Raw genomic sequence first — 57671 nt, forward strand, 5'->3', positions numbered from 1 at the left:
TACACAATGTAATTATTGTGCCTCGATTCTTTTCAGAGTCTATGTTAAATGAAAAGTTCTGTCCATAATATAACTTCAATCTACCAAGGACATTCTTCAACCCAATGCTAGTTCCTTTACTAGCTAAAACATCATTTGTTTCATTGTCGATATCTACATTCATCAACTCTGAAATAACCTCACTAGACATGCCCATTCCATTATCTTCGACGATAATCAAAATTTTATTGCCACACTTTTCTGTTCGAATGTTGATTTTAGCAAAGGTATTTTCAATAAAACTATATTTAACAGCATTTTCAACGAGTGGTTGGATCACAAACTTTATGATCTGCACATGTTTCGTTTCTAGATCTTCCTCAATTTCAATAGAAATAGAGTCTTCATATCTCAATTTCAAAATATCCGTGAAATTACGAATATAATTGATTTCTTCACCTAATTTCACCTCATCACTATGAGTATCCAACGAATATCTCATCATTCGACCTAAGTAAACACTTACATTTATAACGTCCTTATTTTTACCTTGTGCCGCAAGACCTCCAATAATTTCCAACGTATTATTCAAAAAATGCGGGTTAATTTGTAGCAACAAGGCTTTGTATTCTGCATCTTTCCTACGAAGATTCGCTTCATACTCAATTTTGATTAAATGGTTTAGACGATCAATCGTTTGATGAAAAACTTTAATTAAATAACTAACTTCATGGTTATCTGACTTAATCGATGGCATTAAACCTTTCGCTTCAGAAAACTCTCCTCTTTCAAGGAATCCCAACGCTTTCGCTAACTTTCCAAGGGGACCTACAATATTAGTAGAGAGTAAATAAGCAGCGATCAAGGTTAGAATAAAAATGATACCACTTGTCATTAACAATCTCTTTTGTATTTGATCTACCTTAAAAAACAACTCAGATTTCGTAATTTCAGTAAATAACACCCAGTCACCAACTGTTAGCTTTTGAAAAAACACGTAATATTCTTCCCCATCATAAACAGTTTCAATTAAGCCTTTGCTTTGATTACTTTCATTTATTTGAGTTAAGCTATGCTCCAACACGTATTGAGGAGTTTCAATCTGACCTGATAATACATTTTCACCAAGCCTAGTTAATAAATGAGCACGCCCTGTTTCACCAAGCTTAATTTTACCCAAAGCAGTCTTTAATAATAATGAAGGAAAGTTAACTTTTATAACTCCAGAAAGGTCTAGCGTATTCATATCAAACAAAGGGATAAGAAAACTATTGATGACAACCATATCGTTGTGGCCATACGAGTCTGTGTGTGCTTTTACCCAACGCTGATCATGATTTGAAAAGTCTTTGAACCACTCTGTTTCCTCTAGCAACTGATGATACCCCCATATTCCTGTCCCATCATTCAAAAAAATGGATACAGACATTGTATGAGAATTATTTAAGACCATTGTATTTAATTGGTTTCTTAACTCATTTCTCAGTAAATAGCGATCAGGGTTATTGGCATCAAAATTTTTCTTTTCAAATTTTAACCATTGTTGAGTTGACTGATTGACGAGTACCTGCTTTCCCAAATCTTCAGCTTGTACAGTAATCGCATCAATGTAAAAAGAGTATTGATCCATCATATCCTCTGTTGAACTTATTGTTTCATCCTCAATTATAGTTGTAAACCAACTTGGAATGATTATCGATAAAACAAGAAATGGTACCGTTAATATAAGTGTAAAAATGACAAACATTCGATTACGTAACGAAAAAAACATATTTCCTCCTATGGAAATGGCTTTTTATCTTTTTCTTATGTCCTTATTCTCTTAAATTTATCACAACAACCCAAATCTTACTATAGTTCAATGGGAAGTGGAAACATAGGTACGGATCGAGACTGGTGAAAAGGTCTATAAATAATCGAATAAGTATTGAACACTTACTGAATATGGTGATTTTTCTCTTGCGTAAGTCGCCAATTTATTTTACTTAGAAATCATATTTTACTTTTTCACTTGTCTATGATTGCAGTACCCAATTGGTCGACTCCAACAAGGCGATATGTTCAATTTGAGAACGCACGATTCCCCCATGAATATACTGTTACAAATCCAGCATGAATTACACTCCATGCGAATTCAGTATAAAAAGGAGAAGGCTATGAGTAAAGATAAAGACCTGACGATATACGAGTTATTAAAGTTGCTAGGGATGAAATCCGAAACAAAAATTCGAAGCTATATTCATTCATTGCTAGAGGATGAGGAAATGATCACACTATTAAAAAAGGGCGTCCACCGACACCTAAACTGCCTCACTCAATTGCAAAAAAAATCCGAAACCATTTCCCAGCAATTAAATATACCTACAAAAAATGATGTCGCAAACATTGCAAAACTAGGTGTACAACTTGAAGAAAAAATTGATGCAATAGATGAACAAGTACGTTTTCTCATTGAAGCATTGCAAAATGGAACTCCAGATAGTTCCGATCAAGTTACTCCTTTACAAGAAACGATCGTTGACAACCTACCAAGCAACCTTAGCAGTGAAGAAAATGATGCACAAATAACTAACGAGATCACAGAATTAAAAAGACTCCTTAAAATGAACGTCATCATGAATGCAGGAAATTTACAAAATCATAATGACTTTGGCAATCTATTAGAAGCAATAGTAAAGCGAGGTCATAAACGTGACAAATCCTGATTTTAAAAAGGAAATTGAGCGTTGGAAGGGGTTTTCCTCGATTTGGGGTAAACCTGCCCCAGAAGTAGGACAAACACCTAAAACAGCCGTTTGGAGGAAAAATAAAGCCGTCGTTTGGTATTACCCTGCAAAACAAAAAAAATACGAGACACCTTTATTTCTTATTTATTCATTGGTTAGTCAGCCGTATATTCTTGATTTAAAACCGGGTTCTAGTATGATTCAAGCGTTTACAGATCTAGGTTATGATGTTTATTTATTGGATTTTGGAATCCCTGGCTATGAAGATAAGGATATAACACTTGACGATTATATTAATAGATATATCGAAAAAGCAGTCCAACGCTCGCTCAGACACTCGAAAACACCTGATATAACGATCATTGGTTATTGTCTTGGCGGAACTCTCGCAACCATCTATGCTGCTGTTACGAAGGACCCAATTAAAAACCTTATTCTTTTTGTGACACCGTTAGATTTTAGTGAACTACCTTTAACAGCACAATGGCGAAAAGAATTAAAAAATGAACAAAAGAAAATCGAACAACTCATTGATCAATATGGCATCATCCCGGCAAATGTTATTGATCATGCTATAAAGCTGGTAACTTCCCCCATCTCATTAACGCCTTACCTTGCTCTTTTAGAACATTCCTACGACGAACAATATGTGGTTAAATGGCGAAGCTTTAATCAGTGGGCAAAAGATCATATTCCATTCGTTGGGGCAACACTAAAACCATTAATTTTTGATATTGCTTTAGATAATAAGCTCATAAAAAATAAGTTAATAATTAATAAACAGAGGGTTGACCTCAACAATATAAAAGCAAACTTACTAGTAGTTTCTACAACTGATGACGAGCTTGTCCCAGAACAGCTAACATCCTCGATCATGAATTTAGTTTCTAGTAAAAATAAGATGTATAAAAGAGTCCGTGGTGGTCACGCAAGCATAGCAATTAAAGGCCGTTTACCGGAGTTCCTCAAACATTGGTTATCAAAACACTCATGAATACAATCAGATGTGTCTGTATGCAAAGTATCAGTCTCCTCCTCTCCTACAGTCGAGGTGAACTGTTCCTAATGGACATCCTCGATTTTTCACTTTGGAACAAAAGGGCATAAGTCCACTTATTGAATTTCGCTACACTCGTCCAAGAAATCTATCTACGCTTGCATAAAATGAAAAGAATTATTTTAAACAAACTACGGAGGAGGCGACAATTATGCGTGACTCATTATCTTCACCTCCTGGTCCAAAAGGGCAGCTATTGACTGGTAACTTAAAGGAATTTCAGGCTGACCCACTCGGCTTTCTTACTGAGCTTACAAATGAATACGGTGATTTTGTCCAATTTCGGCTTGGACCGTTTCAAAAAATCTATCTAATTAATGATCCTGAATTAATAAAGGAAGTACTTGTAACGAAGCACAAGTCGTTTGTAAAATCAAAAGATATCCAAACACTAAAAACAGTCGTCGGTGAAGGTCTTCTGACTAGCGAAAAAACTTTTCATAAACGCCAGCGTAAACTTATACAACCGTCCTTTAAAAGGTCACATATCACAAATTATGGAGAAGACATGATCAAGACAACGCTTCAGTATCTGACTAAATGGCGTGACAATGAAATTCGCTCCATTTCTGATGATATGATGAACATAACATTAGGAATTATTAGCAAGACAATGTTTAGCATGGAGTTTGACGAAGGATCTAACGTAATTGGAGAACCGATGGAAGCGGTTATGAAGCTTGGGATTAAGAGAATGAGATCGATTGTAAAGTTCCCAATGTGGGTTCCTACGAAAAACAACCGTAACTTAAATAAAGCCATTCAAACACTTGATGGTGTTCTTTATGACATTATCAATAAGCGCAAACAAGGTATAGAAAAGCATGAAGATTTGCTTGGTATTTTAATGGATGCCAAAGATGAAGACGATGGACTAGGCATGAGCGACAAGCAACTTAGGGATGAACTAATGACGATATTTCTTGCTGGTCACGAAACAACGGCAAATGCTCTTACTTGGACTTTATACTTGCTTGCTCAACATCCTGAAGTTGAAAAGAAACTCCATTATGAGTTAAATACCGTCATAGGTAATGATCGGCCTTCAGCCAATCATTTTACGAACCTCAATTATACTCAAAATATTGTTAGGGAATCGCTTCGGTTATATCCCCCAGCTTATATCATTGGTCGACAAGTCGATCAAGACGTAGAAATTGGAGATTATTATTTAAACAAAGGTGAAATGGTGGTCATGAGTCAATATGTGATGCACCGTAACGAAATGTTCTTTAACCAACCACACTTATTTTTACCCGAACGATTTGAGAACGAATTTATAAAGACAATTCCCACATATGCCTATTTTCCTTTTGGAGGCGGACCTAGAGTTTGTATCGGAAACCATTTTTCACTGATGGAAATGGTACTTGTGTTAGCATGTATAGCGCAAAACTATCAGTTAGAACTAACTGCTGATCACCACGTAGTAAAACCACAACCACTTATCACACTTAGACCAAAGCGCGGTGTGAGAATGATCGTCAAACAGAGAGAGAAGGACTAACCTAATGTAATCAAAAGAAATGGCAACAAGCTAAAGAAGAACCTTCAGCTAGTTGCCATTTTTAAATGATGAAGCATCTGACCAATTAATTATTCGGATAATAAATTGGCGACCCTGCACCTAAGTCAATTCCTAATGTCATCCAAGCGATTAACATAATAACCCAAATGATAGAAAATGCAATCGAGTAAGGAATCATGGTTGATATGAGTGTCCCAATTTATTAATTGACTCCCTCTAGTTTTGTTTTTCTAAAAGAGAAACGTTTAAAGGCCTTGTTCACGCCATAAACCATATTTGCTGCAGTACAGCCAACTACATGTGTACTTGTCGCTAATGGATGTGTCGTTTTATTTGTTTGTAATTGACGCAACACTTCTTCACTTAAGCCTTTTTCTGCTAAGGCATCCTTAAATTCATTTTGCGCTGCTTGTTTTGCTTTAAACAGCATCATTTGAATACGGCTATAGACATTAACAGCACCATCGCCGGTCGTTTCAATTGGTAGGAAGATTGCCTCTGGATATCTTTCGGTAATTAAAGATTGGACACCATCTGAAACTCCAGATGATGGCATGCAGCCAAAGGGCTTTACTGAGATTGTCATATTAACCTTCTTTTTCATGACATTTAAAATTAGTTTTCCAACTTCCATATGCCCTTCGCCACCGCGGAGTTGATTGTTATAATGTTTATTAGCAACTGCAGCGACTTCATCCATATCCGGTAAATGGTAATCGTACAAACCGATAATTTTTGCATATGCTTGAAACCATGCTCTGACTGTTAGGTCGGCTGCCTTTAGCATTGCTAGACGTTTCATCGGGTTTTTTCCTTTTAGTCCGAAGCGTCCTTCGTCATCGTTACGAAGCTGCATGCGTTTTTTCGTATCGTATCGCCCTTCCCAAATTAAGAACAAAATCCACGCTGTCAGTGATTGAACTTCAACTTCAGCACCCTCGCTCTCTAGAAACTTCTGTAGCTGATAATTCCCGTCACCTTCTGTTGTCATTGCCCAAAATTCTCCGATGATGCTAACTTTTGGTTTTGCGATTGTTCGATCAACTTTTACAGTTGCTAAAATTTTTCGGCAGCGGTATAAAGCTGCAATAATTGATTTTCTTTCACTAAAGGTATCATAGAGCAACTTTTTACATCGTTCTAAAGCTTCATCCGTTGCCCCAACAATAACTTCATAAGGACGAATTCGGTAGCCAATCGCATTTAAAATGTCGCCGATTAATACACCTTTAAGAAATGTCATGAAAAAGGAACTGTCTAGCTTTAATGCTGATTCTTCTCCAGTAGCCTGCTTTAAGCCACTTTGTTGTTGAAACAAAAGGACGCGAAAACCATCAAAGCCTGCATCTCGTAACGCTTTACGGTACTCGGTTACATATGTTCCAAATCGACAAGGGCCACAAGAACCACTCGTGACAAATAAGTAATTTTTGACAATTTCATCCTTTGTTTTTCCTTCAATATCCCGTAAATGCGTTAAATGCTTAATTAAATTACCAACTGTAAAATACGTCGGATTACATTGACCACGATTTCCAAACTCTTTTCCAAATCGCAATGCGTCTGTATCTGGACAGTCAAGATGAGCAACATTATAGCCAATCCCTTTTAATCCACCAGAAATTAAGTAGTCATGAGCCATCGTTAAGCCACCAAATAAAATCGTAGTTGCAGCTTTGTCTTTGGCAAAAAATTGTCTTGGTACAGGGTCGAACCATTGTTGTTTCGGTTCATTTAGCCCTAATTTTGCTTCTTGCTCCTCACGGTAACGTCGTAATTCTTGTTCAAACTTATCAGCAACTTTATCCATATCAATTCCTCCTTTAGCCCTGAGCTCGACTAGAAATTTGGTCGATTTCCTTTAGCATTTCATTGCGTTCCAAAGATTTTCGTTTTTTGGCGATTAGTTTTTCTAACTCTTCCTTTTTGCGCGCTAAGTCTTGGAGACGCTCTTCGTTAAGACTTAAACTATGTGCATACGTTTTTACGCGAATTTTTATTGATCCACTTGGCTTGTTAGCATCAATATCATGAAGTGCAGAATATGGCGTTCCAGCAGCTGAAATAACGGAATCAATTAAGCCATAGGTCGGAGCGTCATGGCCGCACTTGAAGCTCGAAAGGTCTAGAACTGCCACATGTGGGTGGCGAGCCGCAAACTTAGCTGCCCAAACCTTTTGAACACTATTGGAGCTAAAGTTCTCTGGCCATACATCAGTAACGTCTAAAGCATAATCAACTTTGCCACTCTCGATATCATCTTTGAAAAATCTTCGTAACCACGCTTCGTCTTTCGGGATCGAACGCATTGATAAGATCGGATAGCCTAGCACTTGAAATTCATCTAACACTCCATGATTTAAGCCAGGATCAGAATGATAAGGTCTGCCGATCATTAAAATAGCCACCCGGTTCTCAGCTTCAACTTGCTCTAAAATATCCTTACCTTTTTGCTGCATCTCTTCCTCAAAAAGCTTCATCGCTTGCCACGCTTCATCTACGGCAAAATCACTTTCGTCTTCCGTGATTTGTAAGAAAGCTTGAAATGCTTCAAACATTTGCTTTTTTAATAAATTTGGTTCAGTAAAAGTTACGGCTGGATCAAAATATTGGATATCTCGTTCCTTGAAAAAGTCGGTCTCTTTTGTAAAGGCTGCCTTAATTACATTTGGTGCCCCTGCAACGATTGGGCAACTAGCTGAATCAATGACGTTTTTCATGTGTGAATCAACATGCGTAATACACGGAAAGAATACCGCATGTAACGGCTTTTCTTCTTTATGATGTTTAAAAAGTAAATTGTGGATATGAGCCTGTGCCACCTTTGAAGGGTAACATGGATCAATTGAGCCATACTTTCCACCAGCTTGCCACATCTCTTCACTTGTATTATCACTAAAGACAACACTTTTTTCAGGTATTCCTAACGTCTCAAAATATGTTCGCCAAAATGGAGCTGTTGACCAGATATTTAAAACCTTTGGAATACCAATACGTAATTGTTTGCGATGTTCAATTGCCTCAAGCGAGGAACGTTGAAATCCTCTTTGATACTTAATCTTTTTCGTCCCGAAACCTAAAAGAGTAGATTTTACCTTTACATCATCAATGATTGTGTCCCGAGAAGGCAGAGGCTGCTGATCATAAAAATGTTTGAACATTTTCTTCGCCTCATAATCAACTAAATTAGGGTAATGTTTTTTTAATTGGTTACGATGTTTTGTTAGTGCTATTAACGCATCTTTATCTTCCACTGTCCCTTTTTCACAGCTAAACCCTGAAATATAACGCGCTGTTTGACCTTCTGGAGTCTTTGTGTCGATAAATGTTCGACTACAAAGGTTCGGACAAAAGTTACAACGGGTAGACTCGTCGTTTCGAGATTCGTATGACATTCCAATCGCAGAGTCTAAGCCAAGGAAGGTTGTATGACCTTTACGCTTAACAACACGAATTGTTTCCATCGCTGCACCAATCGCTCCTGCTTCACCTGTATGTGGATGAACAAAAACCTCTGCATCTGGTACACGTTCTTTAATGTAATCTACTTGTGCTTTCACTGCTGCTAGATTATGCTGCGTTCCGCCTTGAAGGACAAACTTTCGTCCTAGTTCAGCCATTCGGGGAACTTGGACAACGTATTGCCAAACATTTTTCGGTAATACAAGAGCTAGTCCAGCTAGTAACTCTTCCTTTGCATAGCCTTCCTTTTGAAAGTTGACCCGATCAGAATCTAAGAATACAGCACAGCCATAAGAGAATTTCGGTGATAAATCAGCTCGAAAAGCTGCATCTGCGTACTCTTGAATTGGTATACCGAATTGATCTGCCATCGCTTGGAGAAGCATCCCATTTCCTGCAGAACATTGGTTGGATAAACGGAAATTGCGAATGTCGCCATTTTTTAAAAATAGAACTTTAATGTCCTGGCCACCAATATCACAAATGACATCTATATCTCCGAAAAAGTGAACAGCACTCATCATATGGGCGACTGTCTCAACAATGTTAACATCTGCATTTAACGTTTTCTCGAGAACATCTGCTGCATAGCCAGTAGCTCCAAAGCCCATTACTTCAAGCTTTGCACCACTTTCATGAATCTTGTCACGAATTTTTCCTAATAACTCACGTGTATCTTGAATTGGATTTCCTTTTGATAGTTGGTATTCCTTAAGTAAAATATTGCCGTCCATATCTACTAATACAGCTTTTGAAGAAGTAGAACCACCATCTAGCCCGATAACAGCTTGAATGTGTTGACCTGCTTTAAATTCAACTGGTGTAAACTTCGGAATGCTATATTGGATCCGAAACTCCTCTAACTCTTCTTCACTTTTTACTAGAGGAGACCCAGCTTTTTCACCTAGTTTGGCTTTGCGGCCATGAGTGATAAATGATTTTAAAGCTTCTATCCCTTTAAAAACACCAACTTCAGCTGGCTCATACATCCCATACATGACCGCTCCAAAGGCAGCATAGTACTGAGCGTTTTCTGGAATAAAAATTAGCTCTTCAATTGGTACATCTTTCGGATACTCGTAGCCTCTTTCCTCCCATCCTTGCGGAATTCGCTTACGCCAGCATTGTTGTAGGAAAGGTAAATATGTATTAGGTCCGCCAAGCAATAGCACTTTGTGTCGTAACGTATTTCCTCTTGTTAAGACCGATAAGTTTTGCATAACAATTGCATCTGCAAGAGAACACATAATTTCCGAAGCGGGAATACTACTTTTTACTAAGTTAACAATATCCGTTTCTGCAAAAACACCGCATTTGGCTGCTACATGATGAAGTTTCGTGTCATCGAATTGTAGCCTTGCAACTTCGTTTTCAGGAAGACCGACCTTAATCATACATTTATCAATCGTTGCGCCTGTTCCAGAAGCACATTTGTCATTCATCGACGTAATCGCTTGCTTATCTCCAGTCTCCTCATTTTCTTTGAAAATGATGATTTTCGCATCTTGTCCACCTAACTCGATTACACTACCCACGTCGGGGTGGAGTTCTTCTACAGTCATCGTTACTGCATTAACTTCTTGAACAAATTTTGCTCCTATATGCTCTGCAATTGGGCCACCACCGGAGCCAGTAATAAAAACGCGAATATCATCTCTTTTGATGTAGGAAAATTCATTTCCAATTCGAACTAAAAACTCTAAAACCATTTCTGCTTGTTTCGTATGATGACGCTGATAATCCGACCATAAGATTTTTTTTGTCGTAGGATTAACAACTGTTGCTTTGACTGTAGTTGAACCTACATCAATTCCAATAAAAATGGAATCGAGCTCTTCATTCTTCAATTAATCCACCTCACTATGAATATATTGCATGTTTAGTATGCTTACTATATTTGCAACATATGCATAGTGTTATGCTAAAAATATAGTATTTTACAAAAATAACCAAAAACGACAACTAACATACTGCTGCAATTCTAAATCTCCTTTTTACCGCTGTAACCCTCTCTTAAATCTTAGTGGCTCATTCAAAGAAAACCAGCCTCATTTAGTTACATTCAAAAACAATCTTCATACAAAACATTCATGATTTTCCGATCTCAACCTATATGGAAATATCGGTCGAATTTCTTTTGCTTCGCTGTATAGAGGGGAACGATAGAACTCGACCGAAATTTTCCGCAGAAAAAGGCTGTCCCAAAAGTAAAGTATCAGTCACCTCGCCTGCTATAAATAGGTTCTGTACAAACATACACTTCTATCTATAGTATTCGAGGTGTTCTAACACTTATGGGACAGCCTCTTCTTAATTATTTTTTATCGTTGCATTCAGAAACAGAGCAACTTGTACCTTCACTACACCCTGAACATTTTCCTGCTTTTGACTTTTTTATGAACTTATAAAGAGACCAAGCAGCGTAAGAAAAAATAACAATCCCTATAATGATACTTGCAATCATTATTTACAACTCCTTTAATAGCCTAACAAGCTTCCAATTTGATAAATAAGGAATGACAATCCATACGCGAGAATAAGCGCATATACAATAGAAACAACTGTCCATTTGGTTGATCCTGTTTCTTTTTTAATCGTTGCGACCGTCGCCATGCAAGGAATGTATAGGAGAATAAATGCCATAAAACTATACGCTGATAAGGCCGTATAATGGGATGTCATCAATGCCTGTAATGATTCTACATCTGGAGCATAATAAATAATGTTCATAGTAGAAACAACGACTTCCTTAGCCATAAATCCAGTAAGTAATGCTGCTCCTGCTTGCCAAGTACCAAAGCCTAATGGCTGTAATAGTGGAGCAATAGTACCACCAATTAATGCTAGAAAGCTATCATTCATTTCCACGTCTACACCACCTGGCCCTAAATAAGTGAGTAGCCATATAAAGACCGAACCGGCAAAAATGATTGTTCCTGCTTTTTTCAAGAATCCTTGTCCTTTATCCCAAACACTTCTAGTAAGTGTGCCCCAGTGTGGAAGGCGATATGGTGGAAGCTCGATTACAAAAATAGATGATTCATTTTTTAATAGTGTTGATGTGAAAACTTTAGCTAAAATAAGTGCAATTGTTATCCCTAAAAAATAGAGTGAAAAAACAACAAGAGCTTGATTTTTCACAAAGAATGCTGCTGCAAATAACGCATAAACTGGTAGTCGTGCTGAGCATGACATAAGTGGCATTAAAATAATCGTCAATAAACGTTCTCTTGGTTGCTCGATCGTTCTAGCCGCCATAACACCTGGAACGTTACAACCAAAGCCAATGATCATTGGAATAAAGGCTTTTCCATTCAAGCCGATTTTTTCCATAAATCGATCCATGACCAAGGCTACTCTTGCCATATATCCAGAGTCTTCTAAAAAGGAAATGAATATGTACATAATAAAAATTTGTGGGATGAACACTAATACTCCACCAACTCCGGCGATAATCCCATCAATTATTAATGCTTCAATAAAAGGAGTTGCGCTAATAAGTGTTAGAAAAGCAATCGTCCAATCTGTAAATGGTCCAGACAGGAATTCGTCTAATAGGTCTGATAATGGGAAACCAAGCCAATCAAACGTAAGCATAAATACTAAAAACATCGTAAGAAGAAAAATTGGTATTCCTAAAAAACGATTGGTGACGATCTTATCTATTTTCTCAGTTAGAGTTTTCTTTTCGGTTTGGCTTTTTTCTTCGACATCTTTTAATAGTGCGCTAATAAAGTCATTTCTTTTGCGATAAATATAATGGTGTAGGAAAACACCTTCCGTTTCCTTTATAGTTTTTTCTACTTCTGCGTAAATCTCATCTAATGTTTGTTTTGGTACAATGTTCTGAAGGTACTTATATACGTAGGAGTTCCCTTCGAAAAATTGAATGGCTAACCAACGCTTTGAAAGGGATGTTTTATCATTCAATAAAACTTCTAAGTGCGTAATGGCTTTTTCTATGATTGCTCCATATGAAAGATTGAACTTATGCGAAACTTCATTGCTAGTGCTTGATAGTTGCTCACCTAGCTCTAAACAACCTTTCCCCGTTCGTGCAACAATGGGAACAACAGGTAAATTCAACTTTTTTGATAATTGGCTTGCATTTATTGTTGTCCCGTATTGTTCTGCTACATCCGTCATATTTAAACCAATAATGACTGGTTTACCAAGCTCAAGCAATTGAATTGTTAAATGCAAATTACGCAGCAGTTGGGATGCGTCAACTATGTTTAAAATCGTAGTATACGAATCGTTTAGTAAGAAATTAGAAACGACCGCCTCGTCCTCTGTTAGTGGGTTAAGTGTATATAAACCGGGTAAGTCAATTAATTCTCCTTGTTGTTTTTTTAATTTTCCAACCTTCTTCTCTACTGTTACACCACTCCAATTTCCAACATAAGCATACGATGTTGTGAGCTGATTGAATAGCGAAGTTTTTCCTGTGTTTGGATTTCCAATTAGCGCGATTTTCTTCATCTTAATACTCCACTTCGATTCTATTTAAATCAATTTTCCTAATTGCAATTCGATTTCCATTGCTCTCAATCATAATAGGACCACCAAAAGGCATCTTGCTTAGAACATTAACTTCCGTTCCTTCAAAAATCCCCATGTCTAGTAGTCTTCTTTTTATGAGGTGATCAATTTCTGATAAGTCTTTAATTGTTACTTTTTCACCTTTATTTACATTAGCTAAGACCATGTGATAACCCCCAAGATAATATTGATAATCATTATCACGCGTAATTTTATAACTTGGTTTGACCATTGTAAATACGTTTTACAAAAAGTTCCTTTTTTGTTCTTAACTGTATTTCCATAGTGTTATGTTGATATATTGCAATTCAAAGTGTTTTGGACGAATAAAAGAGAACTAACAAAATGTTAGTTCTCTATAATTTATGAATTTAGTTTAAATGGCGCGCCCTGAGAGATTCGAACTCCCGACCCTGGCATTAGAAGTGCCATGCTCTATCCAGCTGAGCTAAGAGCGCATGTTGTGTATTCAAAGATGATTATTCACGTAGCTTACGGACGATGCCAAGCTTCGCAGAAATCCTGTTTCTTCCTCTACTAGTAACGCTTCGTAGCTTGCTGCGTCGAAACAACTCGTAGACTTTTCAATGATGCTTTGCTCGTAGCTGAGCTAAGAGCGCATGTTGTTAAGGTTAGAAAAACTTGGCTAATTGCCAAGTTTAGAGAGTACCGAGGGCCGGACTTGAACCGGCACGATAGTCACCTACCGCAGGATTTTAAGTCCTGTGTGTCTGCCAATTCCACCACCCCGGCATATTCAAAAAACGGACTTTCATAGTATAAAATTTTAAAATGGTGGCTCGGGACGGAATCGAACCGCCGACACGAGGATTTTCAGTCCTCTGCTCTACCGACTGAGCTACCGAGCCAAATGGCGGACCCGACCGGGATCGAACCGGCGATCTCCTGCGTGACAGGCAGGCATGTTAACCGCTACACCACGGGTCCAGTTATATATGGAGGAGGAAGAGGGATTCGAACCCCCGCGCGGTTTAACCCGCCTGTCGGTTTTCAAGACCGATCCCTTCAGCCAGACTTGGGTATTCCTCCGTATTTTGTAACCAATATTTCTCTGAAAATAAATGTCAGTCACAAGAATAAATATTATCAGCTATTCTGTCTTTTGTCAACATTTCTAGACAAAAAAGTTTTTGTAAGAAAAATAATGTTCTACCTTTTTTTCTTTATCAATATCCAATCTCAAGTAATTATTTAGGAGCTCGTCCAATTCTTTACTATGTCTAATCGTTATTTCCGCATTCATACCATATTGGTTTGCAGCCTCATACATATCTCTTCTTTTACTTTCAATAGAACATTTTAATATATATTGGGAATGCATTTTACACCCACCTTTTAATAAATTGATAGTTAGTACTTAACAACTTACATTTTATAATACTTTATCATAAAGTAATGTGACTATTCTCACAGGAGTTTTATTAAGGGTTGTTTTCCTTCATTAGAAAAGCACATAGATTAGTCTATGTGCTAGATTATATTATAAAATTTAATCCCAATAAAATACAACGGGAAATATGAATATTTTGTGATTTTTTCAACCGTTTAATTTTCTAATCCAATCTTTTCCATTATCGATGCTTTTAATTCTTCTAGTTGCTTTTCGCTAGCTTCAAGTGAAGTACTTGTTGTACCAAAATAAAATTTAATTTTCGGTTCGGTTCCTGAAGGACGGACGCAAATCCATGAGTTACCTTCTAGAATAAACTTAAGTACATTTGATTTTGGCAGTGCAATGTCTTCAATAACTCCATCTTTTACAATCGCACGTTCTCTCGTTAAATAATCCTCTACAGCTATAACTTTCAACCCTGCAAATTCTTTTGGTGGATTTTCTCTAAACCCTGCAATCATTTGATTCATCTTTTCGATACCAGTTTTTCCTTTTAAGGTAAGTGAATGTAAACCTTCCAAGTAATAGCCATATTTATCAAATAATTCGATTAAACCTTCGTACATCGTTTTATTTTGTGATTTGTAAAACGCCGTTAACTCTGCAGCCAATAATACAGCTTGAATCGCATCTTTATCTCTCGCAAAATCTTTTACTAAATAGCCATAGCTTTCTTCATATCCAAATAAAAACGTATTTTCACCAGTTGCTTCGAACTCTTTTATTTTTTCACCTATAAACTTAAATCCTGTTAGCGTATCAATTGCCGATAATCCATAAGCATTTGCAATAACTCTTCCTAGTTCAGAAGTTACGATTGTTTTTATGATAACTCCATTTTCAGGTAACGTACCTGTTGCCTGCTTTTGTGAAAGTAAGTATTCAGCCATTAACGCTCCTGTTTGATTTCCAGTAAGAACGACATATTGACCTTTATCATTTTTAACTGCAACTCCGACTCTATCAGCATCAGGGTCGGTTGCAATTAAAACGTCTGCATCTAGTTTTTCCCCATATTTAATAGCCATTTCAAATGCGGCATGTTCTTCTGGATTAGGTGATGCTACTGTAGAAAAATTCGGATCTGGTACGGCCTGTTCTTTAATAATGTGGAAATTCTTAAAGCCCACTGCTTCGAAGGCCCGCTCCACTGGTAACGTTGCTGTACCATGCAATGGTGTAAAAACAATTTTTACTTCATTACCATAATTTTCGACTACTCTCTTATTGACGACAACAGTCTTTAATTTTTCAACATATGCATTATCTACTTCCTCTTCTATCATCACTAATTGGCCACTAGCTAGCATCGTTTCGTGGTCTGCAACATCAATGAGGAGTTCATTTTCAACTTCATTTACTTTATCAACTAATAGTTGGGCCGCATCAGGCGTTAATTGTGCTCCATCTTCGCCGTACACTTTAAAACCATTATATTCAGGTGGATTATGACTCGCTGTAATAACAATCCCAGAAAAGGCTTGTAAATAACGTACAGCAAAAGATAGTTCTGGGGTTGGTCGCAATTGCTTAAATAAATATGTTTTTATTCCATGCTTCCCAAGTGTTAAGGCAGATTCTAGTGCAAATTCCTGTGACATGAAACGATTATCGTAGGCAATTGCTACTCCCTTTCCCATTGCTATTTCGCCGTGTTCTTTTATGTATTGTGCTAGTCCTTCAGCAGCTTTACGAATTGTATAAACGTTCATCCTATTCGTACCAGGACCAATTTCCCCTCTCATTCCACCTGTACCAAACTCTAAATTCTTATAGAAAGATTCTTCTATTAAATGATCGTTTCCAACCATTTGCATTAATTGGTCTTTTAATTCGCTGTCTAAGTTTTCATAATTAACCCAAGTTTCATACGTTCTTTTCCAATCCATTATTAAAAGCCCTCACTTCTTTGAAAGTTTTTTGCTACATCAAACATTTTATCAATAAATCACCAAGAAAATAATACTATTTCTTCGACATTTTGATTAAAATTTCTACAGTTATAAGAAAATCCCCTTCAGAATGATTGATTTTGAAGGGGAACTTTATTAAGTTATGCGTTTTAATTATATATATCCATTAGTGCTGAATCCAAATAATAAAAACTTTTTACGATATTTGTCTGTAGATCATATTTACATCCGTGTTGGTGAAAGTGAACTTTCATTGGTGTGTGACCCCCAAAGGAGTACACCTAAATAAATAACAACTTAAATAGCATTTTTTCTCGATAGATTAATAATTTCATCGACTGGTATTGTTGCATGTTCAATCTCTAGTTCTACACTATATCTATGAGCATTTACTTCTTCAATTGTCCAGTTAAAGCGCTGTTTCATATAAAGTAATACTGGCTCTTTCCATTTTCGAACCCAATCAATATTAAAGAAGATAGCGCTAGTACGACGGTTAAAGAAGTCCACAGGCGTGGCTACCATTTCTTCTTTAATTCCGTAGACAAGAGCAGCAAATACCTCTACAGTTAGGTTGTACTGTTTTGCTTGATCTCCCTTTGTACGAATAATTTCATACACTTTATTTACGTTCGTACCATAAAGTTTTGTAAGTTTAAGAGCCTCTTTTTCAGATAAACCTAGCTGTATCCCTTCATTTGTTTTTCTTTCTATAAACTTAGGAAGGTTTTCAGAGCCACCAATGTCCCCTCCTGATAACCTAATTTTATCCGTTGTACAAGGTTTAACAATCCCTAAGTCTTCCCCGACAATACCAACAATTCTTTCTGCCATTTTGCGATAACCAGTTAACTTCCCACCGGCAATAGAAATAAGGCCACTATCAGAAAAGAATATCTCATCTTTCCTAGAAATCTCTGAAGCACTCTTTCCTTCTTCGTGGATTAATGGGCGCAATCCCGTCCAACAAGATTCAATATCTTTAACTGTTAGCTTAACGTCAGGGAACATGTAATTTACTGCTTCAATAATATAATCACGATCAGCCACAGTCATTCGTGGATGGGTAATGTCATCTTTATAGTACGTATCAGTTGTGCCTACATATGTTTTTCCATCGCGTGGAATAGCAAAGCACATCCTGCCATCCTTTTCAGTGTCAAAATAAACTGCTTGCTTTAACGGGAAACGAGACTCATCAATTACTAAATGAACACCTTTTGTTAAGTGTAAATACTTCCCTTTTTTTGAATTATCTTTTTCGCGTAATGTATCTACCCAAGGACCAGCAGCATTAACAATTTTTTTTGCTCGTATCTCAATTACTTCTTTTGTAAATTGATCAACGACCTTAACGCCTACAATCTTTTTATTCTCGTAAATAAACTCATCAGCTTTTGCATAGTTTACCGCTAAAACACCTCGTGCCACAGCTTCTTTCATGATTTCTAACGTAAGCCTTGCATCGTCAGTTTTGTATTCTACATATACTCCGCCACCCTTAAGCTTATCTTTACGAAGCAATGGCTCTTTATCCATTGTTTGTTGTTTATTTAGCATATAGCGACGTTCAGATTTTCTAACTCCTGCTAAAAAATCATACACTTTTAATCCAAAAGACGTAGCTAACTTCCCGAACGTACCGCCTTCAACCATTGGTAAAAGCATCCACTCTGGCGTTGTAACATGTGGTGCATTTTCATATACGATGGCCCGTTCTTTTCCTACTTCAGCAACTAACTTGACTTCAAACTGCTTCAAGTAACGTAATCCACCATGAACCAATTTTGTAGAACGGCTCGATGTACCTGCACCAAAATCTTGCATTTCTATTAGCCCTGTCTTAATTCCTCGAACTTGGGCATCTAGAGCGATACCAGCACCAGTAATCCCACCCCCGATTACTAGAAGATCTAGTTCTTGATTGCCCATTTCTTTTAGAATATTTAAACGGTGCATACTTGAAAATGATTTTTCCATTTAGAACACTCCCCCTAAAATTAGTCTTAAGATACGCAAAAAGACCACAACAGCTCTACTACTAATTTCGTAATAGAGTGTTGTGGTCTCTCCGATTCTCCGACCTGTTTATTAACTTATTACTATCATTATATCATTTAATACGAAAAGTGTTAATACTTATTTTAGCTTAAAAGCAGTTGTAGCCTCTACCGCTTTTTTCCAGCCCCTATATAACTTTTCTTGTTCTTCAATTTCCATTTTCACTTCAAACGTTTTATCAATTTTCCATTGTTTAGCAATTTCAGTACGATCTTTCCAGAATCCAACAGCTAATCCGGCTAAATAAGCAGCACCTAACGCTGTAGTTTCATTAATAATTGGACGCTGAACTGGTACACCTAGCATATCACTTTGGAATTGCATTAAGAAATTATTTGCTACAGCTCCACCATCAACTCTTAATGTTTTTAATTTAATACCCGAATCTGCTTCCATTGCAGTAAGTACATCTTTTGTTTGATAGGCTAGCGATTCTAGAGTAGCGCGAACGAAATGCTCCTTTTCAGTACCACGCGTAAGACCGAAAATTGCACCTCGAACTTCACTATCCCAATAAGGCGTTCCAAGCCCAACAAAAGCAGGCACCATATAAACGCCATCAGTAGAGGCAACACTTGTCGCATATTTTTCACTTTCAGAAGCTGATTTAAGCATTCTAAGACCATCGCGTAACCACTGAATTGCAGAACCAGCTACGAAAATACTTCCTTCTAATGCATATTCAACCTTACCGTCAATTCCCCAAGCAAGAGTCGTAAGTAAACCATGATTAGATTTCACTGCCTTTTCACCAGTGTTCATTAACATGAAACATCCAGTACCGTATGTGTTTTTGGCCATTCCTTCTTCATAGCAAGCCTGACCGAATAAAGCAGCTTGCTGATCTCCAGCAGCACCTGAAATTGGAACTTCGTGACCGAAGAAGTGATAGTCAGCCGTATGTGCGTATACTTCTGAAGATGGACGAACAACTGGTAGCATCGACTTTGGAACTGTCAGCATTTCAAGCAATTCATCATCCCACTTTAAGTCATAGATATTATACATTAATGTACGAGAAGCATTTGAGTAATCAGTTACATGTGCTTTACCACCGGATAGTTTCCAAATTAACCAAGTATCAATTGTTCCAAATAATAACTCTCCGTTGTCGGCTTTTTCTCTAGCACCATCAACGTTGTCTAAAATCCACTTTACTTTTGTTCCTGAAAAGTAAGCATCTATTAAAAGGCCTGTTTTATCTCGTACAATTTCACTGTATCCTTGCCCTTTTAAAGCTGTACAAATATCAGCTGTCTGACGTGATTGCCATACGATCGCATTATAAATAGGATGCCCTGTCTCTTTTTCCCAAACTACCGTTGTTTCTCGTTGGTTTGTAATACCGATACCAGCTACTTCACCTGGTTTAATTTCCGTTTTTGATAACACTTCTGCAATTACCGCTAGAATTGATCCCCAAATTTCATTTGCATTATGTTCAACCCAACCTGGCTTCGGAAAAATTTGCGTAAATTCCTTTTGCGCAGAGTCAACGATCTCACCCGCATTGTTAAAAAGAATTGCTCTTGAACTTGTCGTCCCTTGGTCTAATGAAAGTATATATTTTTTTTCCATTATTAATTCCCCCAGTACCTTTTATTTGAATTTTTTTTATATTAAAATTATAATTGGATTAGCAAATTTTTTTCTTTGACTTTGTGGCTTATGCTGCAAAGTCCTTTTTATTTTTTGTAACACTCGCTTGTGCTTTATGATTCATTATAGAAGCGATCATCACGAATGCAAATGCTCCTAAAAATATCCAAAGAGCAGAATGCACAATCCCTTCAAATGCTGCCGCATAAAATAATGCTCCCAATCCACCACCGATTATTGGCCCAACAACCGGGATCCATGAATATTTCCAGTCAGAACTTCCCTTACCTGCAATCGGTAACAAGAAATGTGCAATACGCGGACCTAAATCACGAGCTGGGTTGATGGCATAACCAGTTGTACCGCCTAGAGATAAACCGATAACTACAATTAAGAAACCGACAATTAATGGGTTTAAGCCTTCTGTAAATTGGTTTGCACCAATCGCTAAAATTCCCATTACTAACACGAAAGTACCTAGTATTTCACTAAAAAGATTCGCAGGTGTGTGGCGAATAGCAGGGCCTGTAGAAAATACTGCAAGTTTTGCACCTTGATCTTTTGTTTCTTTCCAATGTGGATAGTAATGTAACCAAACTAGCGTTGCTCCAATAAACGCACCAATCATTTGTGCTACAATATAGCTAGGTACTTGCGACCAAGCAAATTCACCAATTAAGGCTAATCCAATTGTAACTGCTGGATTTAAATGAGCTCCACTAATTCCGCCAACAGCATAAACGGCCGTTGCAACACCAAGCCCCCAGGCCATTGTAATAACGATCCAGCCAGAGTTTTCAGATTTTGTTCCCTTTAAAACAACTCCGGCAACAACCCCGCCTCCAAAAATAATTAAAATCATTGTACCAATAACTTCTCCTAAAAATGCTGACATAACTTCATCCCCCTCTTAAATTATGAGAATAATTCATGACAAAAAAGGAGACCGAAAACAGCCTATCTAGTAATCTACTAGATAAGAACTTATTTGGTCTCCATATCTCCGTCACAAAATATTAACTTAATTCTAATTAAATCATCTTATGAAAACGCTGTCAATATTTTTTTGAAAAATTACGAACAAAAAAATATCAATATAGTACTAGAGGTAGTAAATAATAACCACTACCTCCACAAATCCACCCTTGACGTTGTCACAGCGGTAGCTCCTGCTTGCAATGCATCTTCAACCTCACGTTTTTCTCTTATTAAACCCCCAGCAACAATAGGGATTCCTGTTTTTTCATATACTTCTTTAATTATGTGAGGCATTACTCCAGGTAACACCTCAATAAAGTCTGGCTTCGTTGTCTCAAGAAGCTTATAACTTGATTCAAGAGCTATAGAATCTAATAAAAATAAACGTTGCATCGAAATTAATTTATGCTTTTTGGCCGTTAGTACTACATTTTTCCGCGTTGAGATCAAACCTGCAGGTTTAATGTCTTGGCATAGAAATTGCGCCGCATATTCATCATTTCGTAAGCCTTGAATTAAGTCGGCATGAAGTAATATCTTCTTCCCTTTACTTTTTGCCAATTGGACTAAGCTTTTCAACTGTCCAATATGGCTATTCAATAAAACAATGTATTTATATTCACTTTCGACCATTTCTTCAATATCTTTTAAGTTTCGAACTGCTGGTAATATTTTTTGTCCATTAAAGTCCATTCCTACACCGCCTAAAGTTATCCGTTTTGCTTCCTACTTTACCATATATAACGGATAATATCAGATTATCTTTCCACAAATAGTTTAAAATTTTTCTTAAACAAGGAATTACCTTTTTTAACAAAGACAGTTCCATCCCATGTCCCACCGTGAAAAAATTGGATGTTCGTTTCGTAAAGCCCATTTTCAATATGGGTAAACTTTTCATGCAATCGCGCTGTCCCCTGATTGGAAAGCTTTATTTCAACGTTCACATCTTCTCTTGCCAAGTTTCCCCTATCATAAACTAATACTTGAAGTGTTGTTCGATCTCCAACTTTAAGTGGTGTGCGCAATGAATGTAGCTCTACTTCTAAAGCTTCTAATTCATTGATATTCACGCTTGTAACATAAAGATTTATGCTAACAGTTATTAGAAACACAATAACAAATAGCACTACTAGCTTGTTCTTCTTCGATTTCTCCAGTAAAATTCTCATTTTTTCATCCCCTTGTCGCTAGCTACTAGGATGAACTTAAAATCGGCTTGTTAAACGTAGAATTAAAGAAAACTTTGTCATTAATTGCTGTAATTTGAACAACCATTTATGACAAGCTAGTTTAAGACTATGTCAAGCAATGCATAAAAAAAGAGGTTGCCCACAAGTCGCAACTCACCTATTTAAGTACGACATCTAGTGTTGTTTTATGTAAAACACTACATAACATGCCCGGTGGTGACTATTCCTTTGCTTTTGGGACAACCTCAAAATAATTATTGTTTATATTTAATCTCATACAAATCTTTACGCCGATCTTTCAATTGCGTAACATTGCCTGATTTTCGGTGACGTCTTAAAATTTCCAAATCAACATCACCAACAACGACGGTCTCAATATTTGCAGAGCATTCTCCTTCAATTCCATCTCTAGGGAAAGTAAAATCTGATGGTGTAAAAATGGCAGATTGAGCATATTGAATATCCATATTTTCAGCTTCTGATAAGTTCCCTACTGTTCCAGCTATAACTGTGTACACTTGGTTTTCAATTGCTCTAGCTTGAGCGCAGTATTTTACTCTTAAAAACCCTTGGCGCTCATCGGTACAAAATGGCACAAAAATAATATTGGCTCCTTTGTCCGTGGCAATTCGCCCTAGTTCTGGAAATTCTATATCGTAGCAAATTTGAATGGCAATCTTTCCACAGTCCGTATCAAAAACTTTAATTTCATCGCCACCAGTAATTCCCCAATATTTCCGTTCATTTGGCGTAACGTGAATTTTATATTGCTTTTCAATTGTCCCATCACGTCTAAATAAATAGGCAATGTTATAAATTTTCCCTTCTTCTTCTACGAAATGGGAACCACCAATAATATTGACGTTATACTTAACAGCAAGACTTGTGAAGAGAGAAATATATTCTTCTGTAAATTCTGTTAGCTTACGAATTGATTGACTCGGTGATTTTTCTTCAATAAACGATAACAATTGCGTAGTAAAGATTTCTGGAAAAACGGCAAAATCCGATTGATAACTCTCTGCCACATCAACGTAAAATTCACATTGTCTAGCGAAATCATCAAAGGTATCAATCTTCTTCATCATATATTGAATAACACAAATACGTACAGGAAATGCCGTTTTAAAATGACGCTTTGTTTTTGGTTGATAATCAACATTATTCCATTCCATTAAAGTAGCATACTTCATGGACGCAATGTCATCCTCTAAATAATTTTTGTTAATTCTCTTTAACGTAAAGCCGTTCATAACCTGAAAAGTTAAGACTGGATCATAAATATTATGGTGGGTAACCTCTTCGACATATTGTCTAGGGGTTAATTTATCCGAGTGTTTATAAAAATTAGGAATACGGCCACCAATGATGATACTTTTTAAATTTAAATTTCTTGCTAGTTCTTTTCTCGCTTCATACAACCTTCTACCAATTTTCATTCTCCGGAAATCAGGATGAACCATAACCTCCATACCATATAAATTATAACCTTCGTTATCATGGTTTGTTATATAACCATTGTCGGTAATCTCATCCCACGTGTGCTGATCATCATACTCATCAAAATTCACGATTAGACTTGAGCATGAGCCAATTATTATACCTTCATACTCCACACAAAACTGACCTTCAGGGAAAATATCGACATGACTTTCTAATTGCTCCAGCTTCCAAGGAAGCATGTTAGGAAAACAGACTTTTTGTAGTGCTAAAACCTCTTGAAAATCAGCTTTTGTAATATTTCTTAGTTCTATTTTTTTTTCATACTTTGAAACATCAATTTCTTTCATATCGAACTTCCTTTCAATCAAATCGATTCTATCCTATTACTAATTTAAACATAAATAAGCGGTCTATCCAATTGATCTGCTTTAAAAGAAACTAAAAGAGACTCTCCCAAAAAGTTTCATTTACCTCGAGATGATACTATCTATAGAGTGTAATTTCTACACGAGCTATTTATAGTAGAAGAGGGGAATGATACTTATTTTTGGGACAGCCTCACTTTTTTATAATATTTATGCTGCTTCTTCCTTAACTGAGATATGAACGTCTATTAAACCAATTCTCGTTTCTAGAGGCACAGTGATAAACAACTTATTTGTGCGAAAATTTGATGACCCTTCATTAATGATTGGAGGTGTAACATCAATAATTACATCTTCCTTAGAAAGTTCCGTTGCAGTCGTACCTGCTACCCAATTTCCGAATTCCTGAATTGCACTCCACCCCATATCATCGAGTAGATCAATTGTCATTCCACCCATCATAACTCCGACTATGTTCTTTGCCGTTTGCTCATCGATAGAACAAATGATTTGACCATTCAATTGACCATTAATCCCTAAGATTACTGATACTTGATTAGACGGCACAGCTGTTTGTTCGACACGTGGCTTTAGTAGTTTAACATCAACACCAAAGTGGTTGACAAAAATAAACTCAGTCGCTCGACATATTGCATTGACATGCTTCACATTCATATGTTTTCCCCTTTTCTAACCACTAGACCGATAGTAGCAGTAATAAAATAAGTTAACTAACCATATTGTACTATCATTATAGTTGAAAAACCGCAATTGTGGTAGAAAAATGTCGAATTTTCAAATAACGTTTATTCTACTTGCCGCTTTATTAGTTTCTCTTATTAAATACCATTGTTCCCTAGCCATTTCTACTAACCTAGATTCTAAAGAACGATTTTTATGGTGAATTACTTTCGAAAAATTTTTAACAGCTTCTTCGCAGTTTCCTACTCGACGACTTAATTCTCCAATTAAATAGATTAATCTCATCTCTGTTAGCTGTGTGCCAACATAGTCTGACTCAATAAAGGAATTTTTATATTTCTCTAAAGAAAGCTTCATAAAACGTCGCTCTTGTATCCCATCGTCAATCATTCGACACAACCACGATAGTTTTAAACAAAGGCCTGCAATAACGACATTTTTCTCTTCCTTTAAAGAGGCAGACAAGATTGCAAGCTTGTAAACATCGATTGCTTCCTCTATTGTTCGTTCCCCAGAAAAGCAACGCTCCTTCCAATTGACAGTAATTTGAGCTTTAATTCGTTCAATTGTACCTGGAGGGAAGTTGGGAGAGAAGGCATCTGAAAATGCATAACCACATTTTGGGCAGACACTAGCTTCGTAGATTGTAGGATTAAGCCTCATTTCTTTGTAGTGAGTAAAAAAGTCCGATTCAGTTTTTTCAACTCTTACAAACCTAGAACGTACCTTCTTTGTTGAATATGAATTGGCACAAATAGGACATTTTACCTCTTTGTCATAAAGAGGCTTTAATTCTTCAGACATAGAAACTCCCCCTCTCAGCCTATAAATTTAAGACAACATCTAGCTATATACAATACCTCACAGTAAAACCGAGGACTAAAGTATCAATTTAATAACTTATAACTTATTTTACTCTTTTTACCCGAAATTAACATAAGAAAATATACCTATTATCACTTTTTCTTGTTAGATTTCAATAGTACTTGTTACTATTAGGAAATAAATCGACAAAAAAACCGCCGATGGCGGTTTTCTAGCGACTACCCTTTTCATACGGTTTTCCGATTGCCTTTGGAGCTTCGGCTTTACCTACAAACCCTGCTAAAGCAAGGATCGTTAATACGTATGGGGCAATTAGTAAGTAAACTTGTGGTACATTTTGAAGAAATGGAATTTGTTGTCCTGTGATACTTAACGACTGTGCTAATCCAAAGAAAAGTGCTGCACCAAGTGCTCCAAGTGGATGCCACTTACCAAAGATTAAGGCAGCTAACGCCATAAATCCTTGACCTGCAATCGTATTACCAGCAAAGTTTTGTGATGTAGTAATAGCGAATATAGCCCCACCTGCTCCAGCGAATGCTCCACTAAGCATAACCGCAATATACCTCATACGGTTAACCTTAATCCCCATTGTGTCAGCAGCCATTGGATGCTCCCCTACAGAACGAAGGCGAAGTCCAAACGGTGTATAAAAGATAACATACCAGACGATTAATGCTACCAATATCGTTAAATACGAAGTCATATAGGCTTTTTGAAAGAACATTGGTCCAATTACCGGAATGTCACCTAAAACTGGTACATTAAAACGAACAAAAGGAACTTGAACATAATCTGTTTGACCCTTTTGGAAAATAGTTTTTACTAAAAATACCGATAAACCAATTGCTAAAAAGTTTAAGGCTACACCACTTACGATTTGGTCAGCTTTTAGCGTAATTGAAGCAACCGCATGAAACAACGAAAAGATTGCTCCTGCAAGAATTGCTACTAATAGACCTAACCATGGAGAAATTCCACCTAAACCTAAACCTTCAAAGTATAACGTTGAAAGAATCCCAGTAAATGCACCTATGACCATTAAGCCTTCTAATCCAATATTAACGACACCAGATCTTTCACTGAAAAGGCCTCCGAGCGCTGTTAGTATTAACGGCGTTGCCGAGAAAATAGCTGCAGGTATAACTAGGGCAAGTATTTGCATGATATCCATTTATTTGCCCTCCTTTTGGAGACGATTAATAACTAATCGAATTAAGTAACTCGACGCTACAAAGAATATAATTAACGCAATAACAATTTCAACAAGTTCAGGTGGGACACCAGCAAGAGATTGCATATTCGGTGCTCCTACTTTTAGGGCAGCAAATAACGTAGCTGCTAATACAACACCAATCGAAGTGTTAGCCCCTAATAGTGCGACTGCGATACCGTCAAACCCTGTACCAGTAAATCCAGCTAGGATTGACATATATCCGTATGTACCTAAACCTTCCATAGCTCCTGCAACACCAGCAAAGCTTCCTGAGATAACCATTGCAAGTACAATATTGCGGTTTACATTCATACCAGCGTAATCTGAAGCGTGCTTATTATAACCAACAGCTCGCAATTCAAATCCTAACGTTGTTTTCCAAAGCACAAACCATAAAATAAAACAACCTAATATTGCAATTAAAAAGCCATAATGGAGCCTTGAAGAATCAGTTAATGCTTGTAAAAATGGCGAAGCAAGAGACGCCGTTGCTGAAATTCGTTCCGTACGCTCACCTGGAGCTAATAAATATGAACGAATGAGATAGTTGGCGATGTGTAATGCTACATAATTTAGCATGATTGTTACGATAACTTCATGTACATAAAATCTTGCTTTTAAAATACCAGGAATAAATCCCCATAAGGCACCAGCTAATGCACCAGCAAGGATTGCCAATGGAAGATGAATAATCATTGGTGCATCCACTAAAATACCGACAGTTACACTAGCAAGCCAGCCAACGATTAACTGTCCCTCTACCCCAATGTTAAATAATCCTGTACGAAAAGCAAAGGCTACAGCTAGCCCAGCTAAGATTAAAGGTGTCATCATTCGCAGCATTTCACCGATATAATAAATGTCACCAAAAACCCCTGAAATAAGTGCCCCATACCCAACAATTGGATTTTGACCAGTAAATAACATGATGATTGCTCCAGCCAAAATACCTAAAAAGACAGCAATTAACGGTATGAGTATATTTGTAACCTTACCTCTATTTAACCATTTATGAATCATTGGCTTACACCTACTCTCTTGCTCGTACCACCAGCCATAAGTAGACCTAGTTCTTTCTCGTCAGTCTCACTTGGATCAACAATGGCAACTATTTTCCCTTCATAAATAACAGCAATTCTGTCACTAATATTAAGAACTTCGTCTAGCTCTAAAGATACTAGTAAAACTGCTCGACCTTTATCTCTTTCTTCGATTAACTTTCGGTGAATAAATTCAATTGCCCCAACATCTAACCCACGCGTTGGCTGTGCAGCTATTAATAGTTCTGGTGAACGATCAACTTCTCTAGCTATAATTGCTTTTTGTTGATTTCCACCTGATAAAGCTCTTGCTAGTGTTTGCGCACTTGGCGTACGAACATCATATTCTTCGATAAGTTGACGTGATTTTTCGAAAATTGCATCAAAATCCAAAATTTTTCGTTTTGAATATGGTTGTTGATAATACGTTTGTAAAACGATATTTTCTGCCACAGAAAAATCAAGAACAAGTCCATGCTTGTGGCGATCTTGAGGGATATGAGCAATACCGGCTTCGGTAATTTTTCTCGTTTTAAGCTTTGTCAAATCGTTGCCATTTAATGTAATCGTCCCACTGTCGATTTTTCGTAAACCAGTAATTGCCTCTATTAACTCTGATTGACCATTTCCATCGACACCAGCAATCCCTAAAATTTCGCCAGCTCTTACTTCTAAGTTTAACCCATTAACTACTGGGATTTTCCGAGCATCTGTAACAACTAAATCTTTAACGGAAAGTACATCGTTTTTTGGCTCAGCTTTCTCACGCTCAATTGTGAAGTTAACTTCACGCCCAACCATCATCGCTGCAAGAGAATCTGGATTAGATTCCTTCACTTCAACTGTCCCAATTCCTTTACCGCGGCGAATAACGGTACAGCGATCACATACAGACATAATTTCTTTTAATTTATGTGTAATCAAAATTATTGATTTTCCTTCTTTAACTAATGCTTTCATAATTTGAATAAGTTCATTAATCTCTTGTGGTGTAAGAGCTGCTGTTGGTTCATCAAAAATTAAAATCTCCGCACCACGGTATAAAGTTTTAATAATTTCAACACGTTGTTGCATCCCAACTGAGATATCTTCGATCTTTGCTCTTGGGTCTATTTTTAAACCATATTTTTCTGATAACTCTTTAACATCTTTTTCGGCTTTTTTAATATCAATTTTCCCACTTTTTGTGGGCTCACTACCTAAAATAATATTTTCAGCAACTGTGAAATTCTCAACAAGCATAAAATGCTGATGAACCATTCCAATTCCTAAACGGTTTGCTACGTTTGGGTCTGTAATACTAACCTTTTCACCACGAACTTTTATTTCACCTTTGTCTGGTTGATAAAGTCCGAATAAAATATTCATTAACGTAGACTTACCGGCTCCGTTTTCTCCTAACAAAGCATGGATTTCTCCTTGCCTCAACTGGAGTGTAATATTATCATTAGCAACAATTCCCGGAAACTCCTTCCGGATATTATTCATCTCAATCACGTTAATCAACGGTAACACTCCTAACGTAAACTGCTTCGCTTTTTAGATTGCATAGATACTATGTACCTGTTTTATGTTCTTATACTAGGATAAAAAACCTATAAAAATCAATGTTAATCGGATTTTAGCGGCTTTAATGTGTAACAAAGGCTAGCATGAAAAACTAGCCTTTGTTAAAATTATCTTTTATTTTTTAAAATCAGCAAATTCATCATCAGTTTTTGGAACGTTAATTTCACCATTTAAGATTTTTGCTTTGAATTCTTCAATTGCAGCTAAGATTTCAGCTGATAAATTTTCAGTAGTTGGTGCAATACCAACACCTTCGTCAGCTAAACCGAACTCAACAATTTGCCCACCTGGGAAATCCCCGTTCATTGTTTGCTCAGAAACTTGGTATACTGCTTTGTCTACACGTTTAACCATAGAAGTTAACATAATGTTCTCTGGTAAACCTTCTTCGTGTTGGTCTTTATCAACACCAATTGCCCAAACGTCTTCGCCTTCTCTTTTACGGTTTTTAGCTTCTGTGAATAAACCAATACCAGTTCCACCTGCTGCGTGATAAATTACATCCGCACCACCATCATACATAGCATCGGCAATTTGACGACCAATATTTGCATCGTTAAAGCTTTGAGCGTATTGTACAACAACTTCGATATCAGGGTTAACTGAATGAACTCCCGCTTTAAACCCGTTTTCGAATTTCTTAATTAAATCAAATTCAACGCCACCAAGGAACCCTACTTTATTAGTCTTTGTTTGCATTGCAGCTGCAACACCTACTAAGAAAGATCCTTCATGTTCTTTAAATGTGATATGAGCAATATTTTCGATTAGGTTACCTGCGTCATCAGTTACAACCATGTCAACAATTCCAAGTTTCGCATCTGGTTGTTGCTCTGCTACCGCTTTAATATCGTCTCCCATTAAGAAACCAATCGCTAAAACTAAATCATTTCCTTCACGAACTAATCTGTTTAAGTTTGGTTGGTAATCCGCAGCAGTAGCTGATTGTAAGTAATCTGCTTCAGCACCGAAATCCGCTTTAAATGCTTGTAAACCTTCCCAAGCTGATTGGTTAAAGGATTTATCATCAACCCCACCAACATCTGTAACCATCTTTACAGAAAACTCAGTTGTCTCTTCAGTTGGAGGAGCATCTCCACCACCTGGTGTAGGTGTTGGTTCAGCTGGAGCTGGATCTGCACCTTGTCCACAAGCTGATAATAGTGTTCCTGCTGCTAATGCTAGCGACATTAAAATAGGAAATTTTTTCTTCATTCTGTTATTGCCCCCTTAAATTTTTTATTAAATTTGTTGTATAAGTATCACGCTTACATTTTCCATTTTGCTTATTTCTTAAACACAAAACAAAAATTTTTCACAACGTATGACGTCAGACCTCTTCGATAGATTGATTTATATTTATGTAATTCAGCGTCACTATTGTGTTGCAAGCACTTAACTTATTCAGGATAAATATAACACTTATTAACACGATTTAAAAGAGATATTTTATGTCTTTTTTTAAAATATCGACATTTTTTGTGTGTTTTCTTATCAGGCAGCTCTTTGAGAAAGGCTTTCTATCCCAAAACTCGACTAAAGCGCAGAGTTGGTAGTCGCCTAATATTTTCATTCTAGGATAATAGAAAGCATATAGGGGCTTTCATTCTAAGTAAATTTTATATTTTTTCATACCGGCTACTTCTGTTTTAGAAATTAAAACATAATTAATTATGGAGCACTTTTTACCCTGTGCTACCCCAAGAATTTTTTTAAGAGGAGTGGAATTATGTTTTATTCAAAAGAAGATTTTAAAATCACTTTTTCAAACAGGCTAGAAAATAAGCTTGGAATAGCAATTGATGATGCAACTACAAATGACGTTTATAAAACACTTGGGCAATTAATAAGAGAGCAAGTTTCAAAAAATTGGATTGAAACCAACGCCTATTATCATGAAAATAAGGAAAAGCAAGTCTACTATTTTTCGATGGAATTTTTAATGGGCAGACTTTTACAGACAAATATCGAAAATTCAGGGGTATTTTCGAATGTAAAACAGGGTTTAGAAGAGCTTGGTTTTCAATTAGAAGAAATTTTTGACGAAGAGCACGATGCAGGACTTGGAAATGGTGGTCTTGGAAGACTTGCTGCTTGTTTTTTAGACTCCTTAGCATCGTTAAATTTACCTGGACATGGCTGTGGTATTCGCTACAAATACGGACTATTTGAGCAAAAAATTATTAACGGTTATCAAGCAGAATTACCTGATTACTGGCTTGGAGAAGACTATGTGTGGGAAGTACGCCGTGCGGATCGTGCCATAGAAGTCCGTTTTGGTGGTTTTATTGAGATGAAAAAAGAGGATGATAGACTTGTCTTCCATCATAAAAATTACGACACCGTGTTGGCCGTTCCTTATGACGTACCAGTTGTCGGGTACCAAAACTCTACTGTCAATACGCTTAGACTGTGGAGTGCGGAATCTTGTAAGGATGATTTTAACTTTTTTTCATCAAATGGAAATGATTACTATAATTTCTTGCAATACAAACGCTCCATAGAAGATATTTCGGGTTTCCTTTATCCAGACGACTCAACTGTTGAAGGGAAAGTATTACGATTGAAGCAGCAGTATTTCCTTGTGTCCGCTGGTATGCAAAGTATTATTAAAAAATTTAAAAGAAAGTACAGCGAAAATTTAACCGAATTACCTGAGAAAATCGCCATTCATATTAACGATACACACCCTGTTCTAATCATCCCTGAGTTAATGAGGCTATTAATCGATGAAGAGGGATTAAGTTGGGATGACGCTTGGCAAATTACACAAAAGACAGTTTCTTTTACAAACCATACGACATTGAGCGAAGCATTAGAAAAGTGGCCAACGGCAATGGTAAAGGAATTGTTGCCACGGATATTCATGATTATTGAAGAGATTAACGAACGCTATTGTCGTGAACTGTGGAACCAATATCCGTATGAGTGGGATAAGATCTCAAAGCTTGCCATCATTGGAAACGATGAAATTCGTATGGCCCATTTAGCAATCGTTGCATCTTATTCAGTTAATGGCGTAGCTAAACTTCATACCGAAATTTTAAAGAAGAAAGAAATGAAAGACTTTTATAGCCTATATCCAGAAAAGTTTAATAACAAGACGAACGGCATTACACATCGGCGCTGGCTACTTAACGCAAATCCCCAGCTAGTAAATTTAATAAATGATGCCATAGGCACTAGATGGATATCGCACCCAAAAGAGCTTACTAGTTTAATAAAATATACAAAAGATAGAGCATTTCAAGAAAGAGTAGCCCTTGTAAAACGGAACAATAAAGAGCAGCTCGCAAAACTAATAAAAGAAAAAAATGGCATTACGATCGACGTAGATTCGATTTTTGATATTCAAGTTAAACGACTCCATGCCTACAAGCGACAGTTATTAAATGTATTCCACATTATTCATTTGTATCAAGTGCTTAAAGAGAACCCTAACATAAATATTACACCACGAACCTTTATTTTTGGTGGGAAAGCAGCTCCTGGTTATTATTTCGCCAAAAAAATTATTAAGTTAATTAATTCAGTGGCTACTGTCGTAAATAATGACCTACGTATCCGGGATAAACTAAAAGTTGTATTTCTAGAAAATTACAGTGTCTCACTAGCCGAGAAAATTATACCAGCAGCTGACGTAAGTGAACAAATCTCTACAGCTGGTAAAGAAGCTTCTGGTACTGGAAATATGAAGTTTATGATGAATGGCGCTTTGACATTAGGAACACTCGATGGGGCAAATATTGAAATAAAAGAATTTGTGGGCAATGACAACATCTTTATGTTTGGGTTAACTGCAAATGAGGTTACGCAACTATATACAGATGGTTCTTATCGTGCTCGGGATATTTATAACAATGACTACAGAGTAAAACACGTGCTCGATGATCTGATTAGCGACCGCTTTCCTGGGGGAGAAAGTGAATTTAGAGATATTTATTATTCCATTCTTTCTAATAATGACGAGTACTTTGTATTGAAAGATTTCGATTCATACGCTGAAGCCCATGAACTTGTTGATCAAACATACCGCGACCAACATAAATGGCTGGCAATGTCGATTACTAACATTGCTCATTCTGGAAAATTTTCAAGTGATCGCACCATTCAAGAATACGCTTCAGAAATTTGGGGGATTAGACCAAGGTTATTATAAAAATGTAGTTTTTTTAATCATATTCGCCCATGTTTAAAAAGAAGAGGCTGCCCCATAAGTATCAATGCACCTAGCTGAGCTACTTTAAATAGACGTGTATGTTTACAATCTAGATAAAGTAGCTTAGGTGATTGATACTTTGCTCATGGGACAGCCTCTATTTTATCTTTAGGAAAGGATCATCATTTCTGACTTTTGATCAAAATCTAGTTTTTTACCTTCAAAATGCCATTGGTCATTTTCAGTAATAAAGAATTTAACACCGTTCTTCTCAATAATAAAAGACTCATTTTCTAGTCGATCTTTTTCTACACCAAGAAAAAATCCTTCTGCACCGCGTACGAATAAACGAATTGCCTCATTTTCCCCTAATACAAACTCACTTTTGTAGAAATCAACAGCTGAATTACTAATTTCAAATATCATTAGAGTTCCCCCTCAAATCTTTTTTGTGAAATCATTCACAATGATGTGTAAAAAATTTTAACTCCGATATTGCTTCTCTTTTTCTGAAACTTAAAAAAGTGATTTTTTCACTTTTCTTATGTCTTTACTTTACTACTGATCTAGCAACCTTTCAATAGACTTCACAAATGCTACAAATAATTTCTATTATTTGCCTAATTTTTTTTTAGATTGATAATTTCGATTTTCATACATATATATTATTAAGCGCACTTTGCCTCGATTACTATGTCCAATTAAAACGCTAATTTTTTATATGGGGGATTTACTATGAACGTTCCAAGAATAAAAATACCGCAGCACTGGAAGACAACTACCGTTTTGTATTGGAAAAATTTCAAGACTTGGTGGTTACATTTATGGAAGAATTTTAAAACTGGTTGGTTTCATTTTTGGAAGAATTGGCATTATGTAAAGTATTACTATTATAATTCCTCTAGACACTTGAAAAAGACAAGGAAATACCACCGGAAACTGAGAGCACTAAAAAAAACGGCCACTTGTGATATACTTACTACATATTCCAACAAAAATGAGGCTGATCAAATGGAGTTCTACAAACAGTTAAGCAAGTATTACGACATTCTCTTCCCTTTAAATATTCAATCAGTTACCTTTATTAAAGAGAGACTAACAGAAGGTGAAATTCTCGATTTGGCTGCTGGAACTGGAAATCACGCTCTAGCTTTAGCTAAGTTAGGCTTCTCGGTTACTGCAACAGATCTAGACGAAAACATGATTAAGGCAATTGAGGAAAAAGCAACTAAAGATGACGTTTGTATCTCAGCTGTCCCGTTAGCCATGGAACAACTTGAGGAAATTAGGGACAAGCAATTTTCTACAATCATTTGCTTAGGAAACTCCCTTGTTCACTTAAATAATATAAATGCTGTAACAAAGGCTCTGTCCGATATCCATAACCTTTTATGTCATGATGGGAAACTTTTCATTCAAATTGTCAACTATGATCGCGTCCTAAAAGAAGGAATAACTGAACTACCTTATATTAATCGCGAAAAAGAGCAGGTCAGTTTTCGTCGTTCATATCTCCACAAAGATCAGGGAATTATTTTTAAAGGTGTACTTTCAGTCGGTGAAGAAATACTAGAAAATGAAGTTTCTTTACTGCCGATTACTAGTCAGCAGCTAGTAGATCTTTTAGCTAGTGTCGGTTTTAAGAACATAAACTTGTTTGGATCTTTTAAAGGTGAGCCATTTGAGCTAAATTCGCCTGCAATAATCGTTGAGGCTAGTAATGAATAATACAATCGAACGACTTTAAAAGTCGCTGAATTCCCTTCTCTTCGCAGTAAATCTTTAATGAGTTTTAGAGGAGATTTAGCGACAGGTTAATGCTCAAACATTTATACATACAATAAAGAGGTTGCATTTCATTGCAACCTCTTTATTGTATAAATACAAACCTTCTTACTTTTCTACTAAGTTTATAATGACAGTATAGGAGCGAATATCGATTTGTACAATTTGATGAACAATAATTTGGTATTTTCTATTTTGCTTTTTTTCCTCAGTAACGATATCAAGTATTTCCCTTCCTAATTCATCTCCATCCTCTAATTTAATGTCATAAATCGACTGATCAACTATGTTCATTTGCCCCCTCCTTTAGTACAACGTCTTATTCCATTTTTACGTGGGGCTTGTATAAAACTTGTAAAAGAGTTTTCGACATTTTTATAAAGTTACAACAGCTATAAATAATGGTAAAATTTCCATAAAACAAATCTACTGAGAGGTAGGAGATTTTATTGGAACGTGAAGTCGAACTATTATTTAAAGATGAAGTCATTCAACAAGCAACACAGTTATTCAATCTTGACTACTCGACTTTAAAGAAGCTAGGTAGTTTTGAGAACTATGTTTTTTCAGGGAAGAGAGCTAGAGATGGTCAGGATTTCATCTTAAGGTTTACTCACAGTAGCCATCGATCGAAACAACAAGTAGAAGCTGAATTAGCATGGCTGCAATACCTACAACTTAACGATGCCCCTGTTTGCTGTCCATTTATATCTCTCAATGGACACTTAGTAGAAGCTATTGAGATTGAAGGAACATTCTTTTTTGCAAGCCTTTTTGAAAAAGCAAAAGGAATTGAAGTAAAGGTAAATGAACCGAGCTTTGATGAAACGTTATTCTATGCATGGGGAAGTGCGATTGGAAGATTACACCGTTTAACAATTGAATATGTTGAAGAGGATGGTATTATAAAAAGGCCGGATGCAATTGAAGAATTTCAGGTTCAATTTGGCCCTTTTATTCCTAATGATGACATCATTCAAGAGAAGGTTGAAAAAGTTCTAACGAGTATTTTGAAATTACCGAAGGCTAAAGATCGTTATCGGCTCATTCATTCAGACATTCATTCAGGGAATTTCTTTTTTGATGGAACAAATATCACTATTTTTGATTTTGATGATTGCTCTTACCACCATATTATTGCTGATATAGCGATCCCGATTTATTATTCTGTATGGTTTAATACCTGTATTTCAGATAAAGAAGAATTTATGAACAGCAGATTTTTACCTGCGTTTATGAAAGGGTATTTAAAAGAACATGCTATAAATTTACAGTTACTCCGGGACATTCCGTTATTTTTAAAACTAAGGGATTGTGAGCTTTATGGTGTGCTTCATAAAAAATGGGATTTAACATCTTTAAACGAGAAGCAAACAGCGGTATTAGCTGAAATTAGAGAGCGTATCGTTACAGAAACTCCGATTGTTTCGTCACAACTGGATGAATTTATGCAATTGCGAAAATAAAATAAATAATTAATGCTCAAATGAAAAAGAGAAGTTCGCTTGAACTTCTCTTTTTCATTTTATCGTTGATACTATTTAATAAAATTAAACAATTTTAAAATAATTTGTTTACTTCTAGGTTTTTATTATCTAATACTTCTACTTGTTTGACGGTCGATCTCGCCGTTGATTTTGTTTTCTCTACTAAAGCAATGATATTGTGATATGTTTGCTGTGCTCCTTTAATTAAAAGTGGAACACCAATAAAATCAATGTGAAGCCTTCTTGAAAATAACCCACCAAATGTCATTGCTATAGGAACTGTTGGTGAAGCATTAGATAATATAACCTTGTCTGTATTTTGTTGACCATCGTTTACAAGAAGAAGAAGCTCTTTCAAAGCAGGCACTAATGCTTTAGAACTTCCTCTCCCTACTGTATAAACTTTATTTCCATCCTCATCATTGCCATGATAAATCATTCTGCCCATATCTTTTGTTGTAAGTTTATTGAAAATATCAATATTTAAAATTTCTTCTTTTGTCGGGATACGTTTTTGAGGCAATTTCTTCAAATGATACGCTGCTGCCATTGCAGAGGAATGAGTACCTCCGTAACAATTGTATATGTAAATCATTTCTCAACATCCTAACAATTTTTTATTTAATGCTTTCTTTGGAAAAGCATTATTACAAAACAGTTATTCTGTAGTATGTTCTTACCAACGCTTTTTTATGCTTGCCTCCAAGCCTCTTTTCCAACGTACCCTCAACGGTTCATGTTCTTCTCCCAATGGTTTAACAAGTACTGTTTTCATATTTAGTCGTTTTCCACATAAAACATCTGTAAACAACTGATCCCCTAAAAACAGACTTTCAGAACTTTTAACATTAATTTCAGCCATAATTTTTCGGATCGTGCCAATTAACGGTTTATTGCATCTTCCATAACCTAAAATATGATAAGGTTTTGTAAAGCGATCTACTCGACCTTGACTATTGTTCGAAACTACAACTAATTTAATCCCATTTGCCTCTAGGGTCTCATGCCACTTTGTAAATTGATCATCACCGAGTTGATTATGTGCAGCTAAGGTGCTATCTAAATCAGAAAAAATCGTATGAATATTATGTGTTTTCAAGAGCTCAAAAGTTAAATCAGTAAAATGATCAAACTCAAAATCTGGTTTAAAATATTTCATTTTATATCACTACCCTCGTTAATTTAATCTAAAATGATGAATTTATTTATTATTTTTTCCTTAGGAAAGAATTATTACACCTATTCATTTTATTCGTCTTTTCTCTATATTAAAAGGGAAAATATTTAAAAATGAAGCGTCGCTGGCTTCCCTTTCTCTTCGCTGTAAAACTCTAACGAATTTTAGAGGCTTGTTCAAGGGAATCCAGCGACATCTAATAGAAGGTTGTTTTGATGTCATTTGAATTGGACATAAAGACGCACAAAAAATATTATCCTCAACCTAAGTCGTCATTGTATACTTTTTCAATTAATAATGTTGATTGTTCGCTTAAATCGACTTCTTCACTAATACCTTCTACCTTTACAATTGGCCGGTGCAAATGACTATCAATTCTAGTAACAATTCCAAACAAGCCATTATTTAAACGAATATGAGTTCCAGGTGGGTAACTAATAATACCATTAGTAAAACTAAGTACTACTGCGTGGCTATATTTCTTTTCTGATAAGGCCATAATTCTCTCGATAGCTTCATGTGGCTGGACTCCCTCTTGAGAAATCATATTTTCATAATCGTTAGCAACACTACAAATTTGTGCAAATTCAAGAATATCTTTGCCCTTCAATCCCCTTGGAAAACCAGAACCATCAAAGGCCTCATGATGCTGATAGGCAATGTGGGAAGTTAATAATGATATTTCACGATTTGACTTTAATAATTGGTAGCCCTTTTCCGGATGAAGAGTATGGTTATTCGTTAATAACTTACCGATATCATGAAGAAGGCAGCCTAGTCCGAGTGAATTTAGCTGCAACTGATTTAAATTTAACTTCCTCCCTATTTGAAGAGCAATAAGCGTAACATTAACGGCATGGGCATAAAGTGATAATTTCTGATCAATGGTGGACGTTGGGATAAGAAAAATCGCTTTTCTTTGTAAAACTTCATTAATGAGTTTTTTCACGGTTTCCTGCAATTCAGAAATAACAAGTTCTTGCTGCTTTTTCACTCGTTCAAACGCAGTTTCAACACTTGTTATCGCATCAATCCAAGTTGGCATATCAATCATCTCGTCTAAAGTAATACCTACTGACTTTGCGTCTTCGATAATTATATATCTAATGCCGATTTGTATTAATTTCTCCATATATTTCGGATGGATGGTTGAACCGCTTGCTAATAAAACTCGCTTCCGATAATCTACAATCGGTTCTGCAAGCTGCATTGATTTTCGATCGTACTCTAAAATGCTAATCATCCGCATTAATAATTCTCCTAACATTTTTAAGCATTGGAAAGCTAAATTATGAACTCCCCAATCGCATTGTTTGTCCCTAACTAAACACATATTATATTCTACTTTTAAACGCTAGCCGTTTCAACGTTTTTTGAGAAATACAAGATTATGACATTAGATAAGAAAAAAAGCATAAAACAAGAATGGTTCGTTGTTTTATGCTTTACTTTCTATTATTTTTGAGCTGGGAAGAAACTATTTGTAGCGTGAGTATGCTTAAGGAATGGATCTTCTTCATTATATACAGCTTGCTTCACCTTAATAATTTCTGAGCGTAGCTCCTCAAGATCGACATTTACCTTTAACAATTCTTCTGTTGCTAGTTTGATGGCATTATTTGCCGCATCTGATGCCATTCGTAATGTGTCCATACTACCTTGTGGGTTATGAAACCCGTCTGAGTTTTCTGCAGCAATAATATCCGTATACCATTGACTTTCACGAACGAATGCCTGAGCTTGTGAAATCTGGTCTTGAGCAACTCCTGCTGTAATCATTCTATTTACAAAGTAGTGTGCTTCAACAGTAAGATCTTGAGCATCGTGAACTGCATCTAAATGACGTTGTTGAATTTCTCCGACCCTTTGAACAATGTATCGTTCTGTTTTATCAGAATGACAAGTTCGACATGATTGTTCGATAGTTTCTAGAGGCGATACCCAATAATGAGATGAGATTTTTCGGCGATCATCTCTTCTTTCAAACGGCATATGACAATCTGAACAAGAAACATCCGCTCTCCCATGTGAGCCATAACTCCATAACTCATACTCTGGATGTTGCGCCTTTAGGATGGGCGCTCCTGATACGGCATGAATGTAGTCGTACTCAAAGCCTTGTTCGATAGCTGTCGTTTGAAAATATTCAAACATCTCTTCAGGTTTCGTTCCATAATCCCAAGGAAAAGTAACTTTTTTCAGTTCAGGTTCAAAATAATATTCAACATGGCATTGAGCACAGACATACGTACGCATTTCATTCCTTGTTGCTTCATTTATTTCAATCCCTTGGCGACCTAATGCATTCGTTAATGAAGGGCGGGTAATTCTCAATTCCATTGTGACAGGGTTATGGCAATCCGAACACCCAATCGAAACATGGCCAAACTCTCCCAACTCTTCTAAACCACCAACAGCTGCCATCTCTTCTAATAAAGGTAATAACTCACCTCTGAAATTCGCAGCCCAATAATCGTCTCCTAACTCCTTAAGTAGTGGTGTCACAATTGTACTTTTACAAGTCATACATGAGCCTATCGATCGATCGGATATTCTCGCTATATTTAAGACGTCCTCAACCGCATAGGTATGTCCCCTTGTCGTATTGTATTCTTGTTCAAACGGAAAACCTGCGAACAAGATCGGCAAATAAGGCTCGTATTCAGGTATAAATTTAGAAACAGGTGGGGCTCCATTCCCCATATTTCTTAAGTAGCTTTCATAATGGATTGGAAATGCATCTTTAAATGCAGAGTTTAAGTACTCATCAGGAGAAAGATTTGTTAAAGGATCAGGATCATTAATCGTTAACTCTTCCCGACCTAAACATGCAGCAAGCATAATTAACACAAAACCGATTATCAAAAGTTTACATACTTGATTAATTTTTTTCATCCTATTCACCCTTCCTTCTATTTGGCTGCATCAATATTCAGTTTTAAATGCCAGTCAGGAGATTTAAAAATTCCTAAGCCATGGGGAACTTGACGGTGACAGCCGATACATGTCCCTTTTGAGTCGTGAGCAACGTTTTCAAGTGTATACTGATGACAAGAAATGCAATTTTGATTAACTACTTCAACTGAGGATTCTGTTGCATGAAGTACATCAGGAATTTTACTGGCCCCTAATGTATTCATATAAATATGCCCCATCCCAGCCTTTGCCTTAAACACCATTTTGTTAACAATGTTATCCGTTGGCGCATGACAATCATTACAGTCCAACTTACCATGCGGCGATCTACTAAAAGATTCATACACTGTGTCCATAACATGGCAACTTGAACAAAATTCCCCGGTATCAGTCGCCTTGATCGCTGTAACTGTTCCTGCATATAAAGCAATACCAATAAAAGCACTGAACAGAATGATTAATAGTAATTTGTTATTAGATTCTTTATACCACTTAATCATCTAAACTCCTCTCCTTTCATGAAGTTCCTCTATTCTTCCATTTTACCCTATTTTACACAATTTTACACACTTTTTCACAGAAATATTTCAATAATAAAGAATTTTACAATTACTCAAATCTACTTTATGATTTATTTAGGTATACGAATTATTATTTAGGAGGAGTTCAATGAAAGCTTACACAAACGCAAAATTTATACTAGGAACCGGAGAGGTTCTTCATAACGGTGTTTTAATTACAAAACAAAATAATTTCTCTAAAATCACATTAGGATAATATATTAAGCTATCTTCACTTCGTTTATAATAGAGCCAAAACCTATTTTTAAGTAAAGGGGTAAAAAGATGCTAAATTGCCGTGAAGAAATCTACTTTTTAACAAACCAACTAGTAAATATTGAAAGCATTGTTAATACAGAAGGCGAAAAAGAAATTAGCCAAGCGATCTACACTTTAATCTCCTCATATCCATATTTCCGACAAAACCCTGAAGCTGTTATGAAACAACAAACAACGAATGACGATCGTGAAAGGTATAATGTCATTGCTTTTGTAAAAGGAACGAAAAAGCAAAGTAATAAAACAGTCATTTTAATGGGGCATTTGGACACTGTTGGAATTGAAGATTTTAATCATCTAAAAAACAAAGCATGTTACCCTGAGGAATTACTAGAAGCATTAAAAGAAGAACAACTTCCTAAAATTGTAGAAAATCATCTACATTCTAATGATTATATGTTTGGCCGCGGTGTTCTAGACATGAAGAGTGGGGTAGCAAGTCACCTCTATTTATTAAAGTACTATTCAGAACATCCCGACGAGCTTGAAGGTAATTTAGTCGTTGTTATCGAGTGTGATGAAGAAGATAGTTCTCACGGGATCTTATCTGCTTTGCCATTATTAAAAGAGTTAAAAGAAGCTCATCAATTTGAATATGCTGGCGCAATCAATTCAGACTTCGTCTCTCCACGTTACGAAGGAGATCCTAATCGGTATATTTATAAAGGAACCGTTGGTAAACTTCTACCATCCTTTTTCATTACAGGTGCTGAGACACATGTAGGCTCTTGCTTTGAAGGGTTAGACCCTAATTATATAGCTGCAGAACTGACAAGGGAAATTAGCTATAATCCTGAACTTTGTAACGAAGCGTTTGGAGAAACGACTGTTCCACCAGTATCGTTAAAACTAATGGATTTAAAACCATCCTATACTGTACAAACAGCCCTGGCCGCCTATGTATATTTTAATTTTTTCATCCACTCTTGGTCGCCAAAGGAAGTACTCGATAAGTTGAAGTGCCACGCTGAAATTGCGTTTGACAGAGCTCTTGCAACCTTCAAAGAACGGTATCAATTATTTAGTAAGATGAGTAATCAACCATACATTGACATACCTTGGCAAGTACGAGTAATGACCTACGAAGAGATGGATCAATTGTTAATGGCAGAACATGGCGATGCGTATGCCGCCCATATGGCTGAAATTAAACAGCAACTTCTTCAAGACAATGAGTTAGATACAAGAATGTTTTCCGCCAAAATTGTTGAAGAAGCTTGGAAATGGATGAGTGATAGAACACCTGCAATTATTGTTTTCTATTCATCTTTATACTCACCAAGAATTGAGGTTTCAGGAAAGGATCAGTTAGAGAGAAACTTAATTTCTTCATTGGATTTAGCTGTTAGCAAAGTTCAACCTAATTATCCAAATCCAATAGTAACAAGAAACTTTTTCCCATACATTTCCGATATGAGCTTTGTCGCCTTAAGTGATGATGAGGAGGGGATAAGTGCAGTCTCAAATAACACTCCATGCTGGGGTTCGAAACTTTTTGTGAACTATCAAGATATTCGTGACATAAATGTACCCGTTATAAATATCGGTCCATACGGCTTTGATGCCCATAAACAATATGAGCGAGTAGACCTATCTTACTCATTTGAAATAGTTCCAAACCTAACCAATGAAGTCATTCTAAATTTATTAAAATCTTGATTTTGTCAATACGATCAACTTCCCTTTTGTTGAGTTGGATAAATGTCTCCAAAAAGGAAACATTAACTTTGTCTGGAGGTGAGGTTGTGGCTAAAAACAAAAACAAGATAAATAAAGTGCAAAACTCTGATGCTGCTGCCCTTGGTAATGATGACGTACGATCAAAAGTAGAGGTAAGAGACGGCGAAATCACGAGGGAAAATACAAATAATCTTCATGATGACCCAGATTTTTATATTGGTCAAAAACCTGATGAAACCAAATAGTTAGAAAAGCGCAGAGCGCCCGCTGTGCTTTGACAAGCAAATGTTCTGACAAGCAACTTCTTGAATAATCATCTTGCTAGCCTTGCGACGAGTAACCGCAGGAGCTAGGAGTGCGCTTTTCCACTTTTTTATCTGGCGGGTTATTTGACCTCGAGCCAAACACTTCTTTGAGCTACTTCACCGCAATTTTGCGACGAGTAACCGCAGGAGCAGCTGGCGCTCGGAGCTGACATCAAATAAAAGGGACTGTTCATTAACAGCCCCTTTTATTCCTATTTTATTGAATTTTTCACTGGCAACTCTATTTCGACTTTCGTTCCCGTTCTCTCTTGACTAGAGTAACGAATAGTCCCATTGTGTCGTTCAACAATTTTATGACTAACAGTTAGACCTAGTCCAGTCCCTTTTTCTTTAGAAGAATAAAAAGGTTCACCAAGTCTCGTTAAGAATTCTTCAGAAATTCCTGAGCCTTTATCCACTACCGTAACTAATACGCTCTCTGAACTAACTTTAGTTATTTCCACCCATACAGTTCCTTTTTCGCTATATGCCTCTATTGCATTTTTAATAATGTTAATAAATAACTGTTTTAGTAAGTTTTCTTCACAGTCAATAATCACTGCTTGTTTTGCTTCAAAATGAATAGAAACGTTATTCATATTTGCTTGAGGTTCAAGTAAAGACACAATATCTGACACTATTATTGACAGGTCATTTTTAGAAAAATAAATTTTTTGCGGTTTCGCTAGCAATAATAGCTCACCAACAATATGATCTATTCGGTTTAGCTCTTTAGACATAATCTCATAGTACAATTTATTTCCCTGATCTTTTTCCTCAAGTAACTGCACGAAGCCCTTAATTGATGTTAAAGGATTACGAATTTCGTGACCAACACTTGCAGCTAATTCTCCTGCAATTGAAAGTTTTTCACTTCTTCTAACTTGTTCTTCGGCAATTCTTCTATCAGTAATGTCACGCCCAATGACCACTAAACCTTTTCTTGTTCCATTCTCATTGAATAACGGTACCTTAATCGTATCAAAATTTTTCTCCGTTCCATCAGGTAGTGGAATGTTTTTTTCAAAGCGTGTGATCTCTCCATTTTTCCATGTCTCTTCATCTGACCTTGCACAAAATAATAGTGCTTCCCGGTAAAATTCTGTACATTCGGCAAGTTCGGAGTCTTTCTTTCCACGGTAATCTACATCTTCTAATTGGAATAATCTTAACCCAAAGTTATTCGCTTCAATCCAGCAGCCCTCACCATCTTTAAAGCAAACAAAATCTACCATTGAGTTAATAAGTGTTGTTAGCTTTTCTTCTTGTTCTTTTGAATTATTTAATTCGTCCATCTTAATAAGTGCAAAGTAAATAATTATACCCGTTATTAGAACATAGATAGTTCCTTTTATTTTTTGTACTACCAAGAGCCAGTCCAAAGGAATGTATAGCCCAACTAGATAGTCAGTTAGATAAACCCAGATAAATCCAAAAATAAAATATATAAGTAGTATCTTTTTATTTTTCAAGTAAGACTCCTTTATCGACGTTATACTAGAGCATTTTATTATTTTACCATAGTTTTTCTTGTTTAGATGTTGGTAATTTTTTTACGTATTAGAACATGATTTTTGTCACAGGTTAAGTACTTTTTTAGATTACTTTAAAGTTCTGTTTTATCATAAATAAAACACCACTATCTATAGAGATAGTGGCGCTTCGCATTAAATTTTAAACTTACCAACTAAATTTTGTAACTCTTGGGCCATATCATTTAGAGATTGTGCAGAAGAAGATATTTCTTCCATTAGCGCTAATTGCTCCTCTGATGATGACGCTACATTTTGCGAATTCATTGACGATTCTTCAGCAATTTTACTTGTTTCTTGAATTGATGCCGCTACTTGTTGTGAACTAGCAGACATTTGTTCTGACGTTGCTGAAATTTCTTGAATTTGTTCTGTTACTTTCTGTACTGCATCAACAATACGGATAAATACGTCACCAGCTTGGTTCACTAATGTCATTCCCTTTTGAACGTCATTACTCACAATATCCATCGACTGGATCGATACCTTTGTATCTATTTGAATTTGCTCGATTAACTTAGCTATTTGGTTAGATGAAGATGCTGATTGCTCTGCTAACTTCCGGACTTCATCAGCTACTATCGCAAAGCCTTTTCCATGTTCTGCAGCTCTTGCAGCTTCAATAGCTGCATTTAATGCTAATAGATTTGTTTGTGAAGCGATATTGGCAATTACATCAATAATTTGACTAATTTCTTTCGAACGATTGCCAAGACTATCTATCACCGAAACAGATCCATTTACAGACGAATTAATTGTTTGCATTTGTTGAATCGCTGTTTTAATGACTTCGTTACCATTTTCAGCTTCCTCAGTAGTTCCTATTGATGTTTCGGCTACTACTGACGACGCTTCTGCAATACGTTGGATGCCAACTGTCATTTCTTCAATCGCTTTGGCTGATTCTGTAGCACCCTGTAATTGAGTTTCCGTTCCCATTGCCACATCTTGTATGGCCATTGCAATTTCATTTGCAGCTTTTGTTGATTCACTTGCCCCCGCGGCTAACTCTTCAGTGGCTGAAGTTACATGCTTCGTTGTTCCATGAACCTGTGCAATTAATGTTTGGATTGTTTCGATCATCGAATTAAATGAAGATGAAAGCTGTCCTATTTCATCATTACTCTTCACCTCTAGTCTAACAGTTAAGTCTCCTTCACTGTTAGATAATTCTCGCAACTTATTTGACACCTCTGCAATTGGCTTTGTAATTGCCCTTGAAATAAGCATCGCAATTAAAATCCCAATAAAAATACTTACAACCAAAATCACAATATTTATGATAGAGCGAGTCTGAACATAGGACTGGTTTTCTTCAATAATACTAGCAATTCGTTGGGTTTGAAGTTCTTCAAATTCATTCAAGTTACGACTAAAGACCTCTCTAACCTTCGCATAATCTCCACTATATATATTTGACATTTTTACTCGGTTGACAGATGCTTGTGTAATAATTTCAGCCTCTAATTCTGCCAATTGATCATTATAATTGTTTAGCTCCGCAAAGATTTCTTTTCCTCTTTCTGTCACTAAAAGCGGTATTACTTCATCAAATGTTTTCGTAATTTGTTCTACATGAACATCATATTTCACTCGTTCATCCCTATTGGTTGGTTCAAGCATAATACTTTTTAAAGAATCAGTAAGGGCTAGGTCTTCATAGCGAATTTGTTTTGATAGATTTAATAAATGCATATCTCTTTCAGTGAACGAGTCAAAATTACTAGATACTGATTGTAATGAATTGTACATTAAAAAACTCATACCTGTTGTTAAGAGCAAAATGATACCAAAACCTAGTAACAATTTGTTTTTAATACTCATCAAAAATCCCTCTTTCTTAATTTTGCTATTGTCATGATTTATGTAGCGTTAGTAGTACTAATTACTTATCTCTATCTTCCCATCGCCAGCTCTACCAAACAATCCCCTTAGTAGCCTATTTAAAGAAGGATAGGAGCGTACGTTCTAGGAATACATTACTATTTCACAAAAACAAAAACCCCATGAAAGGGGTTTACTTTTACTAATTTTTTTCATATATTCTTTTAAATAATTGTAAGCGATCTTTTATATCGAGCTTATAAAAGATGTTACTAATATGATTTTTTACAGTGTGCTTACTAATCTTCATCTCTTCGGCTATATCAATATTACTTAGGCCGTCCATCATAAATATAAGCACTTCTTTCTCTCTATTTGTTAGCTCATGTAGCATGTTGACCTTTTCTTTTATATCCTGATACATTTTATTGTGAGATAGATCATCTTCATGTTCAACTTCCATATTTAACGAGAAAATTCTCTCGCTCCCTTCGCCTCTTGCTTTTAAAAAAGAGTCCGTTACTAAACAATCTATAATATCACATAATTCATCTTCAGCACGCCCTATTTTTACCGCAAGGCTTTGGTATGACTCGTAACTAAAATAGTTTTCACGAAAATATTGTTTACATTCCCTTTCAAGTAACTGCCTTTTTGAAGTCATCTAATTAATCGCTCCTTACATTAATCGAAAAAATGGCGGGGTTGAGGTAGCCTCCACTATTAATGGCTGTGATAGCTGACCTAGCGGCGATTTAGTTACTTGCATGTATTGATATTTTGAATTGTACCAAGTTTGAATAACCCCATTAGAATTATATTGCAATAAAGCTCTTATTTCTGCATCAACCTTTTCAATATTACATGTAATAAACACCGTCACACCTAAAGCCTTTTCGAGTGCTACTAAATCTCCAAAGACTTTTTTTATGAACTGACTTCCACGTTTATCAATACCAGAGTTTACATCATAGCTAATAAACCACTCACTACTTGAATTTATATCCTCCATTATCAATGGTGCTAATTCATTCTTAATATACGTCCAATAGTCATCATTTTCTAAATGCGATACATTTACAACTTTCGATTTTATATCATTAGGAATCGGACGATTAAACTGTTCAATAAACATGCCTTTATTCATGAGGGCATTATCCTTTAAATCGACATCAAATGAAAGAAACGTCTCATATAGTTCCTGGATATTTGTTGCGCTAGGCAGTAGAAAGAGGAATTTTTCTCCTTTTTTTATTCTTTGACTTGTAATCGAGGCAATTAACAAATCATGCATTGCTTTACTGTCTGTTTCGATTAAGAAAATAGAACCTTTAGGTACTCCACCACCTAAAACTTGATCAATTTGTGGAATACCCGTAGAAACAACTGGTGTCCTCTTATTTTCTCTATAGTAAACCGAAGAATAAGCAGGTATGATGTTCAGTCCATCATGCATAAAGCGATATGTATGCTTCCCTTCGAAAATCTTTGTGCCCCTCATTTTTAAGATTTCAATCGTACGTTCCTTATACTCCATAAACTTTTCGCGAAAATCAAGTTGGATTACACCATCGAAAACAAAATGCTCAAAAGCTGTTTTTTGTCTGAAAGAAAATTGCTCACTTAATATTAAGGATGTTAGTTTATGCTTTGATAGAATGTTTTTAAATTTATAAATTATTTTTCTGATTTCAGAATTATCACTTGCTAAATAGCGAAATAAGCTTAAGCTATCAATGACAATCCGCTTACAATTAATTGTTTCGATGATTTCTTCAAATAAACCAGATGGTTTGTCCATTTCTCGCCACAATATTTCAGGGGATATTGTAACCACTTTTAATAGCTTCATCTCTTCAAGTTTTTTCAAATCCCAACCAAACCCAGCCATGTCTCGATATATTTGTGATGGAAGCTCTTCAAACGTGATATAAATTCCCGCTTCATTTTTTAAAGCACCATTATATAAATATTGAATTCCTAAGGTTGTTTTGCCAGTCCCCGGCTCACCAACAACTATCACGTGATTCCCTTCAGGAATACCACCATTTAAAATATAATCAAGCCCTTTTATCCCTGTAGGTAAAAGACAATTCATTTTAATCACCCTTTAAAATTATCTATCTAAAGGATTTACCAAAAGAAGCCAGAATACACATTGAATAACTTAGTCACAAATAAAAAAGCGACCTCATCTCCTATAGTACGGAATAAGGTCGCTACATTATTGCTGATTAATAATTAGATGGAATTTGCGAAAAATCTATTGGTCCATCTTCAATTAAATGACACGCAGCTTGATGTCCCTTTCCAGGAACATGATGTAGCGCTGGATCCTCCGTTGCACAACGATCAAATGCATAAGGACAACGGGTATGGAAGCGACACCCTGCTGGGGGATTTATTGGTGATGGTACGTCACCTTTTAAGATAATTCGCTCTTTCTTCTCAAATATATTTGTACTTGGAATCGCTGATAAAAGAGCTTTTGTATATGGGTGCTGTGGATTTTCAAATAACGATTGCTTATCTCCTATTTCCACTATTTTCCCTAAATACATAACAATAATACGGTCAGATATATGACGAACAACACCAAGATCATGCGATATAAACAGATACGTCAACGAAAACTTACGCTGCAAATCCTTTAACAAATTTAATACTTGAGCTTGGATTGATACATCAAGTGCTGAAACTGCTTCATCACAGATAATTAATTTAGGATCAACAGAGAGGGCACGTGCGATACCAACGCGTTGCCTCTGTCCTCCACTAAATTCATGGGGATGTCTATCAATTTGGTGTGCACCAATTCCAACCGTCTCAAGCAAATCAACGATTTTTTGACGTCTTTGCTTAGGTGGCACAACCTTTTGAATTTCAAGTGCTTCCTCTAAAATTTGGCTAACGGTTTGTCTCGGATTTAACGAAGCATATGGATCTTGAAAAATGATTTGTAAATCTTTACGCTTTTTTCTCATTTGCGATTTATTTAATGAAAGTAAGTCTTCACCTTGAAAGTTAATCTCACCAGACGTAGGCTCTTCAAGTCGAAGGATTGCTCTTCCTGTTGTCGATTTACCGCAACCTGATTCACCTACAATACTCACTGTCTCACCTTCGTAAACTTCAAAACTGACATCATCTACTGCTTTAACATGGTTAACAGTTCTACCGAAGATTCCACCTTTAATAGGAAAGTATTGTTTTAAATTTTTAACTTCTAACAAAACCTTTTTACTCATAGTCAGCGGCAACCTCCATTTCTGTATCCCATTTGTCAGTATAGATCCAACAGCGTACTTTATCGCCGTCAGCAGCAGTTTCTAAATCTGGCAATTGTGATATACAAATATCTCTAGCGTGTTCACAGCGTGGTGCAAAGCTACAACCCTTTGGTAAATTAAACGGGCTTGGAACTGAGCCCTTAATGACTGCTAAGTCCCCTTCGTAGTCTTGATCATGTTTTGGTACTGAATTTAATAACCCGACTGTATATGGGTGTTTTGGGTTTGTAAAAATTGTTTTCACATCAGCGTATTCAACAACTTTTCCACAGTACATTACGGCAACCTTATCACACATTTCAGCAACTACACCGAGATCATGCGTAATCATCATTAAAGAAGTACCAAACTCTTCTTGTAACTTTTTGATTAGGTCAAGGATTTGCGCTTGAATTGTTACATCTAGAGCAGTTGTAGGTTCATCGGCGATTAATAACTCGGGATTACAAGCTAACGCAATTCCGATCATCACACGCTGCCGCATCCCTCCTGATAATTCAAACGGATATTGCTTCGCACGCTTTTCAGGAGAAGGGATTCCTACTAACTTCAACATATCAACCGCCTTGGTCCAGGCATCTTTTCGATTTAGTTTTTGGTGAATTCGAATTGATTCAGCAATTTGTTCACCACACGTTAATGTTGGATTTAACGACGTCATCGGCTCTTGGAAAATCATTGAGATAGAATTTCCACGGATATCCATCATCTGCTTCTTTGATTTTGTTAATAAATCTTCACCTTTAAAAATAATCTCTCCACCAACAACCTTTCCTGCCGGTTCTTGAAGAAGACGAAGGATTGACAGGGAAGTAATACTTTTCCCAGAACCCGATTCACCTACGATTCCAATTGTTTTTCCTTTTTCTATGGAAAAATCTACGCCATCAACTGCTTTTACCTCACCTTCATCGGTGAAGAAAGATGTTCGCAAACCTTTAACTTCTAATATTTTTTCATTTGATAATGTCATAGTTTTTCACCGTCCTTAATTCAAGTCGATCCGTTTGTTAATTAAACGGTAGGTAATATCTACAAGGAAGTTTACAAAAACAAAGAGAACCGCACAAACAAGAATTGTTCCTTGTACCATTGGGAAGTCGTACGCACGAATTGAGTCGATAATTAAACGACCTAACCCATTAATAGCAAAAACGGTTTCCGTAATTACCGCTCCTCCTAATAGACCACCAAACTGCAAACCAACAACAGTTACTACCGGGATAAGTGCATTACGAAGCGCATGTTTATAGATAACAAGTTTGTCGCTTACACCTTTAGCATAGGCAGTTCGAATGTAGTCTTGATTAATGACCTCTAACATACTCGAACGAGTCATCCGAGCAATAATTGCTGCTCCACCAGTTCCTAATGTAATCGCAGGTAAAATCATATGCTTCCATGTTCCCCAACCAGCTACAGGAACCCAGCCTAAATTTACAGAGAAAAAGTAGATTAACATAATTCCTAACCAAAAGTTTGGCATCGAAAGTCCAAATAACGCGACAATCATAATCGATACATCAGATAACGAATATTTTTTTGTTGCTGAAATAATTCCAGCAACTAGCCCAATAATTACAGCTAAAGCAGTACCTATTAAAGCTAACTCAACTGTAATCCAAAAACGTTTATCAAAAATTTCAGATGTAACCGAACGATTTGTACGAATAGAATTTCCTAAGTCACCTTGAACAGCGTTAGTCACATAACGTATATATTGAGTGTGGAGCGGATCATTTAGGCCGAGTTTTTCACGCATTGCTTCAACCTGGACAGGGTCCGCAGATTCTCCAGCCATAATTTGTGCAGGGTCACCTGGTAATAGGTGCATCATGAGAAATACTGCTAATGTAACCCCAAACATTACAGGGATTGTTTGAAATAGCCTTCGTAAAATATATTCTAACATTTAGCTCACCATCCTTTATTATTTCGATTTCGGATCTAGCGCATCACGCAAGCCATCACCAAATAAGTTAAATCCAATAACAACTAGTAATATAACCAAACCTGGGAATAGCGTTAAATGCGGTGCTTCAGCAATATATGAGCGCCCTTGGCTTAGCATCATTCCCCATTCAGGTGTTGGCGGCTGCGTCCCCATTCCAAGGAATGAAAGAGCACTAGCTGTAATAATAGCAGATGCGATGTAAAGCGTTGCCTGTACGATAATTGGTGAGACGATATTTGGAAGAATGTGCTTAAAGATAATTCTAAGATCACTCGAGCCCATTGCTCTAATAGCGTCAATATACTCTAATTTTTTTACACTTAATGTTGAGCCACGAACAATCCTAGCAAATGATGGAATAGCGAAAAAGGCTACGGCTAAGATAACATTCATTGTACTTGCACCCAGAACACTTACAATTGCTAATGCTAATAAAATCCCTGGAAATGCAAGGAGAACATCACAAATTCTCATAATCAATGAATCAATCCATCTACCATAATAACCAGCAACGATTCCAAGGATGACTCCGACAATCGCCCCGATGATTGTCGATACAATACCTACAGTTAATGATATTCTTGCTCCAATTAGAATACGACTTAGTATATCTCGACCTTTATCATCAGTTCCGAGCCAGTGCTCAGCTGATGGAGTTTGTAACTTTTTTACCATTTGAATATCTAGTGGATCGTGCGGTGCAATGTAAGGGGCTAATATTGCTAACGTGATAAATATTAAAACAATAAATGCACCTGCCATAGCAGCTTTATTTTTTGCTAGCTTTTTATATAAAGCTGACCAACGTGCTGCTTTGGAATTTTGTACTTTAACAGGCACGCCTGTCGTAGTTTGTATAGATGGTTGATTCATAGCTTTCATCCTTTCGCTGTTTTGTAACATTTGTAATATTTCTAATAATTCTATTATATAATAGCTAGAATTTAGAATTATTACAATAGTTTTAATTATATAATTTAATTGTATTCATTATAAGTTTTTTTACATTAAAGCGCTACAGGGATGATTTGTCAGTTTGCTAATTCCGTCTTTCGAAGAGGTTCTTTTGTTTTAAAAAAAATATATATATTATCAAAATATAATTCTAGTAGTTACTAGTTATCATCAAAATACGACATGCGTATCTTCATAATTCGATTTCCATTTATATGAAAGAAAGCGGAAATTATTTAAATTTTCTTGTTTAAAATTGTCATTATTTGTTTCTGAATTATTACAAAGTTACAAAAATATTAATTTTTTTGAAAAAGGTACTTGTGAATTTTAAATTTTTAGACTAATATAAAAATTAATCGTGACAAACACGAATAACTAGTGTTGTAAAACACATAAAAAAAATAGGGGGTATTTATACAATGAGCTTAAAGAAGAATTTATTTCTTATGCTTGTCCTTGCACTAATGGTAGCATTAGCTGCATGTGGCGGTAAAAACGATGCAACACCTACACCTGAGACACCTGGCACACCTGACACACCAGCACCTGCTGAAGGTGAAGCAGGCGGACATTTGGTCTTCGTAACAGGTGCAGATGCGCCTACTCTTGATCCACACGGTATGAACGACACAGCAACATCTAACGCAACTTCACAAATTTTCGAACGCTTAACTGATTATGCTGAAGATGGTTCTGTATATGGATTATTAGCAACAGAATTTGAAGCTATTGATGAATTAACTTGGGAATTCAAATTACGTCAAGGAGTTAAATTCCATGATGGTTCTGATTTCACAGCTAACGACGTTAAAGCTTCAATTGAACGCTTAATCGACCCAGAAGCTGCTTCTCCTCGTGCATTCATTCTTAACATGGTTGAAGAAGTAGTAATCGTAGATGATCACACTGTTCAAATTAAAACAAATATTCCATTTGCTCCTCTTCCTGCTCACTTAGCACATAACGCTGGTTCAATCATTCAAGCTAGTGCAATTGAAGAAGAGAACAACGGTGGTAAAACTATTACTGAACATCCAGTTGGTACTGGTCCATTCAAGTTAACTACTTGGGATCGTGGTGCTGAAATTAAAATGGAAAGAAACGAAGATTATTGGGGAGAAAAAGCAAAGGTTGACACTCTTAGCTTTGTAGTTGTTCCTGAAGATGCTACTCGTATTGCAATGTTAGAAACTGGTGAAGCACATGCTGTTCTAGTTGGTGCTCCTGATGTAGCCCGTGTTGAGGGAATGTCTCAACTTGATACAGTTCGTATCCACGGAACTCGTATGGATTACTTAGGTTTTAACATGAACAAAGCTCCTTATGATAATATCAAAGTACGTCAAGCAATCGCTATGGCTGTAGACAAAGACGATATCGTTTATGGTATTTTAGATGGTCAAGGTGTTCCAGCAGTTGGACCTCTAGCGCCTACAGTTAATGGTAACTATCAAGGGTTAACTCCTCTTGATTATGATGTTGAAGCTGCTAAAGCGTTATTAGCTGAAGCTGGTTTTGAAAATGGATTTAACACAACAATCTTCGTTAACGAAGGAAACAAAGCTCGTGCGGATATCGCTGAGTTAGTTCAACATCAATTAGGTCAAATCGGAATCAACGTTGAAATCAAAATCGTTGAGTGGGGTGCTTTCCTAGAGCAAACTGCTGCTGGTGAGCATGAGTTATTCATCTTAGGATGGACAACTGTAACTGGTGACGCTGACTACGGTTTATATGCTTTATTCCACTCTTCACAACACGGTTCACCTGGTAACCGTTCATTCTACAGCAACGATCGTGTAGATGAGTTATTAGACTATGCTCGTAGTGAAGCAGATCAACCAAAACGTAACGAAGCATACAAAGAAATTTCTGAAATTCTTGTAGAAGAAGCTCCAATGGTTTACCTACAACACCCTGACTTCGTATATGGTACAAACGGAGTTACTGGATTATTCGTAGACTTTGGTGGTACTCCATACTTCAAAGGTGTATCTTTTAAATAATAATTAAAGATCATCAAAAGAGGAAGCCCGTTATAAAGGGCTTCCTCTTTACTTGTGCTATTCATACGAATTATTCATTGCCAAAATCATTGTTTTGAAAATATCTGGCCACCAATCTACCGCACCATATTCTTTTCCATTTCTGATTATCACTGTTTGATGTGTAGGTGAAATATAAATAAGTTGACCATATTTACCTAATGCATATACATCATAATTACCTTGTCCGTCTTCAATGCTATACCACATGTAGCCATAGCCGGTATTCTGATTTTTTATAAACGAGTGATTAATTTCATCAAAACTTAACGACTCTTTCGCGAACGACTGTTGAAGCCACTCATTGCTAATTATTTGTTCTCCTTGCCAAATTCCGTTATTAAGTACTAGCCATCCAACTTTTGCAAAATCGATCGCTCTTGCATTAATACCACTTTCCATTTTCTCAAACCCCGTTTTTTCGCTATCTAAACTCCAAGATGCATCAAACTCGGTCCCAATTCTACTCCAAATCTTTTTTTCCATATACGTTGCAACAGTTTCTCCAGTACTTCTCTCTAAAATAATCCCCAATAATAATGGATGATAATTATTATAGCGAAAGCTATCTCTCTCTTTTTTTGTTAGCCTTGTATTATTAATAGCTAATCCCCTTAAATCAGGCATATAATAGGTTTTGGCATCATCACCAAACCAGAGATTACCTTCTTTATAGGATATTGGGGAACGCATTTGCAATAAATCCTCAATTGTAATCAATTCAAAATCAGTTCCTGTCAGTTCACTAATATAATTTGTAATCGGCTCATCTACACTATCAATATACCCGTCATCAATTGCCATTCCAACTAATAATGAGACAAAAGATTTTGCAGCAGAAAAAGATGTGTTTACTGAATCCCTCTTATAGCCATTAAAATACTTCTCATAAACGATCTTGTCATTAGAAATCACGATGAACGCAGTAGTCCCAGTTCGTTCTAGCAACTCATCTAACTTTGCGCTTTTATCACGATTGTTATAGAGATATTGAATAGGTAATTTATTTAAATCTACTGTATCTTTTTTTTCAAAGAAGTAAGGCTCTTCCGCTTTATTAATTACTCTAGATGGAAATATCTTATGATCATTTACATCAGATTCTCCATACTTCAAAATTCTAAGCATATACTGTGGTGAGAACTGAATGACCGAATAAGAAAGAATGAGAATGATGATTGTTACTATAATAGTAACTGCCTTTATTAGCATATTTTTCAATTTTAGTGCCCCCTATGTAAAAAACCTTACTAACAATATCATTCTAGAGTCAGTAAGGTTTTTCCTTTTTATTTCATTCCAGGGAGAGTTGGTTTCTCTATAATTGGTGGTTCACCACCTAGCACTTTTAGAAACGCTAATAAATCAGCTTTTTCATCAGCCGTTAAATTTAGCTCAGACATAAACATTGTCATAAAAATACTTTTATTAGGGTGACTATCACCACCACGGTTATAAAATTCAATAACTTCTTCAAGAGTTTCTATACTTCCATCACGCATATATGGGGCTGTGTGAGTAATACCATATAAACCAGGTGTTCTTATTCTACCTAAATCTCTATCTTCCTCTGTTACTGCGAAACGACCTATATCGTCAGAATTAATACCTAAATTGTAAAACTCATTGTCTGTTAAATTTTCGCCATGATGGCATGTGATACAAAATGCTTTTCCAGCAAACAAATCTAACCCACGAATTTCTTCATTGGATAATGCATGACGATCCCCTTTTAGGAACTGATCATACCGAGTATCATTTACTACAATTAATCTTTGAAAAGCAGCTAACGCTTTACCTACATTTTCAATTGTGATACCATCTTCAAACGCGGCCAAAAAAAGCTCTTCATACCCCTCAATCGCATGTAACTTATCAACGAGTTCGTCTAAAGGTTGATTCATTTCACCAGGATCTTGAATTGGGCCTAGCGCTTGTGCTTCAAGAGACTCTGCTCGACCGTCCCAAAATAATCTAGTATAAAATCCTGAATTGATTACTGTTGGACTATTCCGTAACCCCTCTGTACCATCGATTTTTGTAAATGTCGCTTTTCCATCTCCGTAACCTAGCTCAGGATCATGACAAGTTTGACAGCTTACTTCGTTA

Annotated in this window: 46 protein-coding genes, 5 tRNA genes and 1 pseudogene (2 of these 52 only partly in view); 9 read left to right on the forward strand and 43 right to left on the reverse strand. The window is 36.3% G+C overall.

What is annotated here, in order from left to right; translation table 11 throughout:
- Nucleotides 1-1750 carry the 5' portion of a cache domain-containing sensor histidine kinase gene (locus ACK4M9_RS01080; protein ID WP_409846924.1) on the reverse strand. It extends 50 nt beyond the left edge of the window, so the window shows 1750 of its 1800 coding nt (coding positions 1-1750); it begins with the start codon at nucleotides 1748-1750; its stop codon lies off the left edge, out of view.
- Between the two features lie 385 nt (nucleotides 1751-2135).
- Between ACK4M9_RS01080 and ACK4M9_RS01085 the strand changes: the two genes are divergently transcribed.
- The 3 genes from ACK4M9_RS01085 (at nucleotide 2136) to ACK4M9_RS01095 (ending at nucleotide 5269) form a co-directional block, all read left to right on the forward strand.
- Complete coding sequence (locus ACK4M9_RS01085) at nucleotides 2136-2684, forward strand: hypothetical protein (protein ID WP_409846925.1); 549 nt, start codon at nucleotides 2136-2138, stop codon at nucleotides 2682-2684.
- Nucleotides 2671-3699 carry an alpha/beta fold hydrolase gene (locus ACK4M9_RS01090; RefSeq protein ID WP_409846927.1) on the forward strand — a complete coding sequence of 343 codons (1029 nt, stop codon included), beginning with the start codon at nucleotides 2671-2673 and terminating at the stop codon, nucleotides 3697-3699. Before ACK4M9_RS01085 ends, ACK4M9_RS01090 begins: the two co-directional genes overlap by 14 nt.
- Before the next feature lie 214 nt (nucleotides 3700-3913).
- Nucleotides 3914-5269, forward strand: coding sequence for a cytochrome P450 (locus ACK4M9_RS01095; RefSeq protein ID WP_409846929.1), 1356 nt, complete (start codon nucleotides 3914-3916; stop codon nucleotides 5267-5269).
- 85 nt (nucleotides 5270-5354) lie between these two features.
- On the opposite strand, the pseudogene ACK4M9_RS01100 reads toward ACK4M9_RS01095, so the two are convergent.
- The 25 genes and pseudogenes from ACK4M9_RS01100 to ACK4M9_RS01220 form a co-directional block, all read right to left on the reverse strand.
- A pseudogene (locus ACK4M9_RS01100) lies at nucleotides 5355-5489 on the reverse strand (AbgT family transporter); the annotation flags it as partial.
- A gap of 3 nt (nucleotides 5490-5492) precedes the next feature.
- Entirely contained in the window at nucleotides 5493-7100 is a 1608-nt protein-coding gene (locus ACK4M9_RS01105; protein WP_409846931.1) for a 2-hydroxyglutaryl-CoA dehydratase, read from the reverse strand.
- Between the two features lie 13 nt (nucleotides 7101-7113).
- Entirely contained in the window at nucleotides 7114-10599 is a 3486-nt protein-coding gene (locus tag ACK4M9_RS01110) for a BadF/BadG/BcrA/BcrD ATPase family protein (RefSeq protein WP_409846933.1), read from the reverse strand.
- 467 nt (nucleotides 10600-11066) lie between these two features.
- Nucleotides 11067-11216 (reverse strand): FeoB-associated Cys-rich membrane protein, encoded by a 150-nt coding sequence (locus tag ACK4M9_RS01115; RefSeq protein ID WP_409846935.1) that lies wholly within the window; start codon nucleotides 11214-11216, stop codon nucleotides 11067-11069.
- A gap of 14 nt (nucleotides 11217-11230) precedes the next feature.
- Nucleotides 11231-13234, reverse strand: coding sequence for a ferrous iron transport protein B (gene feoB / locus ACK4M9_RS01120; RefSeq protein ID WP_409846937.1), 2004 nt, complete (start codon nucleotides 13232-13234; stop codon nucleotides 11231-11233).
- A gap of 1 nt (nucleotide 13235) precedes the next feature.
- Entirely contained in the window at nucleotides 13236-13460 is a 225-nt protein-coding gene (locus ACK4M9_RS01125) for a FeoA family protein (RefSeq protein WP_409846938.1), read from the reverse strand.
- A 215-nt stretch (nucleotides 13461-13675) separates the two neighbouring features.
- Nucleotides 13676-13752, reverse strand: a tRNA-Arg gene (locus ACK4M9_RS01130).
- Nucleotides 13753-13961: 209 nt separating this feature from the next.
- Nucleotides 13962-14047, reverse strand: a tRNA-Leu gene (locus tag ACK4M9_RS01135).
- Nucleotides 14048-14087: 40 nt separating this feature from the next.
- Nucleotides 14088-14163: transfer RNA gene (locus ACK4M9_RS01140), tRNA-Phe, on the reverse strand.
- Between the two features lie 3 nt (nucleotides 14164-14166).
- Nucleotides 14167-14242: transfer RNA gene (locus ACK4M9_RS01145), tRNA-Asp, on the reverse strand.
- A 9-nt stretch (nucleotides 14243-14251) separates the two neighbouring features.
- Nucleotides 14252-14344, reverse strand: a tRNA-Ser gene (locus tag ACK4M9_RS01150).
- Nucleotides 14345-14429: 85 nt separating this feature from the next.
- Entirely contained in the window at nucleotides 14430-14636 is a 207-nt protein-coding gene (locus tag ACK4M9_RS01155; RefSeq protein WP_409846940.1) for an aspartyl-phosphate phosphatase Spo0E family protein, read from the reverse strand.
- 224 nt (nucleotides 14637-14860) lie between these two features.
- A complete protein-coding gene (locus tag ACK4M9_RS01160) occupies nucleotides 14861-16597 on the reverse strand; it encodes a phospho-sugar mutase (protein WP_409846941.1) in 1737 nt (578 codons plus the stop codon).
- Nucleotides 16598-16918: 321 nt separating this feature from the next.
- Nucleotides 16919-18601 (reverse strand): glycerol-3-phosphate dehydrogenase/oxidase, encoded by a 1683-nt coding sequence (locus ACK4M9_RS01165; protein WP_409846942.1) that lies wholly within the window; start codon nucleotides 18599-18601, stop codon nucleotides 16919-16921.
- A gap of 159 nt (nucleotides 18602-18760) precedes the next feature.
- On the reverse strand, nucleotides 18761-20260 hold the full coding sequence (gene glpK, locus ACK4M9_RS01170; RefSeq protein ID WP_409846944.1) for a glycerol kinase GlpK: 1500 nt from the start codon (nucleotides 20258-20260) through the stop codon (nucleotides 18761-18763).
- 88 nt (nucleotides 20261-20348) lie between these two features.
- The gene (locus ACK4M9_RS01175) at nucleotides 20349-21176 is read right to left on the reverse strand and encodes an MIP/aquaporin family protein (protein WP_409846946.1); all 828 of its coding nucleotides are present in this window, start codon (nucleotides 21174-21176) and stop codon (nucleotides 20349-20351) included.
- A gap of 230 nt (nucleotides 21177-21406) precedes the next feature.
- The gene (locus tag ACK4M9_RS01180) at nucleotides 21407-21952 is read right to left on the reverse strand and encodes a glycerol-3-phosphate responsive antiterminator (protein ID WP_409846948.1); all 546 of its coding nucleotides are present in this window, start codon (nucleotides 21950-21952) and stop codon (nucleotides 21407-21409) included.
- A 65-nt stretch (nucleotides 21953-22017) separates the two neighbouring features.
- Nucleotides 22018-22431 (reverse strand): FixH family protein, encoded by a 414-nt coding sequence (locus ACK4M9_RS01185; protein ID WP_409846950.1) that lies wholly within the window; start codon nucleotides 22429-22431, stop codon nucleotides 22018-22020.
- A gap of 275 nt (nucleotides 22432-22706) precedes the next feature.
- The gene (locus ACK4M9_RS01190) at nucleotides 22707-24242 is read right to left on the reverse strand and encodes a GNAT family N-acetyltransferase (RefSeq protein ID WP_409846952.1); all 1536 of its coding nucleotides are present in this window, start codon (nucleotides 24240-24242) and stop codon (nucleotides 22707-22709) included.
- A gap of 228 nt (nucleotides 24243-24470) precedes the next feature.
- Entirely contained in the window at nucleotides 24471-24935 is a 465-nt protein-coding gene (locus tag ACK4M9_RS01195; RefSeq protein ID WP_409846954.1) for a chemotaxis protein CheX, read from the reverse strand.
- Nucleotides 24936-25055: 120 nt separating this feature from the next.
- Nucleotides 25056-25766, reverse strand: a complete 711-nt coding sequence (locus ACK4M9_RS01200) for a DUF2225 domain-containing protein (RefSeq protein ID WP_409846956.1) — start codon at nucleotides 25764-25766, stop codon at nucleotides 25056-25058.
- Between the two features lie 232 nt (nucleotides 25767-25998).
- The gene (locus ACK4M9_RS01205; protein WP_409846958.1) at nucleotides 25999-26961 is read right to left on the reverse strand and encodes an ABC transporter permease; all 963 of its coding nucleotides are present in this window, start codon (nucleotides 26959-26961) and stop codon (nucleotides 25999-26001) included.
- The gene (locus tag ACK4M9_RS01210) at nucleotides 26962-28023 is read right to left on the reverse strand and encodes an ABC transporter permease (RefSeq protein WP_409846960.1); all 1062 of its coding nucleotides are present in this window, start codon (nucleotides 28021-28023) and stop codon (nucleotides 26962-26964) included.
- Nucleotides 28020-29531 (reverse strand): ABC transporter ATP-binding protein, encoded by a 1512-nt coding sequence (locus ACK4M9_RS01215; protein WP_409847357.1) that lies wholly within the window; start codon nucleotides 29529-29531, stop codon nucleotides 28020-28022. Before ACK4M9_RS01215 ends, ACK4M9_RS01210 begins: the two co-directional genes overlap by 4 nt.
- A 195-nt stretch (nucleotides 29532-29726) precedes the next feature.
- Nucleotides 29727-30827 carry a BMP family lipoprotein gene (locus ACK4M9_RS01220; RefSeq protein WP_409846962.1) on the reverse strand — a complete coding sequence of 367 codons (1101 nt, stop codon included), beginning with the start codon at nucleotides 30825-30827 and terminating at the stop codon, nucleotides 29727-29729.
- Between the two features lie 514 nt (nucleotides 30828-31341).
- Between ACK4M9_RS01220 and ACK4M9_RS01225 the strand changes: the two genes are divergently transcribed.
- The gene (locus tag ACK4M9_RS01225; protein WP_409846964.1) at nucleotides 31342-33771 is read left to right on the forward strand and encodes a glycogen/starch/alpha-glucan phosphorylase; all 2430 of its coding nucleotides are present in this window, start codon (nucleotides 31342-31344) and stop codon (nucleotides 33769-33771) included.
- A 168-nt stretch (nucleotides 33772-33939) separates the two neighbouring features.
- Here the strand turns inward: ACK4M9_RS01225 and ACK4M9_RS01230 are convergent, their stop codons facing one another.
- Nucleotides 33940-34197 (reverse strand): hypothetical protein, encoded by a 258-nt coding sequence (locus ACK4M9_RS01230; protein ID WP_409846966.1) that lies wholly within the window; start codon nucleotides 34195-34197, stop codon nucleotides 33940-33942.
- A gap of 309 nt (nucleotides 34198-34506) precedes the next feature.
- On the opposite strand from ACK4M9_RS01230, the gene ACK4M9_RS01235 reads away from it, so the two are divergent.
- The gene (locus ACK4M9_RS01235) at nucleotides 34507-35499 is read left to right on the forward strand and encodes a class I SAM-dependent methyltransferase (protein WP_409846968.1); all 993 of its coding nucleotides are present in this window, start codon (nucleotides 34507-34509) and stop codon (nucleotides 35497-35499) included.
- Nucleotides 35500-35664: 165 nt separating this feature from the next.
- Here ACK4M9_RS01235 and ACK4M9_RS01240 read toward each other — a convergent pair whose 3' ends face one another.
- The gene (locus ACK4M9_RS01240; protein WP_409846969.1) at nucleotides 35665-35850 is read right to left on the reverse strand and encodes a hypothetical protein; all 186 of its coding nucleotides are present in this window, start codon (nucleotides 35848-35850) and stop codon (nucleotides 35665-35667) included.
- Nucleotides 35851-36005: 155 nt separating this feature from the next.
- Between ACK4M9_RS01240 and ACK4M9_RS01245 the strand changes: the two genes are divergently transcribed.
- A complete protein-coding gene (locus ACK4M9_RS01245) occupies nucleotides 36006-37022 on the forward strand; it encodes a phosphotransferase enzyme family protein (RefSeq protein WP_409846970.1) in 1017 nt (338 codons plus the stop codon).
- A gap of 94 nt (nucleotides 37023-37116) precedes the next feature.
- Here the strand turns inward: ACK4M9_RS01245 and ACK4M9_RS01250 are convergent, their stop codons facing one another.
- The 5 genes from ACK4M9_RS01250 to ACK4M9_RS01270 form a co-directional block, all read right to left on the reverse strand.
- Nucleotides 37117-37638: a DUF3189 family protein gene (locus ACK4M9_RS01250; protein ID WP_409846972.1), complete on the reverse strand. Its 522-nt coding sequence runs from the start codon at nucleotides 37636-37638 to the stop codon at nucleotides 37117-37119.
- Nucleotides 37639-37719: 81 nt separating this feature from the next.
- A complete protein-coding gene (locus ACK4M9_RS01255; RefSeq protein ID WP_409846973.1) occupies nucleotides 37720-38202 on the reverse strand; it encodes a YqeG family HAD IIIA-type phosphatase in 483 nt (160 codons plus the stop codon).
- 277 nt (nucleotides 38203-38479) lie between these two features.
- On the reverse strand, nucleotides 38480-39469 hold the full coding sequence (locus ACK4M9_RS01260) for an HD-GYP domain-containing protein (protein ID WP_409846974.1): 990 nt from the start codon (nucleotides 39467-39469) through the stop codon (nucleotides 38480-38482).
- A gap of 206 nt (nucleotides 39470-39675) precedes the next feature.
- A complete protein-coding gene (locus tag ACK4M9_RS01265) occupies nucleotides 39676-41115 on the reverse strand; it encodes an ammonia-forming cytochrome c nitrite reductase subunit c552 (RefSeq protein WP_409846975.1) in 1440 nt (479 codons plus the stop codon).
- Nucleotides 41116-41132: 17 nt separating this feature from the next.
- Nucleotides 41133-41636: a cytochrome c3 family protein gene (locus tag ACK4M9_RS01270; protein ID WP_409846978.1), complete on the reverse strand. Its 504-nt coding sequence runs from the start codon at nucleotides 41634-41636 to the stop codon at nucleotides 41133-41135.
- A gap of 345 nt (nucleotides 41637-41981) precedes the next feature.
- Here ACK4M9_RS01270 and ACK4M9_RS01275 point away from each other — a divergent pair, with 345 nt between their 5' ends.
- Nucleotides 41982-43634: a M20/M25/M40 family metallo-hydrolase gene (locus tag ACK4M9_RS01275; RefSeq protein WP_409846980.1), complete on the forward strand. Its 1653-nt coding sequence runs from the start codon at nucleotides 41982-41984 to the stop codon at nucleotides 43632-43634.
- Between the two features lie 86 nt (nucleotides 43635-43720).
- Entirely contained in the window at nucleotides 43721-43900 is a 180-nt protein-coding gene (locus ACK4M9_RS01280; protein WP_409846983.1) for a hypothetical protein, read from the forward strand.
- A 272-nt stretch (nucleotides 43901-44172) separates the two neighbouring features.
- Here the strand turns inward: ACK4M9_RS01280 and ACK4M9_RS01285 are convergent, their stop codons facing one another.
- The 8 genes from ACK4M9_RS01285 to nikC all read right to left on the reverse strand — a co-directional run bounded on the left by ACK4M9_RS01285 (nucleotide 44173) and on the right by nikC (nucleotide 53433).
- The gene (locus ACK4M9_RS01285) at nucleotides 44173-45432 is read right to left on the reverse strand and encodes an ATP-binding protein (RefSeq protein ID WP_409846985.1); all 1260 of its coding nucleotides are present in this window, start codon (nucleotides 45430-45432) and stop codon (nucleotides 44173-44175) included.
- Between the two features lie 195 nt (nucleotides 45433-45627).
- Nucleotides 45628-47316, reverse strand: coding sequence for a methyl-accepting chemotaxis protein (locus ACK4M9_RS01290; RefSeq protein WP_409846987.1), 1689 nt, complete (start codon nucleotides 47314-47316; stop codon nucleotides 45628-45630).
- A 202-nt stretch (nucleotides 47317-47518) separates the two neighbouring features.
- Nucleotides 47519-47980: a LuxR C-terminal-related transcriptional regulator gene (locus ACK4M9_RS01295; RefSeq protein WP_409846990.1), complete on the reverse strand. Its 462-nt coding sequence runs from the start codon at nucleotides 47978-47980 to the stop codon at nucleotides 47519-47521.
- A gap of 15 nt (nucleotides 47981-47995) precedes the next feature.
- A complete protein-coding gene (locus tag ACK4M9_RS01300) occupies nucleotides 47996-49414 on the reverse strand; it encodes an ATPase domain-containing protein (protein WP_409846992.1) in 1419 nt (472 codons plus the stop codon).
- Nucleotides 49415-49550: 136 nt separating this feature from the next.
- Entirely contained in the window at nucleotides 49551-50564 is a 1014-nt protein-coding gene (locus tag ACK4M9_RS01305) for an ABC transporter ATP-binding protein (protein ID WP_409846995.1), read from the reverse strand.
- Nucleotides 50557-51579: an ABC transporter ATP-binding protein gene (locus tag ACK4M9_RS01310; RefSeq protein ID WP_409846997.1), complete on the reverse strand. Its 1023-nt coding sequence runs from the start codon at nucleotides 51577-51579 to the stop codon at nucleotides 50557-50559. The genes ACK4M9_RS01305 and ACK4M9_RS01310 overlap by 8 nt, the downstream gene beginning before the upstream one ends.
- A 15-nt stretch (nucleotides 51580-51594) precedes the next feature.
- A complete protein-coding gene (locus ACK4M9_RS01315; protein ID WP_409847001.1) occupies nucleotides 51595-52518 on the reverse strand; it encodes an ABC transporter permease in 924 nt (307 codons plus the stop codon).
- Nucleotides 52519-52536: 18 nt separating this feature from the next.
- Nucleotides 52537-53433, reverse strand: a complete 897-nt coding sequence (gene nikC / locus ACK4M9_RS01320; RefSeq protein WP_409847004.1) for a nickel transporter permease — start codon at nucleotides 53431-53433, stop codon at nucleotides 52537-52539.
- A gap of 503 nt (nucleotides 53434-53936) precedes the next feature.
- Between nikC and ACK4M9_RS01325 the strand changes: the two genes are divergently transcribed.
- On the forward strand, nucleotides 53937-55523 hold the full coding sequence (locus ACK4M9_RS01325; protein ID WP_409847006.1) for a glutathione ABC transporter substrate-binding protein: 1587 nt from the start codon (nucleotides 53937-53939) through the stop codon (nucleotides 55521-55523).
- A 57-nt stretch (nucleotides 55524-55580) separates the two neighbouring features.
- Here the strand turns inward: ACK4M9_RS01325 and ACK4M9_RS01330 are convergent, their stop codons facing one another.
- Nucleotides 55581-56774, reverse strand: a complete 1194-nt coding sequence (locus ACK4M9_RS01330) for a serine hydrolase domain-containing protein (RefSeq protein ID WP_409847360.1) — start codon at nucleotides 56772-56774, stop codon at nucleotides 55581-55583.
- A gap of 77 nt (nucleotides 56775-56851) precedes the next feature.
- Nucleotides 56852-57671, reverse strand: the 3' portion of a protein-coding gene (locus tag ACK4M9_RS01335) for a cytochrome c peroxidase (protein WP_409847008.1). The gene runs 275 nt beyond the window's last position; the window shows 820 of its 1095 coding nt (coding positions 276-1095); its start codon lies beyond the right edge, outside the window; it ends in the stop codon at nucleotides 56852-56854.

The organism is Anaerobacillus sp., assembly GCF_046314235.1.
GTDB lineage: Bacteria > Bacillota > Bacilli > Bacillales > Anaerobacillaceae > Anaerobacillus.

Coding starts and splice junctions, on each gene's coding strand:
- ACK4M9_RS01085 (WP_409846925.1), top strand. CDS start 2,136: ATGAGTAAAGATAAAGACCTGACGATATACGAGTTATTAAAGTTGCTA.
- ACK4M9_RS01095 (WP_409846929.1), top strand. CDS start 3,914: ATGCGTGACTCATTATCTTCACCTCCTGGTCCAAAAGGGCAGCTATTG.
- ACK4M9_RS01105 (WP_409846931.1), bottom strand. CDS start 7,100: ATGGATAAAGTTGCTGATAAGTTTGAACAAGAATTACGACGTTACCGT.
- ACK4M9_RS01115 (WP_409846935.1), bottom strand. CDS start 11,216: ATGATTGCAAGTATCATTATAGGGATTGTTATTTTTTCTTACGCTGCT.
- feoB (WP_409846937.1), bottom strand. CDS start 13,234: ATGAAGAAAATCGCGCTAATTGGAAATCCAAACACAGGAAAAACTTCG.
- ACK4M9_RS01125 (WP_409846938.1), bottom strand. CDS start 13,460: ATGGTCTTAGCTAATGTAAATAAAGGTGAAAAAGTAACAATTAAAGAC.
- ACK4M9_RS01155 (WP_409846940.1), bottom strand. CDS start 14,636: ATGCATTCCCAATATATATTAAAATGTTCTATTGAAAGTAAAAGAAGA.
- ACK4M9_RS01160 (WP_409846941.1), bottom strand. CDS start 16,597: ATGGATTGGAAAAGAACGTATGAAACTTGGGTTAATTATGAAAACTTA.
- ACK4M9_RS01165 (WP_409846942.1), bottom strand. CDS start 18,601: ATGGAAAAATCATTTTCAAGTATGCACCGTTTAAATATTCTAAAAGAA.
- glpK (WP_409846944.1), bottom strand. CDS start 20,260: ATGGAAAAAAAATATATACTTTCATTAGACCAAGGGACGACAAGTTCA.
- ACK4M9_RS01175 (WP_409846946.1), bottom strand. CDS start 21,176: ATGTCAGCATTTTTAGGAGAAGTTATTGGTACAATGATTTTAATTATT.
- ACK4M9_RS01180 (WP_409846948.1), bottom strand. CDS start 21,952: ATGGACTTTAATGGACAAAAAATATTACCAGCAGTTCGAAACTTAAAA.
- ACK4M9_RS01185 (WP_409846950.1), bottom strand. CDS start 22,431: ATGAGAATTTTACTGGAGAAATCGAAGAAGAACAAGCTAGTAGTGCTA.
- ACK4M9_RS01190 (WP_409846952.1), bottom strand. CDS start 24,242: ATGAAAGAAATTGATGTTTCAAAGTATGAAAAAAAAATAGAACTAAGA.
- ACK4M9_RS01195 (WP_409846954.1), bottom strand. CDS start 24,935: ATGAATGTGAAGCATGTCAATGCAATATGTCGAGCGACTGAGTTTATT.
- ACK4M9_RS01200 (WP_409846956.1), bottom strand. CDS start 25,766: ATGTCTGAAGAATTAAAGCCTCTTTATGACAAAGAGGTAAAATGTCCT.
- ACK4M9_RS01205 (WP_409846958.1), bottom strand. CDS start 26,961: ATGGATATCATGCAAATACTTGCCCTAGTTATACCTGCAGCTATTTTC.
- ACK4M9_RS01210 (WP_409846960.1), bottom strand. CDS start 28,023: ATGATTCATAAATGGTTAAATAGAGGTAAGGTTACAAATATACTCATA.
- ACK4M9_RS01215 (WP_409847357.1), bottom strand. CDS start 29,531: ATGAATAATATCCGGAAGGAGTTTCCGGGAATTGTTGCTAATGATAAT.
- ACK4M9_RS01220 (WP_409846962.1), bottom strand. CDS start 30,827: ATGAAGAAAAAATTTCCTATTTTAATGTCGCTAGCATTAGCAGCAGGA.
- ACK4M9_RS01225 (WP_409846964.1), top strand. CDS start 31,342: ATGTTTTATTCAAAAGAAGATTTTAAAATCACTTTTTCAAACAGGCTA.
- ACK4M9_RS01230 (WP_409846966.1), bottom strand. CDS start 34,197: ATGATATTTGAAATTAGTAATTCAGCTGTTGATTTCTACAAAAGTGAG.
- ACK4M9_RS01235 (WP_409846968.1), top strand. CDS start 34,507: ATGAACGTTCCAAGAATAAAAATACCGCAGCACTGGAAGACAACTACC.
- ACK4M9_RS01240 (WP_409846969.1), bottom strand. CDS start 35,850: ATGAACATAGTTGATCAGTCGATTTATGACATTAAATTAGAGGATGGA.
- ACK4M9_RS01250 (WP_409846972.1), bottom strand. CDS start 37,638: ATGATTTACATATACAATTGTTACGGAGGTACTCATTCCTCTGCAATG.
- ACK4M9_RS01255 (WP_409846973.1), bottom strand. CDS start 38,202: ATGAAATATTTTAAACCAGATTTTGAGTTTGATCATTTTACTGATTTA.
- ACK4M9_RS01260 (WP_409846974.1), bottom strand. CDS start 39,469: ATGCGGATGATTAGCATTTTAGAGTACGATCGAAAATCAATGCAGCTT.
- ACK4M9_RS01265 (WP_409846975.1), bottom strand. CDS start 41,115: ATGAAAAAAATTAATCAAGTATGTAAACTTTTGATAATCGGTTTTGTG.
- ACK4M9_RS01270 (WP_409846978.1), bottom strand. CDS start 41,636: ATGATTAAGTGGTATAAAGAATCTAATAACAAATTACTATTAATCATT.
- ACK4M9_RS01275 (WP_409846980.1), top strand. CDS start 41,982: ATGCTAAATTGCCGTGAAGAAATCTACTTTTTAACAAACCAACTAGTA.
- ACK4M9_RS01290 (WP_409846987.1), bottom strand. CDS start 47,316: ATGAGTATTAAAAACAAATTGTTACTAGGTTTTGGTATCATTTTGCTC.
- ACK4M9_RS01295 (WP_409846990.1), bottom strand. CDS start 47,980: ATGACTTCAAAAAGGCAGTTACTTGAAAGGGAATGTAAACAATATTTT.
- ACK4M9_RS01300 (WP_409846992.1), bottom strand. CDS start 49,414: ATGAATTGTCTTTTACCTACAGGGATAAAAGGGCTTGATTATATTTTA.
- ACK4M9_RS01305 (WP_409846995.1), bottom strand. CDS start 50,564: ATGAGTAAAAAGGTTTTGTTAGAAGTTAAAAATTTAAAACAATACTTT.
- ACK4M9_RS01310 (WP_409846997.1), bottom strand. CDS start 51,579: ATGACATTATCAAATGAAAAAATATTAGAAGTTAAAGGTTTGCGAACA.
- ACK4M9_RS01315 (WP_409847001.1), bottom strand. CDS start 52,518: ATGTTAGAATATATTTTACGAAGGCTATTTCAAACAATCCCTGTAATG.
- nikC (WP_409847004.1), bottom strand. CDS start 53,433: ATGAATCAACCATCTATACAAACTACGACAGGCGTGCCTGTTAAAGTA.
- ACK4M9_RS01325 (WP_409847006.1), top strand. CDS start 53,937: ATGAGCTTAAAGAAGAATTTATTTCTTATGCTTGTCCTTGCACTAATG.
- ACK4M9_RS01330 (WP_409847360.1), bottom strand. CDS start 56,774: ATGCTAATAAAGGCAGTTACTATTATAGTAACAATCATCATTCTCATT.